The following is a 54,607-nucleotide window of genomic DNA, read 5'->3' as shown; positions in this document are numbered from 1 at the left end:
CGGGGCAAGCCCGCTCCCACAGGTACACCACCGTTTTCGATGCAGCATCCAACCTGTGGGAGCGGGCTTGCCCCGCGAAGAGGCCACCGCTGCTCAGACGCCGAAGATCACCCCGGCCGCCAGCGCCCGCTCATGGCAGAGCTTGAGCACCGCCCGGCGTTCGCTGTTGTCCATTTTCGACCAGCGGCTGATTTCAGCCACCGTACGCTGGCACCCGGTGCAGATATCCTGCTCGTCCAGGCTGCAGATACTCACACAGGGTGAAGGTACCGGCCGCTCCGCCACATGCGTGTCACTCATCGTCGACCACCAGCTCGCGAGCATAGCGCTCGGCGTTGTGCACATAGTGCGCGGCGCTGGCCTCGAGCATGCGCTTCTGCTGCTCGGTCAGCTCGCGCACGACCTTGCCCGGCGAGCCCATCACCAGCGAACCGTCGGGAATTTCCTTGCCCTCGGCAATCAGCGTATTGGCGCCGATGATGCAGTGCTTGCCGATACGCGCGCCGTTGAGGATGACCGCATTGATGCCCACCAGGCTGTAGTCGCCCACCGTGCAGCCATGCAGCATGGCGTTGTGGCCGACGGTCACGCCCTTGCCCAGGGTCAGCGGCGAGCCCATGTCGGTGTGCATCACCGTGCCATCCTGTACGTTGCTGCCTTCGCCGATGTCGATCAGCTCGTTGTCGCCGCGCAGCACCGCGCCAAACCACACGCTGGCATTGGCCTGCAGGCGGACCTTGCCGATCAGGGTGGCGGTGGGTGCGGCCCAACTGGTGGGGTGGCTTTCGACCCGCAGGTCGCCCAGGCGGTATTTCATGCTTGTTCCTCAGGCTGCGACGCAGAAGGCGGGGTAGGCCCCGCTCAGTTTTCGATGTAACGCTCAGGCGGCTGGTGCAGGCTGATGCCGGCATCGAACAGCAGGTTGACCAGCTCGACGATCATGATCGCCGACAAGCCCCAGATCTTGTACTCGCCATAGCGATAGCTGGGCACATACCAGCTGCGCCCCTGGTAATCGATACGGTGGGTGTGGTCGCGCGGGTCCTGACGGAAAAATTCCAGTGGCACGGTGAATACTGCCGCGATCTCGGCGTCATTGGCGCGGTATTCGACAAAATCCGGAATGAGCCCGACGAATGGTGTCACTTTCAAGCCATGCAGCGAAATCAGCGGGCTTAGCGGGCCGATGACTTCCACCAAGCCGGGCGGCAGGCCAATTTCCTCTTCGGCCTCGCGCAATGCAGTGAACACCAGGTCCGGGTCCTCCGGGTCGCGGCGGCCACCGGGGAAGGCCACTTCGCCGCCGTGGGTGGACAGGCCTTTGGCGCGCAAGGTAAGAACCAGTTCGGGCGCTTCGCTACGGGTAATGGGCAGGAGCACCGCCGCTTCGGGGAACCGCCGGTCGGTTTCCAGTGACGCGGGTTGGTGGTTGCTCATTCGGCGAAGTAGCTCGTCCAGCATTGCGCACGCTCGTATCCAAGGCCTGCCCTGCATGATGCACCAAAGCCGCGCAGCACCCAAGCCCCGGACGCTTGCGGTGACCTGGCTGTCGCGCCAAGATAAGCCTGAGCGAAAGGAACCCGACATGAAATTCTGCAGCACGTGCGGCCAGCTGGTGACTCAGCGGATTCCCGCAGGCGACAGCCGCCTGCGCTATGTCTGCGAGTCCTGCCAGACCATCCATTACCAGAACCCCAACATTGTCGCTGGCGTGTTGCCGACCTGGGGCAGCCAGGTGCTGCTGTGCCGCCGCGCGATCGAGCCGCGCCGGGGCTTCTGGACCCTGCCCGCCGGGTTCATGGAAAATGGCGAGACCCTCGACCAGGCCGCCCGTCGCGAAACCGTGGAAGAAGCCTGCGCCCGGGTCGGCAGCATGACCCTGTACCAGCTGTTCGACCTGCCGCACATCAATCAGGTGCATGTGTTCTTCCGCGCCGAGCTGGCCGACCTCGATTTTGCCATCGGCGTCGAAAGCCTGGAGGTGCGGCTGTTCGAGGAACACGAGATACCGTGGGGCGAGCTGGCTTTCCGCACAGTCACACGCACACTAGAATGCTACTATCGCGACCGCATCGGGCAGCACTACCCCATAGGCCATGAATACCTGCCGCCGATGACTGTCTCGACCACTACCTAGACGCTTTCAGGGATACCGTTACATGCGCTGGTTGCTTGCCCTTTTCTGCCTTTGCGTTACCTCGGTGTCACAGGCGGCGTTCACCGAGACCATCATCCGCAAACCCCAGCCGGCAGCGCAGACTCCATCGCCCTCGCAGCAGGCGATGCAGCCATTGATCGACAAGGTGCTGGTAATCAAGTCCGAGCGGCGTCTGCAATTGATCAGCCGTGGCGAACCGCTGAAAACCTACCGCATCTCCCTGGGCAAGCAGCCCAAGGGCGCCAAGGAACGCGAGGGTGACAAGAAAACCCCCGAGGGCCTTTACTGGCTGGACTGGCGCAAGCAAAGCGACCGCTTCAACCTGGCCATCCACATCAACTACCCGAACGTCAGCGATGCCGCCCGCGCGAGCCGTGAAGGGGTAAGTGCCGGCAGCATGATCATGATCCACGGCACGCCGATCAGCGACGAATACCCGGAGTGGTACTTCCATACGCTGGACTGGACCGATGGCTGCATTGCCATGCGTAACCGCGACATGCAGGAAGTGTGGGACCTGGTGCGCGATGGCACGCTGATCGAGATCCGCCCTTGATCTAGAGCCAGCGCCGAGATTCTGTAGGAAGTATCTTTCAAACAGGCAAGAACTCGCCTGACAAGCGCCTGGGCAGGGTACTGCATCCAGGCCCACACCCGAATTCTTAGCATCCACGCAAACGAGTACGTAAGCCGTACACCATTTGCGGGGTGCCTGAATGCCGTGCCGAATTCGCCATGTTGCCGTCCTGGCGCTAACTGGTTGCCTTGGCGCAACCTTGTCCAGCCCCCTGGCACTGGCCGACGACCCCGCCAGCCAACAACTGCTCGATCAGCAGCACACCCTCCGCCAGCTGGAGCGGCAACAGCGGCTGGAGCGCTGGCAGCGTATCCCCTCCCCGGCCGAACGCCCCACCGCTATCGCCCCCGTGCCAGAGGACAAACGCTGCTGGGCTATCGACGGCGTGCGAGTGGCAGGCAACCGCCAGCTCGATACCGCGGAGCTGGCGGCAACCCTGCGTGCGCTGGTCTCGCCTTGCATGGGCGTCACCGACATCAACCAACTGCTGAAGGCCATTACCGGCCTGTACCTGCAGGCCGGCTACCCGGCCAGCCGTCCCTACCTGCGGCAACCGCCAAAGGACGGCGAGACGCTGGATATCACCCTCGTCGAAGGCTTCGTCGAGTCCATCGAACTGGCCGGCGCCGATTTGCCGCTGTCGCTGGCGGGTGCCTTCCCCGGGCAGCTCGGCCAGCCGCTGTACCTGCCAGACCTGGAGCAAGGCCTCGACCAACTCAACCGCCTGCGCGCCTATGACCTCACCGCCGCCCTGCTACCGGGCGAGCTGCAGGGCGGCACGCGGGTCATCGTGCAGCCGCGCAGCGTAGCCTCGCGCTGGCATGTCGACAGCCGCTTCGACAACCGTGGCAGCACGCTGAGCGGGCGGCACCGCCTGAGCCTCGGCATCGGCCTGGACAGCCCGCTGGGCCTGAATGACGACCTGCGCCTGTCGCTGACCAACAGCGTGCTGCATGCCCCCGGTGAAAGCCAAGGCCTGTCGTTGTACTACAGCGTGCCCTACGGCGCCTGGACCTTTGCCCTCAGCGCCAGCCAGCTGCGCTACGAGGCACCACTGCCGGGCAGCGACAAGCGCGCCGATGGCAGCAGCAGCTATCAGGCCCTGAGCGCCGAGCGCGTGCTGTGGCGCAACCAGCAAGGCATGCTCAGCGCCAGTGTACGGCTGGAGCGCAAGCAACTGGTCAACCGCAGCGCCGGCGCGGTCATCGTCCAGCAGAGCCCGACACTGAGCAGCGTCGAAGCCGGTATCAACCTGCTATGGCTCGAAGCCGGCCTGTGGAATGGCTACCTCGGGATTGGCCAGGGCCTTGACGCGTTCGGCGCCGACCGCTCGCCACTCGGTGCGCAACGCTTGCGTCCGGACTTTCGCAAGTACCGCGCCAACCTGCTGCACCTGCGCCAGGGCCCGCCCACCGCCCCCTGGCGCTGGCAAAGCGAACTGGGCCTGCAGTACAGCAGCGACGCCCTGCCCGCCGTGGAGCAACTGCTGCTCAGTGACGATTCGGCCGTGCGCGGCTTTCGCCTGCGTACCTACTCCGGCGCCAGCGCCGCTGCCTGGCGCAACACCTTCAGCCAGGCACTGCCAGCGACCTGGACTGCCCCCTTGCAGGTACGCCCCTACCTCGGCCTGGACCTGGGCTGGGCCCGCACCGCCGCAGGCAAACCGTCACAGCGCCTGGCCGGCGCCGCCGCCGGCCTGGAACTGAGCCTCGGCAGCAGCCGCCTGCGGCTCGACTACCAGCGCGCCCTTTACGCCAGCGACCTGCCCCACCGTTCGCTGGAACCCGGCTTCTGGGTGCTGGACTGGACCCTGAACATCTGATTCACCCACAACAATGAGAACGAGAACATGCAGACACTCTCGCCGCTACCGTCGATCCGCCCTGATACCTTGCGTTGGGCCATCTTCCTGGCATTGCTCGGGTCCAGTGCCGCCTTGGCCCAGGGCGGCCTGGAGGCAACCCAGGGCCCAGGTGGTACCCCGATCATCAACAACGGCCACGGGGTACCGGTCATCGACATCGTGCCGCCCAACGCCAGCGGGCTGTCCCACAACCAGTTCATCGACTACAACGTCGGCACGCCTGGCGTGGTGCTGAACAACGGCACCGTGGCCGGGCAGTCGGAGCTGGCAGGAGCCCTTGCGGCCAACCCGCAATTCCAGGGCCAGGCCGCCTCGACCATTCTCAACGAAGTGGTCAGCCGCAACGCCTCGCTGATCGAAGGGCCACAGGAAATCTTCGGTCGCCCTGCCGACTACATCCTGGCCAACCCCAATGGCATAACCCTGAATGGCGGCAGTTTCATCAACACCACCCGCGCCGGCTTCGTGGTGGGGACGCCGCAATTCGAGGAGCAACAGCTCAAGTACCTCGATACGCTGAATGCCAGTAGCACCCTGCACGTGCTGGAGCGTGGTCAGAGGAATGACAACGGTGCCCTTGAGCTGATCGCGCCGCAGGTCGACAGCAAAGGGCTGCTCATGGCGGGGCAAGCGCTCGATGTCACCGTGGGGCGCAACCGTATCGAGCGGGCCAGCGGCGAAATCGTCGAGCATCTGCCAGCCACGGCGTCGAGCATCGATGCCAGCTTTCTCGGTGCGATGCGCGCCGGGCGTATCCGCATCGTGAGCACGGCCGAAGGCGCCGGTGTGCGCGTGGCTGCGCCGCAGGTGTTCGCCAGCGAGGGGGTCGACATCCAGTCGGCCGGGGCGCTGCAGGTCAGCGGCAAGGCCGACAGCCCCAGCGAGCTGCATGCCGGACGGGGCCTACTGAGGCTCAGCGCAGCCGACGACCTCACCCTGGAAGCCGTCGAAGGCCGCGCGCCAAACATAGAAGTCAAGGCCGGCCAGAAGCTCACCCTCGGCGCCAAGGCGATCGAGAGCATCGAGCGCGACAAGGACAGCTGGAAAAAAAAGTTCCTGTTCATTACCCGCGAAACCTACAGCCGCGACACCACCACCACCCGCCAACAACACCAGGGCACGCAACTGCTTGGCAGTGACAGCGTAAGTTTGCAAGCGGGCAAAGGCATGCACATGACCGCCGCCACCGTCACCGCCGGCAAGGCGCTGACAGTGGACAGCGGCGGCGACCTGACCATCGTCGCCGGTATCGACAGCCAGCGCACCGCAGAGCAGGTGCGCCATCGCAAGGACTTGTGGCGTGGTGACAGCGACACCGACATACGCCAGGAATATGCCCGCGGCACCGCCCTCGATGGTGGCCAGGTAAGCGTCCAGGCCAGCGGCAACCTCGACATTCAGGGCAGCAGCCTGCGCAGCCGCGGCGACCTGGCCATTCGCGCCAGGCAGGCCGACATCGGCACCACCACCCTCAAGCACCGCGGCAGCCAGGACGGCTATCGCGGCGACCTGGTCTCGGGTGCCTTCTTCGCCGACCGCAAAGGCAAGGACAGTGAAGGCCAGAGCGTTGCCGGCAGCACGATCGCCAGCGACGGCAAGCTCACCGTCACAGCCGACCAGCTCGCCATCAAGGGCAGCACCGTCCATGGCAAGCAGGATGCCGTGCTGTACAGCGAAAAAGGCTCGCTGGCCATCGAGCCAGGCCAGGGCAGCAGCACCTCGACCGACCGCAACCGCGACAGCAAGCTGTTCGGCCTGATTGGCAGCAGCCAGGAAAACACCGAGCGCAAACAGCAAGTACTGGTCAGTGATGTGGCTTCGTCCAGCAACCTGCGCCTGGCCAGTGCCGACGAAATGCGCATCGAGGGCGCCAAGGTCGCAGCGGGCGGACAACTGCAGGTCGAAGCCAAGGGCGACCTGCTGGTTACCCGTGCGCAGACGGTCGATGAACGTCAAACCCGCGACCAGCAGCGCAGCTTCACCGCCAGCGCCGGGCAGACCCAGGATGCCGAGGACGGCAAGCCCGGGTCCCGGCAATACGCCGCCGGCGTGGCTTATGAGGTGGTGACCAGCACCCGCCAGCAACGCACCAGCAGCCAGGTGCCCAGTGTGCTCACAGGGGCCTCGGTGGGCCTGGATAGCGGCGCCAACCTGCAGGTCAACGGCTCCACGGTAACCGCCAGCGCTGGCAACCTTTATGTTCAGGCGCAAGGCATCACGCTGGGGGCTACCCGCAACGAGCGCGACCTGGACACCCGCACCACCCGCAGTGGTGGCGGGCTGCAGGTTACCGGTGGCATCGACCGGGTAGGCAGCCTGTTCGAAGGCCATCACCAGCGCGAGCAGCTGAAGGATAGCGCCAGCGAGGTACAGCGCAGCACCCTGCAGGCCAGCGGCGACTTGAAGCTGCAAGCCGACACGCTGGTTAGCGAAGCGGCGCGCGTCGCGGCGGGCAACACCCTGCAGGTAGCGGCCAAACGCATCGACAACCGTGCCTCCGAACAGACCGAGGAGCGAGAACAGCACCGCAACGACTGGGCAGGCTCCCTGGGCGCCAGTGTCGAATACCGTGACCTCACCCGTCCGATCGAACGCCTGGTGCTGGGTGAGGAAGCCGCACGCTTCCAGCAAGCCTCGCCCGAAGACGCCATGGTGGCCCCCAGCGTTGGCGGCGACATGACCGTCGACCACCTCAAGCGCCTGGAGAACCAACGCCGCGGTTTCGCCCAGGTGAGTGAACTGTCCGGGGCCCAGGTGCAAGTCAAGGCCGATACCCTTGACGATCAGGGCACCCGCTGGCGCGCCAATGCCGGCACGCTCGGCATCGAGGCCCAGGAACACCGCATGCGCGCGGCGCAGGACACCCGGCAGACCTCCGTGCAGCGCCTGGCGTTCAGCGGTGATGCACGTGTGGATACCAGCAGCGGAAGCGACCTCAATGTACGTGCCGCCGGCAAAGGCGGCTCGCTGACCACCCAGGACACCACCAGCACGGCGGTCACCGCCAGCCTGTATGGGCAACAGGGTATCCAGGTGCAACTGGGCAGTGAAGGCCGCTACGAAGGCACGCGTATCGACGGCGGCGAGGGTGACGTGATCATGCGCAGTGCCGGCTCGCTGGCCTTGCCGCAGGCGACCGACCGGGCCGAACAGCAGGCAGGTCAGCTCGACGGCAACGCCTGGGCCAAGCTGGGCAGCCGCCCCGGTGGCACCGGTGTCGATGGCCGCGGCTATCTCGACAATGCGCAGCAGCACACCACCAGCAGCAACGCCCAGGTGGCCCAGATCGACGCCAAGGGCCAGGTGCAACTGAGCAGTGGCGGCGACCTGCTGCTCGAAGGTACCCGTATCGGCAGCCCCCAGGCCAAGGCTGGCGACATCCTGTTGCAAAGCGGCGGCCAGCTCGCGGTCAAGGCGGCCAGCAACACCCGGCAAGCCACCGGCAGCAAGCTCGGCGGTGGCCTGGAGCTGGCAGTCAAGACTGGCGACACCCGGGGCGGCGCCATCGGCGGGCACTTCAGCCACGGCAAGCAGGACGAAGATGCGCGTCAGGCTGTCGACGCCCAGTTCGCCAGCAAGGGTACGCTGAGCCTGGGCAGCAGCGCCCAAGAGGACACCGCAGTGCACCTGCAGGGTCTGCAAGCTTCGGCTCGGGAAATGACGGTGAAGGCCCCCAGCGGCGGAATACGCCTGGAGGCGTCCGCCAACCAGGAGCGACGCAACAACCTCGACATCACGGCCGGCGCCGGTTTCGACATGGTCAAGGGCGAGCTGGACAGCCGTGGCTTGCATGGCCGCCTCAAGGTCGACCTGGACAAGCGCGACAACCTGGAGTGGAACGCCGGCAACCTGCGTGCCGAGCGCATCGACCTGCAAAGCCGCGGCGACACCCGTATCGAAGGTGTCACCCTGGAGGCGGGGCGCATCGCCGGGGTGGTCGACGGCGACCTGTATATCGCCAGCCGCAAGGACAACGTCAACACGCTGAGCATCAAGGGCGATGCCCGCTTGAGCCAGGAAAAAAACCCGCAAGGCTACGTCAACGCAGCGACCGCAGTGGCTGGGCCATTGGGCGGCAAGGTCAAGGAAAAGGCCGGCTCGACCCTGACCAAGGCAGACCCGGGCTTCTCGCCAACCTTCAACCTCGACGTAACCCATGTGCAACGCGACAGCGTCGGCCAACAGACTGCGCTCAAAGGCAGCGAAGGCATCGACCTGCAGGTCGGCGGTAGCGTGCAGCTGGTTGGCGCTCGCCTGCAGTCGGCCCGAGGGGATGTGGCCCTTGACGCGCAATCGGTGACCCGCGAGACGCTTGCCGGCAATGACTATCGCCGGGACGTTTCGATCGATGCGTCCAACTCACCGGTGGACCTGGGCACGGCGTTGGCCGAGGTGGTCAAGGGCAAAGGCGCGGCGGACGGGGAGAATGCGCTGGACCTGGGGTTGTTGCGGACCAGCGGGCATAGTCGCAGCGAGCAGTGGGTTTCGAGTGTGCAGGGCAAGACCAAGTGAAGCGTGCTCCATGGGAGCGGGCTTGCCCGCTCCCATGACTGCCCAGCCTCTGCTTGCCTACCAGCGAAGGTCTCGCCGGCCGGCCAGCGCCTGCGGCCCGAGCCACTGCGCCCCACGTAGCAAAGGCGTGAGCGCCGCGTCGGGCTGCAATTCGTACACTAGCTGGGTCCGGCGCCCCTGCAGGTCTGCCTCCATTGCCAGTTGATGCTGCCCCGGTTGGGCCAGTTGCCCGCGCAGGTGCCAGCCATTACGGCAGTCCATTTCCAGCCAGCCCTGCCCCAGGCCGAGCGACCACGGCTCGCTCAGGGCCAGGTCGGTCACGACCAGGCGGCCATCGCTGCCCTGGCAGCGGCGCCCGGCGCCCTGAACCCGCAGCGTGCCCTGCCATTGCCCGGCCACGCGATAATCCGTGGCTATCGCCGCCTGCGCGCCCATGGCCGTCGCTTCCAGCTGCCAACGCCATGGCCAGCCTTCACCACGCAATCGCCAGGCCTGGCCCTGCCAGCCCAGCTCCGCGCTAGCCTGCAGGCGCCAAGGGTGCACGGCCCAGTGCAGCGGCCCGACCGGCCCCAGCTGTTGTGCCTGGCCGCGCCACAGGCTGCCACTGGCTTCGCGCACGGGCAGGCCGAACGCTCTCACCACCCAGCTGGCCGGCAGCTCCAGCAGCAGCGACACGACGAATACCAGCAACACCCAGGCCACACTTGTTCGGTTCATGGTTGCACCACCAGCTCGAAGCGCAGCCCCTTGCCGTCTTGTTCCAGCCCCCATTGCAGTGGCTGCACGCCTTCGGCACGCAGGCTCTGCAGCCAGCCTTGCAGCACAAGCGCATCAGCCACCTGGCCACGCAGTTGCCAGACCTTGCCTTGCGCATCGACCTCAGCCAGTTCGATACGCCGGGCCTGGGCCGACTGACGTAGCCGTTCCAGGTTCAACCCCGGGCCGCTGTGCAGGCTGGCGGCCTGTTCCGCCAGCCCGCGCCATTGGCTGAGCTCGCGCCATTGCGCAAGGCCGGCGCGCAGGGCCAGCACGGCCAGCAACAGGGCAATCAGTACCCAGGCGAACCTGACGCGATGACGCTGTATCCAGTCCCGGTTCATGAGGCCGCTCCCAGATCGAATACCACTTGGCCAGCTTGCACCTGAACAGTGGCGCCCGCAGCGGTGGCCATGTCGTGCCATGGCGGTGCACTACCCTCACCCGCCAGGCGCACGTGCCAGCGCTGGCCATCGAAGCGCACCGCGCGCAGGTGCCAGCCGGGGTGCTCACCCAGCCAAGCCTGCAATGCCGCTTGCAGGTCTTCGAGCTGGCGCAGGCGCACGCGTTGTTGCAACTCACCTTCGCGCAGCCGTCTGAGCGCCTGCGCGGCGTGGCGCGGGCTGGCCTGGGTGCCGGTCACGGCAACGACCTGGCTGCGCCAGAGTTGCGCCTGGCGCAATTGCTGGGTCATCCACAGACCGGCCCAGACAGCAGCCAATGCCAGGCAAGCGGCAAGCAGGCGTCGCTGCGGCCGGGATACCAGCGGCAGCGCACGCGGTTTGCGGGCAGCCTCGAACAGGCCCGGCAATTGATCGAGCGATGGCAACGCCGATGGCCAGTCACCGCCCAGCGACACCGTGTGCAGCCCCGCCCACGGTTGTGGAAGCGCATCACCCAATGCCTGCGGCCAGGCCAGCCAATGTTCCTGGCTGTCTGCGCCCAGCCCTTTGCACAAGCGCAGATCGGCGCTGCGCTGCCAGTGCCAGGCAGCGCCCGACGCGGGTGTCGGCAGTAGCTGCAACTCTGCCCAGCAACGTTCCACCGGCAAGTCCCATTCAGCACACTGACTTCGCCAGCCATCCAGTTGCTGCCGCGCCACTACCAGCAAGCGAAGGTAACCGGGCTCACGCGCCAGGCAGGCGCAAGTCACTTCATCCGGGGCCTGTAGCAAGCGGTCTTCGAGCAGCAGCGGCCATTCTTCACGTTTGAGCCCGGGCGGCGCCGGCACGCGGAAATGGCTGCAGGCCTCGGCAGGCACAATCAGCGCGGCACGCGCCTGCAGGTGCAGCGGCGGCTTGCCCTGCCCCTGGCTTTGCACAACGCCGCCATCAACCAGCGCCCAGTGCCAGGTAGCTCCCGGTCGCAGCAACAGCCAGGGCCGGGCCGCTGTACGCCGGCGCCATTCAACTTTCATGAGCGCCCCCATGGGAGCGCGAAGGTGCAGACATAAGGGGCCCCGTCACGCTGCAATTCCAGGCGCACGCCACGGCCGGGGTGCGCGGGTTGATCGGAAGGCCAGGCCAGCCAGCGGCCGCCCTGGTGATACAGAACATTCATGGCGCTGACCCGCTCAAGCCGTTCACGCTCGAGCCAGCGCGGCGCGGCAGCGGCGTACAGGTCGGCCGAGCTTTCCAGCAGCAGGCGTTGCTCACGGGCCTCGAAACGCAGGCGCTGACGTTGCAGGCGTGCACCGCCTTCGGCTTCCGGCAGGCCGGTGGAGGCGACCCACAGCAGCTGCTTGCTGGCTGGCTGCCAGTCGAGCCAGCGGCTGGCCAGGGGCAGGCGCTGTTCATAGATGCGGCGCATTGCCGGGCTGTCGAAACGCCGCTCCAGGGCCAGGCAAAAGTCCAGCACCGAGGTTTCCCGGGTAGTGACCTGCAAGCGCTCGCGCACCTTGAGCCAGCCATTGACCAAAGCGGCGAGCAGGATGCCGAGCACGGCGGTCAGGGCCAGGGCGACCATCAGCTCGATCAGGGTCAGGCCGGCCTGGCGGCGCCTCATCAGCAGGCGCCTGCGCTGGTGAGAGGGCTGAACCGACGTGGGAGCGGGCATGTCCGCTCCCACAGGGGCCGCACGAGCTTCACCGTTTCTGTCGCTCATGGGCGCTCCAGAAACACGGTGTACTGGCCTAGCGGCAGGCGCTGGTCGCGATCGGCGAACAGCAGTAGTTCCCCGCGACGTAGGTCGCGCACACCGGTGCGGCGCAGTTGCATCTGCCAGTGGCACGCCTGGCCACCCTGGCTGAGCTCACCGCTCACCTGATCGTTGGCGGGCCAGAACTGCTCGACGGCAAAGCGGGTTTGCAGCTCGCGGGCACACAGCAGGCCGAGGCGGTGTTGCTGCAGGTTTTCCTGCACGGCCAGGCGCTGGCGCAACACCTGGCTGGTGATCACCGCCAGCACGGCAGCGATCGCCAGGGCCACGGTGACCTCGAGCAAGGTGAAGCCGCGCTGATGCCGCTTCATGGCGCCACCGCTGTGTGCAAGCGGCCATCACGGCGCCAGGTCCAGCGCTGGCTACCATCGGCCCAGCGCCAGCGCACGCTGCCCGGCTGCGCCCAGCCATGCGGGGTGAACAGCAGTTGAGGTTGCGGGCTGGCTGGCCAATCCGGGTGCAGGCCTTCGGGCCAGTCACCCAGCGCAACCGCTTCGGGCGCCCAGGCCGCGCCTTCGCGCCGCACGAAACCCGGGCGCTGGCCGTTCCAGCGCAGGCCGCGCAGTTGCCCGGCATGCCGGGCCAGTGCGGCCTGGCTGCGGGTCTCGGCCGCCAGCCGCTGCAAGGCCTGGTCGACACTGGCCTGGCCGCTGCCGAGGCTGACCACCGCCAAGCCGCTCATCAGCCCGGCGATGGCCAGCACCACCAGCAATTCGATCAGGCTGAAACCCCGCTGCCGGCGCACCGTTACAGCTCCCAGTTACCCAGGTCGGCATCCTGGCCTTCGCCACCCGGCAGCCCGTCGGCACCCAGCGAGTAGACGTCGACCCGGCCATGCTCGCCGGGCATGCGGTACTGATACGGCGTCCCCCACGGGTCTTCGGGCAGGCGGCGCACGTAGCCGTCACTGCGCCAGGCCCGCGGCAGCGGTTCCTGGGCCGGCTTTTTCACCAGCGCAGCCAGGCCCTGCTCGTTGCTGGGAAAGCGCAGGTTGTCGAGACGGTACATGTCCAGCGCCTGCTCCAGGGTGGCCAGGTCGGCCATGACCTTCTGTTTCATGGCCTTGTCCTGGTTGCCGAGCACGCTGGGCGCGACCACGGCGATGAGCAGGCCGATGATGAAGATCACCACCATGATTTCCATGAGGGTGAAACCGCGCTGGCGGTGGCGTCGATGCTGCATGGCAGTACTCCTTGTGTTCACAGTTGCAGGCCCTGGTTGAGTTGCATGATCGGCAGCAGCACCGCCAGCACGATGAACAGCACCACGGCGCCCATCACCAGGATCATCAGGGGTTCGAACAGCGCCATGGCAGTGTCGACCTGGCGGGCGAAGCCGCGCTCCTGGTCGTCGGCCACACGCTCGAGCATCTCGGCCAGGGTGCCGCTGGCCTCGCCACTGCCGACCATGTTCACCAGCAGCGGCGGGAATTGCTGGCTGGCATCCAGTGCGCGGTGCAGGCTGGTACCGCCCTGCACCTGCAGGCGCACCTGCTCCATGGCCTGGTGGATACGCCGGTTGCCGACGGTTTCGGTGGCCACTTGCAGGGCTTCGAGCAGGGCCACGCCGCTGCCAGTGAGAATGGCCAGGCTGCGTGCCAGGCGCGCGCTTTCCAGCACCTGCAGCAGGTTGCCGATACGTGGCAGGCGCAACAGCAGCTGGTCGCGGCGCAGGCGCCATTGCGGCTTGCGCAGCAACCAGCCGCCGAGCCCAGCGAGCACCGCGGTCAGCCCCAGCAGCCAGGGCCCGCCACGTACCAGCCCCTGGCTCAGGCCGATCAACAACGAGGTGACCAGCGGCAGGCTCTGCCCGGCATGGGCGAACTGCTCAGTGAGCTTGGGCACGACGAAGGTCATCAGGCCGACCACCACCGCCAGCGATACGCCCATCAGCACCGCGGGGTAGATCAGCGCAGTGCGCGCCTTGTGCTGTTGCCGTTGCACCTGCTCCAGGTGGTCGGCCAGGCGGGCCAGCACCTGGGCCAGACGCCCGGAGCGTTCGCCGGCCTCGACCAGCGCGCAGTACAGGCCGCTGAACGGTGCGCCCTGACGCACCAGGCTGCGAGCCAGCCCCAGGCCTTCGGCAAGCGAGCCGCGCAAGGCTACCAGCACGCTGTGCAGGGCGGGCTGGGGCAATTGGCGTTCGAGGGTCGCCAGGGCGTCGACCAGCGGGATGCCGGCACCTGTCAGGGTGGCCAACTGGCGGGTCAGCTCGCACAGCTGGGCGCGGCTCAGGCGCTGGCGCCGAGGTTGCCGGGTGCCGGCCTCGTGGCGCTGCAGCCGGCGGGCGAACAGGCCCTGCTCGCGCAACAACTGGCGCGCATGGCGTTCGCTGTCGGCTTGCAGGCTGGCCTTGTGGGTCTTGCCGCCAAGGTCGACGGCCTGGTAGCGATAGGTCGGCATGGCTCAGCCCTGCACCACGCGCAGCACTTCGGCCAGGCTGGTCTCACCACGCGCCAGGCAGTCGCTGGCCATCGCCACCAGGCTCTGCCGGCGTTCGGCCAGGTAGTCGTGCATGGCCAGTTCGCTGGCACCGTCATACAGCAGGCCGACCAGCCCGGCGTCCAGCTCGATGAATTCGTACAGGCCCAGGCGCCCGCGGTAACCGCTGCCCTGGCACTGCTCGCAGCCTACCGCGTGGTAACTGCTGCCGAGTGCCGCCAGCTCGGGCCACAGCTCACGTTCAGCCGGCTGCAGCGGTTGCGCCACGGCGCAACTGCACAGGCGCCGCACCAGGCGCTGGGCCAGAACGCCGCGCAGACACGAGGCGATCAGGAACGGTTCGATGCCCATGTCGCGTAGGCGGGTCACCGCGCCCACCGCGCTGTTGGTGTGCAGGGTGGACAGCACCAGGTGGCCGGTGAGGCTGGCCTGTACGGCGATCTGCGCGGTTTCCTGGTCGCGGATTTCGCCGAGCATGATCACATCCGGGTCCTGGCGCAGGATTGCCCGCAAGCCGCTGGCGAAGGTCAGCCCGGCGCGCGGGTTGATGGCGGTCTGGCCAATGCCGGCGATGGCGTACTCCACCGGGTCCTCGACCGTGAGGATATTGCGGCTGCCATCATTGAGGCTGTTGAGGCTGGCGTACAGGGTAGTGGTCTTGCCCGAACCGGTCGGGCCAGTGGACAGCACGATGCCGTTGGGCCGCGCCAGGCAGCCGCGCAGGCCTTGCAGCACCGCCGACGGCATGCCCAGGTTGCCCAGCGCCAGCAGGCTGGCCTGCTTGTCGAGCACGCGCATCACCACCCGTTCGCCATGGATGCCAGGCAGGGTCGAGACCCGCACGTCCACCTCGCGCCCGGCTGCACGCAGGGTGATACGGCCATCCTGGGGCTGGCGCTTTTCGGCAATGTCCAGGCGCGCCATGACCTTGATCCGCGATACCAGCATGGCGGAAAGCGCCCGCGGTGGGCGCAACACCTCGCGCAGGTGGCCGTCGACCCGCAGGCGCACCACCAGGCTCTGCTCGAAGGTTTCAATGTGGATGTCCGAGGCGCGCAGGCGCAGGGCCTGGCCGAACAGGCCGTTGATCAGGCGGATCACCGGGGCTTCGTCGTCGCTTTCCAGCAGGTCCTCGATGCGCGGCATCTCGCTCATCAGGCTGTCCAGGTCAACCTGCTCGCCGATGCCTTCGATCAGTGCCTCGGTGGCGCTGGCCTCCGCCTGGTACAGCTGGCCCAGGCGTTCATCGAACAGCGCAGGCTCGAGGTATTCGAGCTGGCTGGGCTGGCCATGCACGCGCAACAGTTCCTGCAGCTGGGCGCTGTCGGCATCGGGCCGCAGCCACAGCTGCCAGCCCTGCTCGGTCGGGGCCATGGCCACCCCGCTCTGGCGCGCCTGGCGATAGGGCAGCATCACCAGTCACCGCCTTCCAGGCGCGCGCGGCTGGCAGGGAATACCTGCAGCAACTGCGGGCTGCCGGCTGCGAGGTCCGGCAGTTGCAGCGGCGTGCTTTGTTGCAGGCTGCGGTACTTGCCTTCGCTGAGCCCGGCCAGGCTGGGCCCGTCACGCAGGATACGCGGGCGAATGAACACCATCAGGTTCTGTTTGGTGTTCTTGCTGGCATCGGAGCGGAACAGCCGGCCCAAGTAAGGAATATCGCCCAACAGCGGCACACGCTGGTCGCTGGTGCTCAGCTCGTCGCTGATCAGGCCGCCAAGGATCACCAGGCCGTTGTCCTCGACCATGACCTTGGTCTTGATCTCGCGCTTGTTGGTGATCACGTCGCTGGCCGCGCTGGAGTCGGCGATCGACGACACCTCCTGGACGATATCCAGGCGCACGCTGTTGTCGATGTTGATTTGCGGCTTGATGCGCAGCTTCACCCCGACTTCCTTGCGCTCGATGGTCTGGTACGGGTTGGCGTTGTTCTGGGTCACCGAACCGGTGACGAAGGGCACTTCCTGACCGACCAGGATCGACGCCTCGGCGTTGTCCAGGGTCAGCAGGGTGGGCGTGGACAGCAGGTTGAAGCCACTCTTGCCCTTCAGTGCGTTGACCAGCATGGCAAAGTTGAAGCCACCGCCGAAATGGCCGATGCCCGCCGTGGCCCCGCTGGTCGACGACAGCAGCTCGCCCAATGCCTCGCTGTCGCCGCTGGCGGCCGCCCCGGCGATACTGGCGATGTTTACCCCATTGCTGCCGAAGTTGACGATGCCAGCACCAAACTTGTCGTCGGCGAACAGCCACTGTACGCCCAGTTCCTGGGCACTGCTGTCGGAGACCTCGGCAATGATTGCCTCCACCACCACCTGGGCGCGCCGGATATCCAGCTGCTCGACGATGCTGCGGTAGGCAGCCAGCTCGCTGTCGGGGCCGACCATGACCACGGCATTGGTGCCTTCCTCGTATTCCAGGCGGATATCGCTGCCACCGCCCACAGCCGCCACCGGCCTGTCCCTGGGCTCGGCTGCATTGGCGCCTTCGGCCGGCACCATGCCTTCCTGGCCAAGGCCACGCAGCACCTTGACCACTTCGCTGGCACTGGCGTGGCGCAGGTAGATTACCTGGGTGCCGGTGTTGTCCGTCACTTCGCCTGGGCGGTCGAGATGTTGCAGCAGGCTGGCGATACGATCCAGGTTGCTGCGCCAGTCGGTCACCACCAGTTGATGGGCAGCCGGATACGGCGTGATCACACCCACGCGCGGGTCGATCAGCGGCTTGAGAATGCCGAGCACCTGTTCGCTGGCCGCGTTGCGCACATTGAATACCCGGGTGGCCACGCTGTCGCTGCCCTCCCCCTGCTGCCCGGCCGGCTCCACCGGCACCGGCTCCAGCCGCGCAGCCTGATCGGGGACGATCTTCACGCTGCCGTTGGGCAAGTCGACAGCGGCATAGCCCTGGGCGCGCAGCTGCGCCAGGAAGATGTCGTAGATCGCATCGGCGTCGTGCATGTCGACGGTGCGCACGGTGACCTTGCCTTTGACCCGGGGGTCGACGATGAAGGTTGTGCCGGTGATGCGCGAGACGCTGTCGATGAACTCGCCAAGATCGGTGTCGACGAAGTTCACCTCGTACAGGGGCGTGCCATTGTCATCGAACACCGGTTCTTCGGCGCTGGCCATCGGCAAGGTCACGCTCAAGGCCAGGCTCAGCGCGGCCGCTAGGCAATATCTGACAGGCATCATTCATCCTTGCCGCTTGAAGCCGGTCACGACGGGGCGTGGCGGCCAGGGCAGGCGTTCACGCCGCCCCTGGTTGTTGAAAATCAGGCCATCGTGGTCGATGTCCTGCAGCACGATCCCCGGTGCCAGGCGCTGGCCACGGGCCAAGGTGCGCACCTGCTCGCCATAGCGCAACACCACCACGCTGGCGGCCAGTGGCTGGGCCTTGAGGCCGCCGAGGTAGTGCAACGGCAGGCGGGTAAGGGCGATGGCTCCATCGTCGACGGGCACCTGCCAATGGCCGGCCATCAACCCGGGCAGCGGCGTATCGGCCATGCCGGGCGCAATGGCCGGTTGCGGCTGGCGGCTCAGTTGCAGCACGCACTGGGCGGCCAGCCAGCCGGCCAGGGTCAGGCCAGCGCCAGTCAGCAGGCGCGAGATGAGAATCACGAGGCCAGCTGCCGTGGATGCCAACCCGGGTGCCCCTGTACGTAGCGCACCTCGGGCAACTGCAGCGGCGCCAATTGCCAGTCCGCTGGCTGGCGGGCGAGCCAGGCTTCAACGCTTTGCCACAGGGGCTCACCGGCCTGGGCCTGGAACTGCAGGCCGAAGGTGCGGCACAGGCCCTGTGTCGGTGCCAGGTCGCTGATGCGCTTGCCTTGCGGGCTGTAGCTGACCCGCCAGGGCTGGCCTTGCCAGCGCGGCAGGTCCTGGCTGTTGTCCAGCAGCAACGGGTCGCCGAACAGCTGCTCCGCAGCGTTCTCCAGCACCTGCTCGACCTGCCGCGCTGGCGCTTCGACCACCGGGGCCGGGTAGCCACCGGTGAGGCTGATCAAGTGTTCGCGGGTAATGGCCGCCCCAGCTGGCAGCGGGTAGTCATAACGCAGGCCGGGCAGCAGCACCGGCATGTCGCTGTCGCCGGCCAGGGCCTGGTGCAGCAGGCGGTCCCAGCTGCCGCCGCGGGTGTCACGGCGCCACAGCGTCTGGGGCGCGCGGGCCAGGGGCTGATCGAGCCAGGCCGCATGGCCGGCGCGCTGTTGACGCAGCTCGGCCTGCAACGGTGCGACACGCAGCTGCGCAGCGGGGGCCAGCTGCTGCTCGAAGGCCGGGAAGAACCGCCCGTCGAACTGCCACAACCCGGCCACACGCCGACAGCGCAGGCGGAAGGCGCCGCTGCCCCGGCAGCCGGCGAACAGCACCGGTACCCGGCGGCCGCTGGCCTGGCTCACCTCGACCGGTGCCGGCCACAGGTCCTGGCCACGGGCGCACAGCAGCACGTCGATCTGCGGCACCCGCTCGGCCAGCCACAGCCCGGGGCCAGTGCCGGCATCGGCCAAGGCCACCACCAGGTCGGCCTCGCGGCGTGCCTGCTCGAAGACTGGCTGCAGCGCCTGGTACCACTGCTTGAGGGAGGCTTTCTGGTCCTGGGCGTAGGGATCGGTCACGCCGACCACGGCAACCCGTGCACCGCCACGCTCGAACAGGTGCAGGCTGTCCAGGCCGAGGGTCTGGCGCTGTGCCTCCGCCAGCCCGGCCCCCAGCGTAATGGCGCTGGCCTGGCGATACAGGCCCGGGCAACGTTGTGGCCACAGCACGCGCTCGTCACTGCTGACCCGCGCTTCGGTCCCCAGCAGCTGGCTGCCTTGCACGCCGCTTTCCCCCTGGGTCAGGTAGGCCAGGCCGCTGCCATTCCAGCCCTGGCCGTTCTCCAGGGTCAGGCTGTTGCCTGCCCCGGCCTCGCCGCGCAACTGCTCGAGCAACGCCGCCAGCACTGCATAGCCGCCCAGCTGGGCAGAGGCCGCCTGGCTGGCATCGAGCAGGGGTGCCAGCTGCGGACAGGCGAGGCTGGCGTTGCTGCCCGTCATCCAAGGCGCGCGGCCCAGGTGGCTGACCGGCCCCAGACGCGTGGCCGGCACCACGGCCTGGCCAGGCTGGCGAGCATCGAGGGTATCGGCCACATACAGCAGGTCGAGGCTGGCGTTGCCGCCCCGTTGCCCAGGAAAGGCGGAGCAGGCGCCGAGCAACGGCGCCAGGGCACCGACACCCATCCAGCCGATCACTTCGCGCCTGTGCACACTGCTTGCCATCGAAGCCGCCATCCTTTTCCATGTCCATTCTGGGCCCCGGATGTTGCGGCGTCGGTATTACAGTTTGATGGCAGAAATCAGACAACCATTCCAGAGTGATCTGTAGATCCGGTTTTTAAGCGCGCCATGTTTTAAGCACCCGTTAACATTTCTGCCAATGAATCATCATATTTGCCCACTAAAGTCGCGGTTTCCTCCAACTCAGCCAACATAAGGACACCCTGATGAGTCGAGATACCGGCGACAACCTGGACCGGAACCAGAGCGGCAACCTGCCGATGGCCAGCGTCATGGACGCCTACCTGAGCCGTCGCAGCGTGATGCGCGGCAGCCTGGGCGCCGCCATCGCCATGATTGCCGGTACCGGCCTGACAGGCTGCTTCGACGGTGGGGGTTCGGATCACGATGATCCCGTCACCGAACCGCCGGTGACCGAGCCGGAAAAGCCAAAACTGGCATTGGGCTTCCAGTCCATTCCCGGCTCGCGCACCGACGCCTGCGTGGTTGCAACCGGCTACAGTGCCTACGTGCTGGCGCCCTGGGGCACGCCGCTCAACAGCAACGGCAACCCGTGGAAGGCCGACGGCAGCAATACCTCGACCGACCAGGCCAACGCCATGGGCATGCACCACGACGGCATGCACTTCTTCCCCATCAATGGCAGCTCGGAAGATGGCCTGCTGGCGATCAACTTCGAGTACATCGACACCGCCGCCCTGCACCCGGCCGGCCCAACCACCGATAGCAACGGCAAGCGCCCGGTCGAGGAAGTGCGCAAGGAAATCAACGCCCACGGTGCCGGTGTAGTGCGCTTGCAGAAGGTCAGCGGGCGCTGGCAGGTGGTCGACAACGACCCGCTGAACCGCCGTTTCACCACGGCCTCGCGCATGGAAATCACCGGCCCCCTGCGCGGTACCGATCACGTGAAGACCAAGTATTCGCCGGACGGCACCCATTGCCGCGGCACCAACAACAACTGCGGCAACGGCTATACCCCATGGGGTACCTACCTGACCTGTGAAGAGAACTGGCCAGGCATTTTCGTCAACAAAGGCACCCGCCCCGAAGACCAGCGCCGCATTGGCGTGAGCACTTCCAGCGGCCAGTACAAATGGGAAACCGCGGCGGGTGACAGCAGCGAGGTGGCCGACGAATTCGCCCGTTTCGACGTCACTGTAAAAGGGGCCAGTGCTACCGACGACTACCGCAATGAAGCCAGCACCTATGGCTACATCGTCGAGATCGACCCGTACAACAGCAGCACCCTGGCCACCAAGCGCACGGCGCTGGGCCGTTTCCGTCACGAGGGCTGCGCCCCGGGCCTGCCGGTCGCCGGCAAGCCACTGGTCTGGTACATGGGTGACGACTCGAACAACGAATACCTGTACAAGTGGGTGTCGACCGCCGTGTGGGATGCCGCCGACGCCAACCCGGCCGACCGCCTGGCCACCGGCGCCAAGTACCTCGACCAGGGCAAGCTGTACGTGGCGCGCTTCAATGCCGACGGCAGCGGGGTGTGGCTGCTGCTGGACGTTGCCACCGCGACCACTGCCGGCAGCACCCTGGGCGCCTTGTATGGCGACCTGCCGGGGATCATCCTCAACACCCGCGGCGCCGCCGATGCCGTAGGCGCAACGCCGATGGACCGCCCGGAATGGACCACGGTCAACCCGCTGAACGGCGACGTGTACCTGACCCTGACCAACAACAGCGCGCGCACCCCGGAAAAGGTCGATGCAGCCAACCCGCGCGGCCCGAACCGTCACGGCCACATTATTCGCTGGCACGACAGCGACGACCAGCTGAGCTTCACCTGGGACATCTTCGTGTTCGGCGCCAATGCGGCCGGCACCGCCGACATCAACCGCTCGGGCCTGACCGAACTGAACCAGTTCGCCAGCCCTGACGGCATGAGCTTCGATAGCCGTGGCGTGCTGTGGTTCGAGACCGACAACGGCGAGAGCACGGTGACCGACTACACCAATGACCAGCTGTTGGCAGTGATCCCGACCAACCTGGTCGATGCCAGCGGCAAGCAGGTGCCGGTGAACGCGCAGAACCAGGTGGACCTGCGCCGCTTCTTCGTCGGCCCGAATGGTTGCGAAGTGACCGGGATTACCTTCACCCCCGACAACAAGACGCTGTTCATCAACATCCAGCACCCGGACAACTGGCCGTATACCGACAAGGCCACCGATGCCACCCCGGCCGGGACCTCGGTAAGGCCGCGGGCCGCGACGGTGGTGATCCAGCGTATCGATGGCGGAGAGATCGGGACCGTCTGACAGGGTGCCGGTCAGTCAGCCTTGCGCTGGCTGTACCGGCCTTTTCACGGGTAAACCCGCTCCCACAGGGACCGCACGGTTTTTGAACCCTGTGCAGTACCTGTGGGAGCGGGTTTACCCGCGAAGAGGCCGGTGAATATTACCAAACCATCGGCTCGCGGCTACGCACCCGCACCTGCTGCGCCGGCACCCGGGCATGCCACTGCACCACCCCCAGCGCCTCCACCTGGAACTCGCTGCGTATCACCCGCCCCTCCTCCGCGAAGGACAGCTGCAACAGGTAATAGCCGCTGTTCAACAGCAACCCTTCGCTCAGCCGCTCGAACGTTTCGTCATCCACCGCCCCCAGCGCCTGGCGCAGCGCGGCGGCATCCACATAGCCGGACGCCGGCCGGCCGCTGACGATGCGGCTCAGCAGCGAGCGCGGATAACGCCCTTCGTACAGCGCCTCCAGCAAGGGCAGATGCTCCAGGCCCAAGGCATTGGCATTCAGCCGCCAGCCGCTGGTCTGCGGCAAGGCGCACAACATGGGGTAGCGCCCTTGGCGGCCGGCATCCGGCTCCAGCAACAGGTTCAGTTCGCTGGTGTCCAGCATCGCCTGGTTGGCCGCCAGCCGCGCAGGTTGCTGGCGCAGGTACTGGGCGCTCTCGGCGCCTTGCAGGCGGGTGTCGTTATCGGCATCGAGCCAGTCGGCCAGGGCATCGACCAGGCGTTCGGCGGCCATGTCATTGCCCAGCAGGTAACGCAACTGGCGCTCGGCGCGCTCACCATCGGCACCGAGCAAGGCATTGACGTTGAAGCAGGTGTGCTGGTCGCGCACCCTCAGCTGCGCCTGGCCGGCAGCAAAGTCGTAATTCAACGGCTGCCCGCGCAAGGCCTGCCAGAACAGCGGGCTGAGCCGCCAGGCAGGGTCACGCAGGGCCTGCCCGGCATAGGCCAGGCCTGCCTGTTCCATGGCCCGCGCTTGCACCCGCTGGTGCAGCAGGCGCACCTCATCCACCTGACGGCGGCCATCTTCCACCAGCCAGACCATGCCCGCGGCCAACATCGCCAACACCACCATTACCATCAGCAGGGCCGCGCCCCGCTGTTGCCTGCCACCCATTCATGCACACCCACAAGCGAATGAAAACGCCAGTCAACACGTCGGGTGTTGCAGGTAGATGGCAGCAGCCGATCGTCATGTGCCCGTCATCTGCACAAGGCACGATTGCCCTTCCTTTTCATGGCCTTACAGGAGTGGTCGCAATGGGTGGCATTGGAATCTGGCAACTGGTGATCGTACTGCTGATCGTATTCCTGCTGTTTGGTACCAAGCGCCTCAAGGGCCTGGGTAGCGATGTGGGCGAGGCGATCCAGGGCTTTCGCAAGTCCATGGGCGGCGACAACGACGCCAGCGCGGCTGGCCGCACGCAGGTGCCGCAATGCCCGCTGACCGGCCAGGCGGCGCAGCAGCACACGGACCGCCAGGCCTGATGTTCGAGGTAGGCTTCAGCGAACTGTTGCTGGTAGGCGTCGTCGCACTGTTGGTGCTGGGCCCGGAGCGCCTGCCGCTGGCGGCACGCACCCTCGGGCGTGGTCTGGGCCAGGCACGCCGGGCCATGCAGGCGTTGCGCACGCAAGTGGAACGGGAGATCGAGCTGCCTGGCTTCGATAACGCGCCCTTGCAGCGCCTGGAGCAGGAACTGCGCCAGGGCGTCCGCCTCGGCGCAGACACCGCCAATGGAGCGGCCACGACACAGCCAGGGAGAATGCCTGAATGAGCATGGCAATGGAGCCGACGGCCAGCATGCCGCTGACCGAACACCTGCGCGACCTGCGCAAGCGCCTGGTACGCTGCCTGGGGCTGGTCGCGCTGCTGTTTGCCGGCCTGTTCCCCTTCGCCCAGACGCTGTACACCCTGGTTTCCGAACCGCTGCGGCGCTTTCTGCCGGAAGGCACCAGCATGATTGCCACCAGTGTCACCTCGCCGTTTCTGACGCCGTTCAAGCTGACCGCGATGTGCGCACTGTTCGTTGCCATGCCGCTGCTGCTGCACCAGGCCTGGGGTTTCATGGCGCCCGGGCTGTATCGCCGCGAACGGCGCATTGCCCTGCCGTTGCTGGTGTCGAGTATCGTGCTGTTCTATGCCGGGATGGCCTTCGCGTTCTTCCTGGTGTTCCCGATGATGTTCGGCTTCTTTGCCAGCGTGACGCCTGAAGGCGTAGCAATGATGACCGACATCAGCCAGTACCTGGACTTCATCCTGGCGCTGTTCCTGGCGTTCGGGCTGGCGTTCGAGATCCCGGTGGCGACCTTCATCGTGGTCTGGGTGGGGTTGGCCGATGTGGCCACGTTGCGCCGTAGCAGGCCCTACGTGATCGTTGGCTGCTTTGTGGTGGGGATGATCCTGACGCCGCCGGATGTGTTTTCGCAGACGATGCTGGCGGTGCCGATGTGGCTGCTGTTCGAGGTAGGGTTGCTGGCTTGCGCCTGGTTGAAGCGGCCCGAGCAGGGCAAGGAGATTGTGGCTGGGTTGTAGGGCCCTTTCGCGGGCAAGCCCGCTCCCACAGGGATGTCACTGGTTCTGAAGACTGTGATGTCCCTGTGGGAGCGGGCTTGCCCGCGAACGGCCTTGATGCGATCTAGAACTCGGCGAGCCGCCAGACCTCGTAGGCTGGCGTCTCGTACGGGTGGCTCTGCCTGAGTGCAGCGACGACCTGGGCAATCAGCTCGTCGGCGACCACCAGCTCCACCTTCCACTCCTCCACCACCTCGACCTGGCCGGTTTGCCCAAGGTACGGCTGGCTGCCATCCAACGGGCGGAACTGGCCCTGGCCCAGGGTTTGCCAGGCGCAGTGGTCATAGTCGCCGATGCGCCCGCCACCCGCGGCGAACACAGCAGCCTTGACCACTTCGACGTGGCTGGCGGGGACGAAGAAGGCGAGCTTGTACACGCCTTAGTTCACCCACACCCGGGCGTTGCGGAACATACGCATCAGCGCGGCATCTTCCTGCCACTCGTCCGGGCGCCAGGAGTTCTGCACGGCGCGGAACACGCGTTCCGGGTGCGGCATCATGATGGTCACGCGGCCGTCGCGGCTGGTCAGGCCGGTGATACCACGCGGCGAGCCGTTCGGGTTGGCCGGGTAGGCTTCGGTGACCTTGCCATGGTTGTCGACGTAGCGCAGGGCCACGCAGCCGGACACGTCCGCAGCCAGCAGTGCCTCTTCGCTGGCGAATTCGGCATGGCCTTCACCGTGGGCGATGGCGATCGGCATACGCGAACCGGCCATGCCCTGCAGGAAGATCGAGTTGGACTTCTGCACCTCGACCATGGCCACGCGCGCCTCGAACTGCTCCGAGCGGTTGCGCACGAAGTGCGGCCAGTGCTCGGTGCCCGGGATCAGCTCGTGCAGGTTGGACATCATCTGGCAACCGTTGCACACGCCCAGGGCGAAGCTGTCGGTACGCTCGAAGAAGGCCTGGAAGGCATCGCGGGCGCGGCTGTTGAACAGCGCCGACTTGGCCCAGCCTTCACCAGCACCCAGCACGTCGCCGTAGGAGAAGCCGCCGCAGGCGACCAGGCCCTTGAACGCTTCGAAGTCGACACGGCCAGCCAGGATGTCGCTCATGTGCACGTCGATGGCAGCGAAGCCGGCGCGGTCGAAGGCGGCTGCCATCTCGACCTGGCCGTTGACGCCCTGCTCGCGCAGGATGGCCACTTGCGGGCGAATGCCTTTCTTGATGTACGGCGCGGCGATGTCTTCGTTGACGTCGAAGCCCAGTTTCACCGACAAGCCCGGGTTGTCTTCCTCGAGCAGCAGGTCGAATTCCTGGTCGGCGCAGTCGGCGTTGTCGCGCAGGCGCTGGATCTGGTAGCTGGTTTCAGCCCACTGGCGCTGCAGCATGCGGCGGTCGTCGTCGAACAGCACTTCGCCGTTCAGGCTGATGGACACTTCACCGTTGTTGACCGGCTTGCCGATCACCGCGACGCATTCTTCGCCCAGGCCAGCGGCGCTGAACTGTGCCAATACGTCCGGGGTAGCATCCTGGCGAACCTGGATGACCGCGCCCAGCTCTTCGTTGAAGAGAATGGCCGGCACGTCGGCCTTGCTGTCGGTCAGCGGGTCGAGGTGCAGGTCGAGGCCGCAGTGGCCGGCGAAGGCCATTTCCAGCACGGTGGTGACCAGGCCGCCGTCGGAACGGTCATGGTAGGCCAGCAGGTGACCGTCGGCGTTGAGGCCCTGGATCACCGCGAAGAACGCCTTCAGGTCTTCGGCATCGTCGACATCCGGAGCCTCGGCGCCGAGCTTGCCGTAGGTCTGGGCCAGGATCGAGGCGCCCATGCGGTTCTTGCCGCGGCCCAGGTCGATCAGGATCAGGTCGGTCTCGCCCTTGTCCATGCGCAGTTGCGGGGTCAGGGTGCTGCGGATGTCGACCACCGGGGCGAAGCCGCTGACGATCAGCGACATCGGCGCGGTGACGCTCTTCTCGACACCGTCCTCGCTCCACTTGGTCTTCATCGACATGGAGTCCTTGCCAACCGGAATGGTCAGGCCCAGCTCCGGGCACAGCTCCATGCCGACAGCCTTGACGGTGTCGTACAGGCGGGCGTCTTCACCGGGGTGGCCGGCAGCGGACATCCAGTTGGCCGACAGCTTGATGTCGGAGAGTTTTTCGATACGCGCGCCAGCCAGGTTGGTGAGTACCTCGCCAATGGCCATGCGGCCCGACGCCGGGGCGTCCAGCAGGGCCAGCGGGGTACGTTCGCCCATGGCCATGGCTTCACCGGTGTAGACGTCGAAGCTGGTGGCGGTGACAGCGCAGTCGGCCACCGGTACCTGCCACGGGCCGACCATCTGGTCGCGGGCCACCAGGCCGGTGATGGTGCGGTCGCCGATGGTGATCAGGAAGCTCTTGCTGGCCACGGCCGGGTGGCTGAGCACGCGCTGTACGGCGTTGTCCAGGTCCAGCTGGCTCGGGTCGAAGTCATCGCCCAGCTCGGCTTCGCGGGTAACCGAACGGTGCATGCGCGGCGGCTTGCCCAGCAGCACGTCCAGCGGCATGTCCACCGGGGTGTTGCCGAAGTGGCTGTCGGTAACGGTCAGGTGCGGCTCGGCGGTGGCTTCGCCGACTACCGCGAACGGGCAGCGCTCGCGCTCGCAGATGGCCTGGAAGCGCTCGAAGTCCTCGGCGCTGACGGCCAGCACGTAACGTTCCTGCGACTCGTTGCTCCAGATTTCGTGCGGGGCCATGCCCGGCTCGTCATTGGGCACGTTGCGCAGTTCGAAGCGGCCACCACGGCCGCCATCATTGACCAGTTCGGGGAAGGCGTTGGAGATACCGCCGGCGCCGACGTCGTGGATGAAGGCGATCGGGTTCTTGTCGCCCAGCTGCCAGCAACGGTCGATGACCTCCTGGCAACGGCGTTCCATTTCAGGGTTTTCGCGCTGTACCGAAGCGAAGTCGAGATCAGCCGAGCTGGCACCGGTGGCCACCGACGAAGCGGCGCCGCCGCCCAGGCCGATCAGCATGGCCGGGCCACCGAGCACGATCAGCTTGGCGCCGACGGTGATCTCGCCCTTCTGTACGTGGTCCTCACGGATGTTGCCCATGCCGCCGGCGAGCATGATCGGCTTGTGGTAGCCGCGTACTTCTTCACCGCGCGGGGTGTTGATGGCCTGCTCGAAGGTACGGAAGTAGCCGGTCAGGGCCGGGCGGCCGAATTCGTTGTTGAACGCGGCGCCACCCAGCGGGCCTTCGACCATGATGTCGAGGGCGTCGACAATGCGGCCGGGCTTGCCGTAGTTCTGCTCCCATGGCTGTTCGAAGCCCGGGATACGCAGGTTGGACACGGTGAAACCGGTCAGGCCAGCCTTGGGCTTGGCGCCGCGGCCGGTGGCGCCTTCGTCGCGGATTTCGCCGCCAGAGCCGGTGGAGGCACCGGAGAATGGCGCGATGGCGGTCGGGTGGTTGTGGGTTTCCACCTTCATCAGGATGTGCACCGGCTCCTGCACCGCGCCGTACTGGCGGGTTTCAGGGTTCGGGAAGAAGCGGCCGGCCACGTTGCCGACGATCACCGAGGCGTTGTCCTTGTACGCAGACAGCACGCCTTCGCTGTGCATCTGGTAGGTGTTCTTGATCATGCCGAACAGGCTTTTTTCCTGGGCCTGGCCGTCGATGTCCCAACTGGCGTTGAAGATCTTGTGGCGGCAGTGCTCGGAGTTGGCCTGGGCGAACATCATCAGTTCGATGTCGTTCGGGTTGCGCTTGAGGCCCTGGAAGGCATTGACCAGGTAGTCGATCTCGTCTTCGGCCAGGGCCAGGCCCAGGTCGATGTTGGCCTTGGCCAGGGCGTCACGGCCACCGGCCAGGATGTCCACCGAGGTCATCGGCTTGGGCTGGGCGTGGCTGAACATGTCAGCGGCCTGCTCCAGCTGGCCGAGCACACGCTGGGTCATGCGGTCGTGCAGTTCGGCAGCGATCAGCTCGGCATCGGTGGCGCTCAGGTCGCCAGCGACGTAGTAGGCGATACCGCGCTCGAGGCGCTGGATGGCCTGCAGGCCGCAGTTGTGGGCGATGTCGCTGGCCTTGCTGGCCCACGGCGAAATGGTGCCCAGGCGCGGCACGACCAGGAACAGGCGGCCGCTCGGCTCCTGTACCGGCACGCTCGGGCCGTACTTGAGCAGACGGCCCAGCACCTGCTGCTGGTCGGCGGTCAGCTCGCCGTCGACATCGGCGAAGTGGGCGAATTCGGCATACAAACCAGTAACAGCGGGGACTTTCTGGCTCAGTTGCTCGAGTAATTTACCGTGGCGAAAGGCAGAAAGGGCAGGAGCGCCGCGCAGGATCAACATCGTCGGGACAGCCTCAGGAAGGGGTGTGCTTAGAGGCCGTGCATTCTAGCCTAATTCGACGGGTTTCGGCACCCGCTCTAAGCCACGACTGCCGGGCGGTGGAACCGGACTTCGGGGTCAGATTTCCAAGGGCTCGGCATGACAGATTCAGCGCCTGTGAGATCGAGCGCCGCCCGCGCGGCGCTTCGCGGGGCAAGCCCGCTCCCACATGTATCTCCTGCCACCATTGGCGCTCGGTCCCTTGTTTGTACGACGCGATATCGAAGGGGACAAACAAAGGACCGCGCGCCGGTACCTCAGGAATAACTGGCCCGAAACAGATGTGGGAGCGGGCTTGCCCCGCGAAGCGCCGCGCGGGCGGCGCTCGATCTCACAGGCACTGAATATCTTGAGGCAAGCCCCCCGAGGCCTCCACGCAATCCCCCACCCCACCACACAACCCGCTACCAGACAAGCTAACCGTTGTCGAGATATGGTTGGGCCAGTCCTTTGCGTATACTGCAACCTATGTTCGCCCACACTGCTTTGCGCCAGCGTTGCGCCAGATGGCTTTTCGCAACCGGACTCTTTCTGCTGCTCGGTGCCTGCGTTGAAAAACCCAGCACCCTCGAGCGCGTGAAGGAGGATGGCGTGCTGCGCGTGATCACCCGCAACAGCCCGGCCACCTACTTCCAGGACCGCAACGGCGAAACCGGCTTCGAGTACGAGCTGGTCCAGCATTTCGCCGATGATCTCGGCGTGAAGCTGCAGATCGAGACCGCCGACAACCTCGACGAGTTGTACGACGCCCTCGGCAAGCCCTCCGGCCCGGTGCTGGCGGCGGCCGGCCTGGTCAGCAGCGAACGGCGCCAAACCCAGGTGAAATATTCCCACCCCTACCTGGAAGTGACGCCCCAAGTCATCTACCGCAACGGCCGCTCCCGCCCCACCGACGCCAAGGGCCTGGTCGGCAAGAAGATCATGGTACTCAAGGGCAGCAGCCATGCCGACCAACTGGCCGACCTGAAAAAACAGTACCCGGGCCTGGAATACGAAGAATCCGACGCCGTCGAGGTGGTCGACCTGCTGCGCATGGTCGACGAAGGGCAGATCGACCTGACCCTGGTCGACTCCAACGAGCTGGCAATGAACCAGGTGTACTTCCCCAACGTACGGGTGGCCTTCGACCTGGGCGACACCCGCGCCCAGCGCTGGGCGGTAGCCGCAGGCGAGGACAACAGCCTGCTCAACGAGGTCAACGAGTTCCTCGACAAGGCGCAGAAGAACGGCACCCTGCAACGCCTGAAGGACCGCTACTACGGGCATGTCGACGTACTCGGCTATGTCGGCGCCTACACCTTCGCCCAGCACCTGCAGCAGCGCCTGCCCAAGTACGAGAAGCACTTCAAGAGCTACGCCAAGGTCGAGCAGGTCGACTGGCGCCTGTTGGCGGCCATCGGTTACCAGGAGTCGATGTGGCAGCCGGAAGTCACCTCCAAGACCGGTGTGCGCGGCCTGATGATGCTGACCCAACGCACCGCCCAGGCCATGGGCGTGTCCAACCGTCTGGACCCGAAACAGAGCATCCAGGGCGGCGCCAAGTACTTCATGAAGATCAAGGAAGAGCTCGACGACAGCATCCAGGAACCGGACCGCACTTGGTTCGCCCTGGCCGCCTACAACGTCGGCACCGGCCATCTGGAAGACGCCCGCACCCTGGCCAAGCGCGAGAAGCTCAACCCGAACAAGTGGCTGGACGTGAAGAAGATGCTGCCGCGCCTGTCGCAGAAGCAGTGGTATCGGCAAACCAAGTACGGCTACGCCCGGGGCGGCGAACCGGTGCATTTCGTGGCCAACATCCGCCGTTACTACGACATCCTCACCTGGGTGACCCAGCCGCAGCTGGAAGGCCAGGTGGCCGAGGGCAACCTGCATGTGCCCGGGGTGAACAAGGACAAGCCGGCGGAACAGTCGCCGCCGATGTAAGCCTGCACCGGCCCCTTCGCGGCTAAACCCGCAAAGGGGCCGGAACAGGTCAAGACTTGGCCCGGCGAGCCTTGAAGAAGTCGCTGAGGATCTGCCCGCACTCTTCCGCCAGCACCCCGCCCTCCACCATCACCCGGTGGTTGAGAAAGCCCTGCCCAAAGAACTGCCCCTGGCTCTGCACGATCCCCGCCTTGGGTTCCAGCGCCCCATACACCACCCGCATGACCCGCGAATGCACGATCAGCCCCGCACACATGCTGCACGGTTCCAGGGTCACGTACAGGGTGCTGCCAGGCAGGCGGTAATTACTGGCTGACCTGGCCGCCGCCCGGATCGCCACCATCTCGGCATGCGCGCTGGGGTCACTGTCGATGATCGGCCGGTTGAAACCCTGGCCGATGACCTGGCCATGCTGCACCAGCACCGCGCCCACCGGCACTTCGCCCAGGGCCGCGCCCTCGGCGGCCAGGGCCAGGGCCAGGCGCATGAATTCCTGATCGCGGCTGCGGTCGATGATCTGCGGGCGCATCAGACCACCGCGATCGCGGCCATCAGGCCGGTTTCCATGTGGTCGATGACGTGGCAGTGGAACATCCAGGTGCCCGGGTTATCCGCCACCAGCGCCACCTGGGCGCGCTCGTTACGGCCCAGCAGGTAAGTGTCGGTGAACCACGGCTCCTTGATGTCGTGGCGGTTCGAGGCAATCACCTTGAAACTCATGCCATGCAGGTGGATCGGGTGCTGGTACTGGGTCATGTTCTTCAGCTCGAAGATGTAGCTCTTGCCCTTCTTCAACGTGGCGATCGGCCGGTCGGCGCAGGTCTTGTCGGTGATGTCCCAGGCCTGGCCGTTGATCTGCCACATGCTCGAGGGTTTGTCCTGGTCTGTGGTCACAGAAACCTTGGCCGCCCATTCGAAATTGAAGTTGAGCTTTTCGGCGTTCTCCAGGTCCGGTTCGGCAATCGGGTTGGGTGGCAGCGCCGGCGGCCAGTCGCTTGGTGCATCGCTGCTGGGCAGCGAACGCAGCGTGCCCAGGCGGACAAAGCCGTCCCGCAGGGAAATTTCCTCGCCCGCCTGGGGAATGCGGATAGCCAGGCAGATGCGCATGCCTGGGCCAAGCCAGTAATCGTCGTCCAGCGGCCGAGGCGTCACCGGGTTGCCGTCCAGGGCATAGATCATCGCCTCGCAATTGCCCTTGAGGTTGATGCGGTAGGTCCAGGTGTTGTCCAGGTTCAACAGCCGTACCCGCACCACTTGCCCGGCCGGCAGCTCGGTCACCGAATCGGCCTGGCCATTGATGGTGATCAGCCGCCCGGCGGTGCCGTTGCGCGCGGCCTCGCGGGGGATGCTGAACGGCAGCCAGGCGCCCTGCTCGTCCACGTGCCAGTTCTTCAGGCTCAGGGTACGTTCATGGCGGAAGCCGGTGGGTTCGCGCTCCTCGACGATCAGCGGGCCGACCAGGCCACGGCCCAGCTCCTCCGAGCTGCTGACATGCGGGTGGTACCAGTAGCTGCCGGCATCCGGCACGCGGAACTTGTAGTCGAAGTACTCGCCCGGCTTGACTGGCAGCTGCGACACATAAGGCACACCGTCCATTTCCAGCGGCAGGCGGATGCCGTGCCAATGGATGGTGGTCTCCACCGGCAGGTGGTTGATGAAGCGCACCCGCAGCCAGGTACCCTGGCGCACGCGCAGTTCGGTGCCCGGTGCCGAGGGGCCGAAGGCCCAGGCCTCGGTCTTGAACCCCGGTACCAGCTCGACATCCAGCGGCGCGGCGATCAGTTCATAATCATGCCCGGCATTGTCGTCCTCGACCCGGCCCAGCCAGTAACGCGCCGCGCCACCGGCGCCCAGGCCAACCACAACCAGGCCGGTCAGGCCCTTGAGCATTTGTCGACGGGTGAAGGACATCGGTGCGGGTACCTCGTGTTCTGCGCAATCAATCTGCCAGCACAGCTGGCTATGAAGGGCGAATACGATACACCTGCAAATGGGAAAGATTAAGTGAAGTCTCTGGCAACACCGCCCGCAGCCTTGCCATCGGCACTGCCGTCAGGGGCCAGGCAAAGCTCGTTGAACCACCGCTGGTCATCGCTGGACGGCGTGCGCAAGGCCGCCTGCAGCAATTGCGGGTCGAGCAGGATGTCCAGGTTCTGCAAGCGCGTGGCGGTGTCGGGGTGGGTATCGAACGGATGGGTAATGGCCAGCGCCAGCGCCTCTTCACCCAGCTGCAACGGGGTGCGTTGCAAGTGCAACGCCAACGCCTGCGGCAGGCCTTCGCCACCGCGAGCATGCAATAACCCATCGATCACCCGGCCCAGGGCAATCGCCCGCAACAGCGCCTGGATGAACAGCTTCGGCCCACCGACCTCGGCACCCGCCCGGTCGGCCAGCAACTCCTGCGCCCGCCCCCAGTGGTGCACCGCCACCTGGAAGTGATACAGGAACTGCCCGGCCATCCACAGGATCGGGCGCACCGCCCAAGGCGGGGCGCTGTCGGCGCCGAGCATGGCCTGATAGCGCGCGCACATCAGGCTGAAACGCGCGCAGATCTCGCTGCCTCGCTCGGTGTCACGGCGGCGGAAATGGCCCAGCTCATGGCCGATCAGCGCGGCCGCCTCCGCCTGGCTCATGGCCGCCATGCAAGGCAGCGGCAGATACAGGGTCCGCCCGCTGAGCTGGCTCCCGCTGGGCTGCAGCACGACAGGCACGCTGGTAACGAAAAAGCCTTGGTCAAGCCCGACCACGATATGGTCGGGCACAGGCGCATGCAGTTGCGCAGCCAGGCCCTCGACCCAGCGCCACAGCGCCGGCGCCGCCTGCCTGTGGAGTGGCCGGCCAAGAAAGCTCGCACTCGGCGCGCCCATGCCCGGCCACTGTTGGCGCAAGCGCCAGAGGGTGCGCATGCAGACGAAGAGCACAGACGTCAGCGGCAGCACCACGATCAGAACGGTCAGGCCGCCGTGCGCGGCATGGCTCAGCCCGAGGCTGGTCTCGTAGAGCAATGACAGGCTCAGCGAGCCCGCGAGCAGGACCAGGTAGGCACTCAGCCAACGGCCCAGCACCAGCCAGTTGGCGCTCATGCGGTCGTGCAGGTACTGCGCCGAGCGCAACGCTCGCCAGGCGTCGATCCTCAGCCTGAGCCAGGCGCCGACACCGGTAAGCAAAGCCCCCAGCGCCAACCAGCCGCCGAGTCTGGCCATGCCCTTGCGCAGGCCCAGCCAGTAACGGTCGGCGTCGAGCACGGCCAATTGCGCCTGCAGCGCCTCTCGCCTGTCGACCCGCCCGTTGAGCTGCTTGCGCGCGGCCCAAGGCAGGCTTTGCAGCAAGGCATCGCTGGGTGCAGCCAACCATTGGCGTATGACCCGCGCCTGCTCCTGCGCCGAATCGGCGCGCCAGTACTGCACATGACTCCAGCCGAACAACGCCAGTGGCAGCAACAGTAGGGCCAAGCCCCAACCCAGGCGCCTCATCGCCAGCAGACGCCGCTAGTCCTAACCCGGCTCATCTGGCCGTTTCGCCCAGGCGCGCCACACCCGGAAACAGCTGCGCCAAGCTACGCCTGGCCTGGGCCGCCTGCACATAGGCATAAAGCAGATCCACCAGTTGCTGCAGGCTCAGGCGGCGCCCGCCCACCACAGGCGTGCACAACCACAGCCTGACCCGCAAGCCGCCCGCGAAGGTCACCGCGTCAGGCGAGGCCAGTGTCATGAAACAGGCCGGCGCCAGGGCTGGCGCATGGCTGAATGCCGACACGGTAAAGATCAGCCGGGTGGTGAAATGACCCTGCTCGACCTCGAAGCCGTCAAAGTCATGCAGGGGTGTCGGAGCCTGCGCGTTGGCAAAGCACAGCGTATCGGGCGTCACGCTCAGCACCCGCTTGCCGTGCCGGCGGTAGAGCACGGCGGCGCAGGCCAGCGCCGCCACCCCGGCACCGACCAAGGCGAGGCCGATACCAGCCAGCAGCCAGATGACACCGCTGCTGGCATTGGCACTGAACTGCACCGCCAGGGCGATCAACCACGCCCCCAGTCCGCCGAGCAACAGACCAATCACGGCACAGGCCAGCGCCTTGCCGAGCGAGTGCTCCAGCAGTTCGAAGCTGTCGCTGGGGCCGTCGGCCTGCGCCTGCAGGTACGTCAGGTGAGCTTCGCGTTCGTCGTTATCCATCAGCCTGCAGCAGCTCCAGTTGCCGTTGTGCATGTGCCGCATCGCGATAGGCCGCCAGCACCGCAAGCACTTCCTCGTTGTCCAGCTTGCGCCCGTTGCTGGCCAGGCCTGCGGACATGATGCGGATCTGCGGTCGCGGTTTTTTCAGCACCATGGCCTGGTTGCCGAAGAACTGCAGTTTCACCACATGATGCTTCGGCAGGGCGGCTTCGCTGCTCATCTCCAAGGTCTGCACCGTGACCAGCCCTTCATCCTTGACCGAAACATCTTCCACTTCCGCCAGGTCTACCGGCGCATCCAGCGTATCGACGAACAACTGGCGGCGGGTCAGGCGCATGAATACCTGGGTGCCGGCATTGCGGTGTTGCCAGGTTACCGCCGCAGCAATCAAGGTGATGAAGACACCGGCTGCGACCGCCCCCAAGCGTTCCGGGTTGAAAGTGGCGGCCGTGATAATCAAAGAGCCCAGCAACAGTATCGGCCCCCACACCCGGTAACGCCGGGAGTTGGTGAACTCGCTCTGCTCGGGCACGCGCTCGATCACCTGCTTGAGCTCGGCGATTACCCGGTCGCGCTGGGCGGCACGGGTATGTTCGTAGTCCTGGCCGAGCGAACCGGACAGGTCAGACATCGGGTCGGTGAATTCGCCCATGGTCATTGCCCCTCCTGGTTCTGTGCCGCCAGGTAATCGGTAAGGAATGCCTGCGCATTACCCTGCTGCGACAGCTCTTGCGAATAGCCGACTTGCAGCGCTTGCGCCTCGCCCGGCAGGTAGAGTTCGCCACCCCAGCTGCCCTGGACGATCAGCACCACGAATTTCTTGCCATCCACGGTGGTGGAATAACGGGTATCCCGGCTGGTCTTCTCCACCTGCATTTTCTGAATGCGCATGTTCCAGTCGTGGTCGACGCCTTCAATCTGCACCAGCGCCTCGTTGGCGGCGCGTTCACCAATGCGCAGCGTCCATACCTTGGCCCCTTGCGTGCCCGAGTAAGCCACCACCTGGTCGGCCACTTGCGGCCGTTGTTCAGCGTGAGCCTGGCCCAGCCAAAGGGTGAGCGAAGCCACCAGCAGGGCTGCAAATTTGCGATAAGCGAGCATGTTTTTTCATCCTGAATTGGAACAAACGCACATTGAAATAAGCCTTGTCCGCGCTGCCAACCCCGCTGACCGGTTCGCACAACAGACAGCGCCTTGCGCACAATGGCTGTTGCTGAATATGTGCACGCGTTACCATTTGCGGCCATGCCGCCCTCAGCCAAGGATGCGAAGCGCACATGCGATCGATCAGCCCTTACCTCGACACCGCCTTTTCCTTCGACAGCCCCGGCTCACTTGCCGAGGCCGGGGTGCTGGATGCGCGCAGCGCGCGGGTGATGGGCAGCGCGACCGGCCATTACCAGGCGCAGACGGTGCACGGCGGGTTGCAGTACTTCGACTGCAACCTGCAGTTCCCCGAACCGCTGAGGATCGACAAGGTGCTGCCACAAAGCCTGTGTTTCGTGCAGGTATTCGACGGCGCCTGGCAGCACAAGATCGACGGCCAGCTCAACCGCTATGCCCCTGGCCGGTTGCACATGCTGGGCCTGGGTGAAAGCCTGGAAGCGCAGGACCAGTTACCCGCCAACAGCCACGCCCGCATGGCCGGGGTCCGTCTTGCCGGTGATTACCTGCTCGAACTGGTCCGCGACGATGTGCAGTTGAAGCCGCTGCTGGCGCTGTCCGCAGATGGCATGCGCTTCGACCAGTTGCCGCAGTGGCCAACGGTCAGCCGCCTGTTCCAGCAGCTGTATCTGTCGCCCTACACAGGCGGGCTCCGGCGCCTGCATTGCGAAAGCCTGAGCCTGGCCATCGTGCTGGAGCTGGCCAACCAGCTCATCGGCCACCGGTTCAGCGGAAAACCCCGGGACCGAGGGTGGCGCGACCTGGCCATCGAAGCGCGTCGTCAGCTCGATGCCAACCTGAGCGCCACGCCTACAGCTGCAACCCTGGCCCGCCAGCTGGGCGTGAGCGAGTCCACCTTGCGCCGCGCATTCAGCCAGGAATTTGGCTGCTCAATCCTGCAGTACGTGCGGCAACAGCGCCTGGAACTGGCCCGTGCCCTGCTGCTGGAACGTCGCTGGCAGGTGTCGCAAGTTGCCTATCACGTCGGCTATGCCAACCCGGCCAACTTCTGCCATGCCTACAAGGCGTATTTCGGGCATACGCCCGGGGCCGAGTAGGGTTTGCCCGGATAAAACAAAACGGGCCTGCAATGCAGGCCCGTTTCGTTCAACCGCGAGGCGGGATCATTCCCACTCGATGGTCGCTGGCGGCTTGCTCGACACGTCGTAGGTAACGCGCGAGATACCGTCGATTTCGTTGATGATACGGCCGCTGACGGTTTCCAGCAGCTCGTACGGCAGGTGCGCCCAGCGCGCGGTCATGAAGTCCACGGTTTCGACGGCACGCAGGGCCACGACCCAGGCGTAGCGACGGCCATCGCCGACGACACCTACCGACTTGACCGGCTGGAACACCACGAAGGCCTGGCTGGTCTTGTGGTACCAGTCCGCCTTGCGCAGCTCTTCGATGAAGATGTGGTCAGCGCGGCGCAGCAGGTCGGCGTATTCCTTCTTCACTTCACCAAGGATACGCACGCCCAGGCCCGGGCCCGGGAACGGGTGGCGGTAAACCATGTCGTACGGCAGGCCCAGCTCCAGGCCGATCTTGCGCACTTCGTCCTTGAACAGTTCACGCAGTGGCTCGACCAGCTTGAGGTTCATTTCCTCCGGCAGGCCACCCACGTTGTGGTGCGACTTGATCACGTGGGCCTTGCCGCTCTTGGCGCCAGCCGACTCGATCACGTCCGGGTAGATGGTGCCCTGGGCCAGGAACTGGATGTTTTCCAGCTTGCTGGCTTCGGCGTCGAACACGTCGATGAAGGTGCGACCGATGATCTTGCGCTTCTTCTCCGGGTCGGCTTCGCCGGCCAGGTTGTCGAGGAACTGCTTTTCAGCGTCGGCGCGGATCACCTTGACGCCCATGTTCTCCTTGAACATGGCCATTACCTGGTCACCTTCGTGCAGGCGCAGCAGACCGTTGTCGACGAATACGCAGGTCAGCTGGTCGCCGATGGCACGGTGCAGCAGTGCGGCAACCACCGAGCTGTCGACGCCGCCGGACAGGCCCAGCAGGACATTGGCCGAACCGACTTGCTCACGCACCTGGGCGATGGCGTCTTCGACGATGTTGGAAGGCGTCCACAGGGCTTCGCAGCCGCAGATGTCCTGCACGAAGCGGGACAGGATGCGACCGCCCTGCTTGGTGTGGGTCACTTCCGGGTGGAACTGCACGCCGTAGTAACCACGCGAATCGTCGAACATGCCGGCGATCGGGCAGCTCGGGGTGCTGGCCAGCACATGGAAGTTGCCCGGCATCTGGGTGACCTTGTCGCCGTGGCTCATCCACACGTCCAGGCCCAGCAGGCCGTCGGCGTCGATGTGGTCTTCGATGCCATCGAGCAGGCGGCTCTTGCCGACCACGTCCACACGGGCATAACCGAATTCACGCAGGTCGGAACCTTCGACCTTGCCGCCCATCTGTTCGGCCATGGTCTGCATGCCGTAGCAGATGCCCAGCACCGGGACGTTGAGGTCGAACACGGCCTGCGGGGCGCGTGGGCTGTTGGCTTCGTGGACCGACTCGGGGCCGCCGGCGAGGATGATGCCGCGCGGGTTGAATGCACGGATCGCTTCATCGTCCATGTCGAACGGGTGCAGTTCGCAGTACACGCCGATCTCGCGCACGCGGCGGGCGATCAGCTGGGTGTACTGGGAACCGAAATCGAGGATCAGGATGCGGTGAGCGTGAATGTCGAGGGCCATGACTCAATCTCGTCAGTGGAAATCGGAAACGACGCGGGGCTGTCGTGACAGCCCCGCTAACAGGTATTGCCGGAAGCCTCAGCCTACGCGGTAGTTAGGGGCTTCTTTGGTGATCTGCACGTCGTGCACGTGGGACTCGGCCATGCCGGCACCGGTGATACGCACGAACTCCGGCTTGGTGCGCATCTCTTCGATGGTCGCGCTGCCGGTGTAGCCCATGGACGAACGCAGGCCGCCCATCAGCTGGTGGATGATCGCGGCCAGGGCGCCCTTGTAGGGAACGCGGCCTTCGATGCCTTCCGGTACCAGCTTCTCGGCACCGGCCGAGGAGTCCTGGAAGTAGCGGTCGGACGAGCCTTGCGCCTGTGCCATGGCACCCAGCGAGCCCATGCCGCGATAGGCCTTGTAGGAACGGCCCTGGAACAGTTCGACTTCACCCGGGGCCTCTTCGGTACCGGCGAACATCGAACCCATCATCACGCAGGAAGCACCGGCGACGATGGCCTTGGACAGGTCACCGGAGAAACGGATGCCACCGTCGGCGATCAGCGGCACGCCAGTGCCTTCCAGTGCTGCGGCAACGTTGGCAATGGCGCTGATCTGCGGCACGCCGACACCGGCAACGATACGGGTGGTGCAGATCGAGCCTGGGCCGATACCGACCTTGACCGCGTCGGCGCCGGCTTCGGCCAGGGCCTTGGCTGCAGCGCCGGTGGCGATGTTGCCGCCGATCACCTGCACTTGCGGGTAGTTTTCCTTCACCCAGCGAACGCGGTCGATAACGCCTTTGGAGTGACCGTGGGCGGTGTCGACGACCACCACGTCAACGCCAGCGGCAACCAGGGCGGCAACGCGCTCGCCGGTATCCTTGCCGGTACCGACGGCGGCGCCGACGCGCAGGCGACCCTGGTCATCCTTGCTGGCCAGCGGGTAGGCCTTGGCCTTTTCGATGTCCTTGACGGTCATCATGCCCTTGAGGTTGAACTTGTCGTCGACGATCAGGACTTTTTCCAGGCGGTGCTTGTGCAGCAGCTCGCGGACTTCGTTCTTGTCGGCGCCTTCGCGGACAGTGACCAGACGCTCTTTCGGGGTCATCACGTCGCGGACCTTGGCGTCCAGGCGGCTTTCGAAGCGCACGTCACGGGAGGTGACGATACCGACCAGGTCGCCATTGGCCAGCACCGGAACACCAGAGATGTTGTTCAGGCGGGTCAGGTCGAACAGGTCGCGCACGGTGGCGTCGGCGTCGATGGTGATCGGGTCCTTGACCACGCCAGCCTCGAACTTCTTGACCTTGCGGACTTCGCTGGCCTGCTGTTCGATGGTCATGTTCTTGTGGATGATGCCGATACCGCCTTCCTGGGCCATGGCAATGGCCAGGCGCGCTTCGGTCACGGTATCCATGGCGGCGGAAACCAGCGGAATGTTCAGCTCGATGCCACGGGTCAAACGGGTCTTGAGACTGACTTCATTGGGCAGTACCTCGGAATAGCCAGGTACAAGGAGGATATCGTCGAAGGTCAGGGCTTCTTGGCTGATACGCAGCATCGCGGGGGCTCCCGGGCGGGAAAAATGGAAGCGCGCCATTATACTCATGCACGGCGCGCCGCTCAATGCAAAATAAGGGCCTTCGGTCAGCCTTGTGGCAGTTTTACCTGTACCACCGCCACCGGTTGGTCGAGCCAGTCGGCGAAGCTGTCGAGAAAGGCCGGGGTGAACCCGGCCTCGCCCCAGTTGTTGAAGATGAACCCCAGGTTGGAAAAGGCACACGGCTGCAGAAAAATGAAGCCGTTGATATCGTCTTCGAAGCCGCACAGCGGGCAGGTGAAGTTGTCGCTCACCGCCGGCATCCATTCCTCCAGGCTTTCGAACAGCGGCTCGCCCACCTCGCGCCGGCACTCCGGGCAACCGGCTTCTTCGAGGAAACCTTCGGTGGGCGTATAGATGCAGCGCTTGAGCATCACTTCGAGGCCGTTGACCGGCTCGCCGAAGGGCAGTCTTTCCGGGTGCAGGGCCATTTTGCGTGCACCTTCGGCCAAGGCATGGCCCATGCGGTTGCCGGTGCGACCACAGGTGGTCAGTTGCTCCTCGACGACCTTTTCGCGCACCAGCCAGCGCAGGATGGCGCGGGCCCGGGCTTCGTGCACCGGGACCGTGGACAGTTTGGGAACGATGATGCTCTGGGTGTTCATGAACGGGGCAAGCCTGAAAACTGCGGTTGTGCTGCAATTCTACCGCCTGCTCAGGTACTCAGGTAGCGACCGATCAGCGCCAGGCCGCTGGCCAGCACCAGCCAGGTGACCAGGCGCACGAAGGCTTCACGGGACAGGCGGTGGGTCAGCCTGCGCCCGGCCCAGAGCCCGGCGCCCATCACCGGCAGCAGGCAGGCCGCAAGCAGCAACAGACTCTGGTCGGCATACACGCCGGCGACCAGGAACAGCGTCAGGCGCACCACCGTACTGCAGCTGATCAGCGCGCTCTGGGTGGCACGGACCTGTTCCTTCGCTTCCAGCCGCGCACTCAGGTACAGCGCGTACAGGAAGCCGCCGCTGCCGAACAAGGCGCCGAACATTCCGCCCGCCGTGCCCATCGGCGCCGCCCACAATCCGGACAGGCTGGCCGGCCGCACCTTCACCGCCAGCCCGTACAGCGCATAGGCGGTCACGAACAGCCCCATCAGCAGCAGTAGCAGGTCGGACTTCAACTGCAACAGGAACACCACGCCCAGCGAGCAACCGATGGCCATGAATGGCAGCAACCGCAGCAGCTCGCCGCGCACCACATCGCGGCGCGAGGGCAGCAGGTTGCCAAAGGCGGCAACGAAGTCGAGCAGTACCAGCAACGGGATGATCCGCGACAACGGCATGAAGTGGATCAGAATCGGCCCGGCCACCAGCGCGGTGCCGAACCCGGCGATGCCGAATACGATGTAGGCGGCGCCCACGCCAAGCAGGATGGGTAGCCAGTCGAGGCCAGAAAACGACAGTTGCGCGAGCATGGCAGCAGTTCCACAGAAGACAGGCAAAGGTTAGCCAGCCATGAGCCATGCCGACTAATATGCCTTTATCGCCAAAGCCATCTCGAAAAGGCATGACATGACGTCGATTCGCCAGTTGCGTTACTTCGTGGAAATCGCCGAAAGCGGCAGCTTCAGTGCGGCGGCCGAACGGCTGTACATCGCCCAGTCGGCACTGAGCCGGCAAATCAAGGAACTGGAACAGCAATTGGGCACTCCGCTGTTCGAGCGCACGGCACGCCTGCCACGCCTGACATTGGCTGGCCAGGCGTTCCTGGAACGGGCGCGCCGGCTGCTGGCGGAATTGGCGCAAGCCGAGCGGGTCACCCGCGACATTGGCGAGGGGCGCCAAGGCAGCCTGCGCCTGAACCACTCCAGCACGGTGCCGCTGACCGGCCCGCTGCTAGTTCGCCTGGGCAGCTACCTGAGCGGCAATCCGGGCATTGCGCTGGAAATCGCCCAGCAATCGTCGGAGGCGCAGCTCGAGGATATCGCCGCCGGTCGGCTGGATATTGGCCTGCTGCGCTTGCCGGTACTGCGCCAGCATGAAGGGGTAGTGCTGCAGGAACTGTTCAGTGAGCCGCTGCTGCTGGCGGTCGCCGCCGGGCATCCCCTGGCCGGCGCAGCACAGGTGAAGCTGGAGCAGTTGCGCGAGGAACGTTTCATTTCCATCCCGCACCGGGACCGTGGCGGGCTGAGCTACCTGTCGGCCTCGTTGTGCATGGCGGCAGGTTTCTTTCCGCAGGCGGCGCAGGTGCTGTCGCGCAAGACCACACAATTACAGCTGATACAGGCGGGCTTCGGGGTAGCGCTGTTGCCGGAATGTATGCGTGAGATTGCGCCGGCGTCGGTCAGTTTTGTTGCCTTGGAGGGCGGCTGTGAGAGTACTGTGGCGCTGGCTTGCCGCCGAGATGCGGGGCAGATGGTCAGTCAGTTCGTGGCAGCGATGCGGGGTTGATGGCAAAGCCTACGTTGCTATTCGCGGTTGACTCGCTCCCGCAGGGATTGCGCAAATCCGACCACGGGGCCGGGACAGACAACCGGGGCCGATGTCCTTTATGATGCCCGGCATGATCAGAGACCCCTTCGAACGACTCGGCCTGGACCGCGAGGTCCTCACCGTCAGCCAACTCAACGGCCGCGCCCGCGTGCTGCTGGAAGACGTGTTCCGCAGCGTGTGGGTGGAAGGCGAGATTTCCAACCTCGCCCGCCCGGCGTCCGGCCACATGTACTTCACCCTCAAGGACAGCGGCGCCCAGGTGCGCTGCGCGCTGTTCCGGCAGAACGCCACACGGGTGCGCCAGGCCCTGCGCGACGGCCTGGCGGTGCGGGTACGTGGCAAGGTTTCGCTGTTCGAGGGGCGCGGCGACTACCAGCTGATCCTCGACACCGTCGAGCCGGCCGGTGACGGTGCCTTGCGCCTGGCCTTCGAGGCGCTGAAGGAAAAGCTCGGCGGCGAAGGGCTGTTCAGCGCCGAACGCAAGCAGCCGCTGCCCGCCCACCCGCAGCGCATCGGCATTATCACCTCGCCCACCGGCGCGGTGATCCGCGACATCATCAGCGTGTTCGGCCGCCGTGCCCCGCAAGTGGAACTGAACCTGATCCCCACCGCCGTGCAGGGTCGCGAAGCGATCGCCCAGATCGTGCGCGCCATCCGCCTGGCCGACAGCCTCGGTTTCGATGCGCTGATCCTGGCCCGGGGTGGCGGCTCGCTGGAAGACCTGTGGTGCTTCAACGAAGAGGCGGTGGCGCGAGCCGTAGCGGCGTGCGTTACGCCGATCGTCAGCGCCGTGGGCCATGAAACCGATGTCTCGATCAGCGACTTCGTCGCCGACGTGCGCGCGCCCACGCCGTCGGCCGCCGCCGAGTTGCTGGCGCCCGACAGCAGCGGCCTGCAGCAACGCCTGGATGGCCTGCAAAGGCGCCTGTTGCTGCGCATGCAGAACCGCCTGAGCCACGATCGCCTGCGCCTCGAATCGCTGACCCGGCGCTTGCGTCACCCGGGCGAGCGCCTGCGCCAGCAGGCGCAGCGCCTGGACGACCTGGACATGCGTTTGCGCCGGGCGTTCATGCTCAGCCTCAACAAGCGCCACGAACGCCTGGCACGGCTGGATACCCGCCTGGCTGCGCAGCACCCCGGGCGTACCCTGAAACTGCTGGGCCAGCGCCTGGACAGCCTGGCCGAACGCCTGCCTCGGGCCATGCGCGAGGTACTCAAGGACCGTCGTCAGCGCTTCCAGGCCCAACTGCAGACGCTGCAGGTGGTCAGCCCCTTGGCCACGCTTGCCCGCGGCTACAGCATTCTATTGGACGAACAGGGCCAGGCTATCCGCAGCGCCGCCCAAACCCGCAATGGCCAGCGCCTGACCGCGCGCCTGAACGAAGGCGAACTGTTGGTGCGGGTCGAAGACAACCATCTGACCCCGGTCACCCTCTCACTCCTGGACTGACACATGCCTCGCCTGCTCGCGCCCCTGCTTGCCCTCTCCCTCCTGCTGCTGGCCGGCGGCGCCCAGGCCAGCTATATCACCCGCACGCTGAACAAGCCGGTACCCGGCGGCGTTGCGGTGGTCGACCTGGGCCCTGCAGCCAGCGCGCCGAGCGCGCGTTTCGACGGCAAGCCGGTGCTGGTGGTGAAGGAGCAGGACAACTGGCTGGCCATCGTCGGCATTCCGCTGACCCAGAAGCCGGGTACTGCGCTGCTGAGCCAGGGCGGCCGCACCCTGCCGTTCACCGTCGCCAGCAAGAAGTACCCCGAACAGCACATCACCCTGAAGAACACCCGCCAGGTCAACCCGAACCCGGCCGACCTCAAACGCATCGACCGCGAACTGGCCGAGCAGATCGCGGCCTACCGCAGCTTCAGCCCGGCCCTGCCGAGCAACCTGATTCTCGACAAGCCGGTCAATGGCCCGCTATCGAGCAAGTTCGGCGTACGGCGCTTCTTCAATGGCGAAGAACGCAACCCGCATGCCGGGCTGGATTTCGCGGTGCCGGCCGGCACGCCGATCAAGACCCCGGCCAACGGCAAGGTGATCCTGGTGGGAGACTATTTCTTCAATGGCCGCACTGTGTTCGTCGACCATGGGCAGGGCTTCATCAGCATGTTCTGCCACATGTCCAAGATCGACGTGCAGGTGGGCCAGCCCCTGCGCCGGGGTGACGTGGTCGGCCGGGTGGGCTCGACCGGGCGGGCTACCGGGCCGCACATGCACTGGAATGTCAGCCTGAATGATGCGCGGGTGGATCCGGCGATTTTCATTGGGGCGTTCCAGCCCTGAGATCGGCGGCGCCTGCTTCGCGGGCATGCCCGCTCCCACAGGTATTGCGCTGCGTCTTGAGGCTGCATCGTACCTGTGGGAGCGGGCGCGCCCGCGAAGAGGCCAACACAGTCGACTTCAGTTCAACCGTGTTGCGCCATCGAAAAATACCACGCAAAAATAAATAAGCACCCAGCTCAATCAAGCTATAAAATCTCGCCTAACAGCTTTTTTTAAGCATTCCTCTCAATTTTTTCTGAACGCTTGCCATCCCCCACCCCACTGGTTAGGGTTGAAGGCATGAAAACCTTCAGCACCCTCATCCTGCTCCGACAACATTGCAGCCTCTGCCTGGTCAGCGCCCGACTACCAGGCTGAATCGCGTCGCCTCGCCCATTCATCTCGTTATCGCTCGGCAGGCCCGATCTCGGCCGCACACAAAAGGATTGCTTCCATGACCATGCTCAAAGACCCTTCGAAGAAATACCGTGCTTTCCCGACCATCGACCTGCCTGACCGCACCTGGCCGTCGAAGACCATCACCGCCGCGCCGATCTGGTGCAGCTCCGACCTGCGTGATGGCAACCAGTCGCTGATCGAGCCGATGGATTCGGAGAAGAAACTGCGCTTCTGGAAGACCCTGGTGCAGGTAGGCGTGAAGGAAATCGAAGCTTCGTTCCCGTCCGCCTCGCAAACCGATTTCGACTTCGTGCGCATGCTGATCGAAGACGGCCACATCCCGGACGACACCACCATCCAGGTGCTCACCCAGGCCCGTGAAGACCTGATCGCCCGCACCTTCGAGTCGCTGCGCGGCGCGAAGAAGGCCATCGTCCACCTGTACAACGCCACCAGCCCGTCGTTCCGCCGCATTGTCTTCAACCAGGACAAGCAAGGCGTCAAGGACATCGCGGTGAACGCAGCCAAGCTGTTCGTCAAATACGCCGCGCAACAGCCGGAAACCCAGTGGACCTTCCAGTACTCGCCAGAAACCTTCAGCGCCACCGAAATGGAGTTCGCCAAGGAAGTCTGCGACGCGGTCATCGAAGTGTGGAACCCCACGCCTGAGCACAAGATCATCCTCAACCTGCCGGCCACCGTGGAAGTCTCCACGCCGAACGTGTACGCCGACCAGATCGAGTGGTTCTGCCGCAATATCAGCCGTCGCGACAGCGTGATCATCAGCCTGCACTGCCACAACGACCGTGGTACCGGCATCGCCGCCACCGAACTGGGCCTGATGGCCGGTGCCGACCGCGCCGAAGGCTGCCTGTTCGGCAACGGCGAACGTACCGGCAACGTCGACCTGGTGACCCTGGCGTTGAACCTCTACACCCAGGGCATCGACCCGCTGCTGGACTTCTCCGACATCGACGGCGTGCGCAAGGTAGTCGAAGAGTGCAACCAGTTGCCGGTGCACCCGCGTCATCCGTATGTGGGCGACCTGGTCCACACCGCCTTCTCCGGCTCGCACCAGGATGCCATCCGCAAGGGCTTCGCCAAGCAACAGGAAGGCGAGCTGTGGGAAGTGCCGTACTTGCCGATCGACCCGGCCGATATCGGTCGCAGCTATGAAGCGGTGATTCGCGTCAACAGCCAGTCGGGCAAAGGCGGCATCACCTACCTGCTCGAGCAGGAATACGGTATCAGCCTGCCGCGTCGCATGCAGATCGAGTTCAGCCAGGTGGTACAGGGTGAAACCGACCGCCTGGGCCTGGAAATGACTGCCCAGCAGATCTACAGCCTGCTGCACAAGGAATACCTCCAGGCCAACGCCCCGTATGCGCTGGTCAGCCACCGCCTGCAGGAAGAAAACGGCAACAGTTCCGTGGAAGTGGAAGTGGCCGGCGAAGGCGAGACCACCCTGCACTGGCGCGGCAAGGGTAATGGCGCGCTGGAAGCCCTGGTGGCCGGCCTGCCGATTGCCGTCGAGATCATGGACTACAACGAACACGCGATTGGCGCGGGTACCAACGCCAAGGCGGCTGCCTACATCGAGCTGCGCGTGGCCGGTGGTCGGCCGGTGCACGGCGTGGGTATCGATGAAAACATCACCACCGCCAGCTTCAAGGCGCTGTTCAGCGCACTGAACCGCTCGCTGAGCCAGCAGGAAGCCAAGGCCGCCTGAGCCGTACCCCGATGAACAAGAAAGCCCGCATCGTTTGATGCGGGCTTTTTTTGTTGGCCTGTGCCGGCCCTTTCGCGGGCTCGCCCGCTCCCACAGGTACTGCACGGCACCTGAGAGCAGCGCGATACTTGTGGGAGCGGGCAAGCCCGCGAAAGGGCCGGTACAGACAGCAGAGGAATTCCAGGCAAAAAAAGGGGCGCTGACCAAGCGCCCCATAAGCCGTAAAGCACACAACAAATTCAGTTGGCGTCCAGCAGCGCAATCGCCTCCGCACTGCATGCCTCGATCCGCGCCCAATCGCCATTCTTGATCCAGCTGCTGTCGAGCATCCAGGTCCCGCCCACGCACATCACATTCGGCAGCGCCATGTAGTTGCGCACGTTAGCCGGGTTGACCCCGCCGGTCGGGCAGAAGCGAATGTCGCCGAACGGGCCGCCAAAGGCCTTGATCGCCGCAACGCCGCCGCAAATTTCCGCCGGAAACAGCTTGAAACGGCGATAACCGAGGGCATAGCCCATCATGATTTCGGATGGCGTGCTGATGCCCGGCAGCAACGGGATCTCGCTGTCTACACCCGCTTCGAGGATGTCCTGGGTAATGCCGGGGGTGACAACGAACTGCGCTCCGGCAGCTTCGACTGCCGCGAACATGCGGCGATCGAGCACGGTGCCGGCGCCGACACAAAGCTCCGGGCGCTGCTCGCGCAGTACCTGGATGGCTTTAAGGCCATGCTGGGAGCGCAAGGTCACTTCCAGGGTACGGATACCGCCGGCGGCCAGGGCATCAGCCAAGGGCAGGATGTCGTCCTCGCGGGCGATGGTGATCACCGGCAGGATGCGCGCCTTTTCGCAAATGGCATCGATCCGTGCGGCTTTATCGGCCATCGAGAGCTTGGGCTGTGGGCGTTCGAGGGTGGTCATGACTGTGGATCCTTGGCTCATGGGCACCAGTAGATGTCCAGGGGGGCGTGAAGAAAAGCGCGAATCGGCATTTCCGTAAGATCGGTGCCGGCCAGCGCGGCGCGCAGGGTAGCGAGTTTGCCCTGCCCTTGCACGGACAGCGCAGTGAAAGCGGCACTGGCCAGCAATGCGCGGGTCATCGACAGGCGCTGGCGCGGTACGCTCGGTGCCAGCAAAGGCAGGCAGCGGCGCGGGTTGGCCAGGTCGAGGCCGGCCTCCAGGTTGGGGCTGGCGGGGAACAGCGAGGCGGTATGGCCATCGTCACCCATGCCCAGCACCAGCACATCGATCGGCGGTAGCTCGGCCAGGGCCTGGTCGGCCTTGATGGCGGCGGCGTCGAGGTTTTCCGCCTGCTGGTACAAGCCAATGAAACGGGCCTTGACCGCTGTGCCCTTGAACAGATGACGGGCCAGCAGGCCGGCATTGCTGTCGGCGTGCTCCACCGGCACCCAACGCTCATCGGCCAGGCTAACGGTGACCCTGGCCCAGTCGAGGTCTTCGCTGGCCAGCTGTTCGAGGAACGGTACCGGGCTGCGACCACCTGACAGCACCACGCAAGCCTGGCCCTTGCTGGCGATCGCCTCACGCAGGCGTGCAGCCACGTCATGCGCCTGGCGCACGGCCAGGGCCTTGGCATTCGCCAGCTCGTGTACGTTCACCGAACCTGGCAGTTTCAGTTCAGATATCCCCATACCACGCCCTCCCGTCGCGTGTGATCAGAGCAATCGAGCTCATCGGCCCCCAGGAACCGGCCGCATAAGGTTTGGGCGCATCGCCCGCATTACGCCAGCCGGCGATCAACTGGTCGCACCACTTCCAGGCATATTCGATTTCGTCCTTGCGCACGAACAGGTTCTGGTTGCCGCGCATCACCTCGAGCAATAGCCGCTCGTAGGCATCCGGAATCCTCGCGCTGCGCCAGGTGTCGGAAAAATTCAGCTGCAACGGGCCACTGCGCAGTTGCATGCCTTTGTCCAGGCCCTGCTCCTTGGTCATTACCCGCAAGGAAATGCCTTCGTCCGGTTGCAGGCGGATGATCAGCTTGTTACCGATCTGCAAACGCTGTTCCGGGGCGAAGATGTAGTGCGGCGTTTCCTTGAAATGGATGACGATCTGCGACAGCTTCTGTGGCATGCGCTTGCCGGTACGCAGGTAGAACGGCACACCCGACCAGCGCCAGTTGCGGATATCGGCACGCAGGGCGACAAAGGTTTCGGTGTCACTCTGGGCGTTGGCGTTGTCTTCCTCGAGGTAGCCCGGCACCGGCTTGCCATCGCTGTAGCCGGCAATGTACTGGCCACGCACCACACGGGTGCTCAGGCCCTCACCGGTGATCGGTGCCAGGGCCTTGAGCACCTTGACCTTCTCGTCACGGATGGCATCGGCAGACAGTTCGCTGGGCGGGTCCATGGCGATCAGGCACAGCAGCTGCAGCAGGTGGTTCTGGATCATGTCGCGCAGTTGCCCGGCCTTGTCGAAATAGCCCCAGCGGCCTTCGATACCGACCTTCTCGGCGACGGTAATCTCCACATGGGAAATGGAGTTCTGGTTCCACTGGGTTTCGAACAGGCTGTTGGCGAAGCGCAGGGCGATCAGGTTCTGCACCGTCTCCTTGCCCAGATAGTGGTCGATGCGGTAGACCCGGTTCTCGGGGAAGAACCGCGCCACGGCGTCATTGACCCGGCGCGACGACTCCAGGTCGTGGCCGATGGGCTTCTCCAGCACCACTCGGGTGCGCTCGGCCAGACCGGCCTTGTCGAGGTTCTCGCAGATCGCGCCGTACACCGCCGCCGCCGTGGCGAAATAGGCAATCAGCGGCTGCTCGCCCTGCACCTGTTCAGCCAGCGCCTGATAGCCCTCGGGCTGGAGGAAGTCCAGGTGCTGGTAGCTCAGCCGGGCAAGGAAGCGCCCCAGCGCCGCAGGCTCTATGTCAGCCTCGGGTACATGCCGGCGCAGGTGCGCTTCGATAGTGTCCAGGTGTTGCTGTGCCGTACCGGCCTCGCGGGCCAGGGCCAGCAGGCGGGTATCCGGGTGCAACAGGTTGGCCCGGTCGAGTTGGTAGAGCGCTGGAAACAGCTTGCGCAATGCCAGGTCGCCGAGGGCGCCAAACAGGGCAAAGGTGCAAGGTTCGACACTGATCGCAGCCATGATGTTGGTTCTTTCCTAAAGTTGGACTAGGAATACCGCTTTCACATACGGTTTTCAAGGGATAATGTAGTAAAAACCACAACATTCGACACAAGTGTTACAGACAAGTGGTACGCCAACCGCGCCGACAGTACGATAGACGACCGTGCAAAAAGCCTGCTGCTCCCACAGCCGGCTGTCTTCCCGACCCAAGGACACACCCATGGACCGCGTGCGAAACCTCCTGGAACAGATCCAGGGACGCCTCGACGAGCTGAACAAGGCCGAACGCAAAGTCGCCGAAGTCATCCTGCTCAACCCGCAACAAGCCACCCGTTTCAGCATCGCTGCGCTGGCCCAGGCGGCCAAGGTCAGCGAGCCGACCGTCAACCGCTTCTGCCGCTCGTTCGGCGTCAGCGGCTACCCCGAACTCAAGCTGCAACTGGCGCAGAGCCTGGCCAGCGGCGCCGCGTATGTCAGCCGCGCGGTAGAGGCCGACGATGATCCGGCAGCCTATACCCAGAAGATCTTCGCCAGCGCCATCGCCTCGCTCGACAGTGCCTGTCAGCAACTCGACCCGCAGCAGGTCAGCCGTGCCGTGGACATGATGATCCAGGCGCGGCAGATCCACTTCTTCGGCCTGGGCGCCTCTGCCCCGGTGGCGCTGGATGCCCAGCACAAGTTCTTCCGCTTCAACCTGGCGGTGTCGGCCCACGCCGACGTACTGATGCAGCGCATGCTGGCCTCGGTCGCCCACACCGGCGACCTGTTCGTGATCATTTCCTATACCGGACGTACCCGCGAACTGGTCGAAGTGGCGCGCCTGGCCCGGGAAAACGGCGCATCGGTGCTGGGCCTGACGGCCGCCGGTTCGCCATTGGCCAATGCCTGCAGCCTGAGCCTGCATATTCCGCTGCCGGAAGACACCGATATCTACATGCCAATGACCTCGCGGATCATCCAGCTGACCGTGCTCGATGTGCTGGCCACCGGCATGACCCTGCGCCGTGGCGTGGATTTCCAGCCGCACCTGCGCAAGATCAAGGAAAGCCTCAACGCCAGCCGCTACCCGATCGAGGACGACGAACTCAACTGAGCCGGTGCGCCTGCAAACGCAGGTGGGCACGCTGACCCGGCGCCAGGCTCAGGCCTTCGCCACTGCCGCTGGCGGCCTCGACGCAGACGAAGCGCTGGCATTCACGGCCGCTCACCCCCATCAGCGGGCGATTGCCCGGGTGCCAGACCACGGTGTCGTCACTGTCGCCGGTATCGATGCACAACTCACGCTGCCAGGCCGGGTCCTGCAGTTGCACCCGTGGCGTGCCAGGGTAGACCTTCTGGCAGCCGCCCTTAAGCTTCAGCGCGCCATCCTCGCGGCAGGCCTGGCGGTTGAGGCGGTCATAGCCTTCGATGTCCTCGAGCCCGGATAGCGCTATCTCGGACACGTCACTGATACACCAGTAGGCCAGCAGGGCATGGCTCAGCTGGCAGGGTTCGCTGTCCTGGTGCTCGGTGCTCAGGCTCAGCTCCATGCGGCTGCCCAGCCGGGCATGCAGGTCGACCTGCCAGTCGCACAGGTCCAGCCGCCATTTCAGGGTAACGCCCTCCTCGTCCTCGCGGCTGTCGACCAGCTTCCAGTCCAGCAGGCGCGCCCAGCCATGGGCTGGCCACAGGTCTTCGCTGGGGTGACGGCCATACCAGGGCCAGCACACCGGCACGCCACCGCGGATCGCCCCGACCTGTGGCCACTGCTCGGCACACCACAGCCAGGGCCGTTCGCCGGCTGGCTGAAAATGCAGCAGTTGCGCGCCCTGGCGGCTGAACACCGCCTGGCAGCGTGGGTGGTCGATGATCAGCACATCGCGCTGCTGGTAACGCTCCCACTCGAATGTCGGCCGGGGCCGCTGCGAGGCAAAGAAGCGATGAAGCGGATGTTCGGGCATGGTTCAGGGCTCTTGTTGTTTGAGATAGCGCTGTCTCGGCCTATCCCCGACAACCACTGCAGACCAGTGGGTGCCGGGAGCCAAAATTGGATTGGCGTAAATTTACAACAATTGCTCTTAGAATGACGACTGAATCTTCAAGCCTGCGACCAGCGCATTGTCCACCTCGTCGACCCCGCCGGGGCTCTTGATGTACTGCAGGTTGGGCCGCACGGTCAGCCAGTTGGTGACGTGGAAGCCGTAGTAGAGCTCGGCGTTGTACTCGGTGCGTTGCAGCGGCACGAAGCCGGGGTTGTCGTAGTCGTCGATACCGCTCTGGGCGTTGAGCAGCTCGGCGCGCTTCTTCACGTCGTCATTCACATGAATGCGTGCCACACCGAAGCCGATATCATCCTTGGGCCGCGCGTCGAAGGCGCCCTTGTAGACCAGGCCTACCTGCTGGTAGTTGTCGACCACGTTGGTGGCCTTGTCGTGCACGGTGAAGTTGGCGAACAGGCTCAGGCCACGGTTGATATCGCCAGCATGCGCGGTGACTTGCTGTTGCGCCACGACCCACCAGCCGTGCTTGCTGGAGTGCGACTTGAAGGCTTCGCCTGTCAGCGCCTGCGGGTTGCCGTTGACATCGTCGAATACATCATCGGCCTTGGCCGTGCTGTAGTAGTAGCCCAGGCGGTACTCGCCCGGCAGGCCATTGACCTTGGGTGACCACACCGCTTCCACCGGCAGTATCGCGCCCTTGGTGCCGCTGCCGCTGAGCTTGAAGCCGTTGCCGGTTTCCAGGTTGGAAGGGTTCTGCTCGAAGGCACCGACCTGGACGAAGAATTCCGGGGTGATGTTGTACTTGACCCGCAGTGCCCACTGGCTCACCGGCCAGTTGTACCAGATGCCACCGACCCAGTTGCCCACTTGCGAGCCGCAGAAGGCCAGGTTCTGGAAGTCGCAAGGGAAACTGTTGAAGTCCTCGCCTTCGCCGAAGCGGCCGAATTTCACGTCCAGCGCGCCGTCGAAGTACTTCTGCTTGACCCACATCTGGGTCAGGCGCCAGGTCTGGCCGCGGCCCCACACTTCCTGCACCGAGCTGAACTGCCCGGCGCGCGGGTCGCTGATGCGGTCGTTGGACAGGTTACGGCCACTGCGCTCGGTGATCGCCAGCTTGAACTCGGCATCGTGCCAGCCGAGGATCTTCTGCAGGTCGAGGTGTGCGCCAAGCGCGAACTGGTCGCTGTAGCGCGCGGTCTTGTCGTCGTTGTAGCCGCCGTGCAGGTTGCCGGCTACCTCGCCGACATAATCCAGGGTGAAGTCGTAACCTTTTTCCAGCAGTTCGGTGCGGGTGCCGCCCCAGTCGCCGGTCATCCACTTCGATTCGCTGGAAAAGGCCTCGGCAGCCTGCGCGCCGCTGCTACCAACGACGGCAAGCAAGGCCAAAGAGCCCAATGTCCTGATGCGTTTGCGCTGTTCCATCCCTTTGCGTCCTCTTTTTTCTTATTGGTGGTGTAGACGAATCAACGGCCCTTGAAGTGAGCCACGTTGTCCTTTACTGCTGCGGCGGAGCTGGCCAGGTGCAGGCGCTCGCCGCTGTCGGCGTCAAACAGCAGCACCCGGGCCGGGTCGAATTGCAGGTTCAGGTTGTCACCTACCTGGCACGTCACATCCGGCGCCAGGCGGCAGCAAACCTTGGTCTGGTTGAGGGTGACAAATACCAGCAGGTCCGGCCCGGTAGGCTCGGTCACCTGCACCTCGGCGCGGATGCCCGGCAAGCCATTGCCCTCGCCGGTGCCCAGCGCGATCTGCTCGGGACGGATGCCCAGAATGATCTCGCGCCCCTCAAGTTCGTCGGCAGCCAGCCCCAAAGGCAGCTCGCAGCGCGCCTGGCCGCTGTCCAGCAGCGCCAGCAGGCGGCCATCCTGTTTGGTCAGGCGTACCGGGATGAAGTTCATCGGCGGCGAACCGATGAAGCTGGCGACAAACTGGTTGGCCGGGTCGTTGTAGATCTGTTGCGGGGTGCCGAATTGCTGGATGATGCCGTCCTTCATCACCGCCACCTTGTCGCCCAGGGTCATGGCCTCGATCTGGTCATGGGTGACGTACACGGTGGTGGTCTTCAGGCGCTGGTGCATCAGTTTCATTTCAGTGCGCATCTCGACGCGCAGCTTGGCATCGAGGTTGGACAGCGGCTCATCGAACAGGTAGATCTTCGGCCGCCGCGCCAGTGCCCGGCCCATGGCCACGCGCTGTTGCTGGCCGCCGGACAGCTGCGCCGGTTTGCGCGCCAGCAGGTGCTCGATCTGCAGCAGCTTGGCCACCCGCGCCACCTCCTCGTCGATGGCAGCCTGGGG

General features: G+C 65.4%; 49 protein-coding genes (1 of these 49 cut by a window edge). 15 read left to right on the top strand and 34 right to left on the bottom strand.

Annotated features, from left to right (window positions below; all coding sequences use genetic code 11):
• Positions 1-93: 93 nt before the first annotated feature.
• The 3 genes from QSV36_RS21245 to QSV36_RS21235 are packed head-to-tail and all read right to left on the bottom strand — an operon-like array spanning position 94 to position 1,461.
• Complete coding sequence (locus QSV36_RS21245; protein WP_289134139.1) at positions 94-300, bottom strand: DUF1289 domain-containing protein; 207 nt, start codon at positions 298-300, stop codon at positions 94-96.
• On the bottom strand, positions 293-817 hold the full coding sequence (locus QSV36_RS21240; RefSeq protein WP_289134137.1) for a gamma carbonic anhydrase family protein: 525 nt from the start codon (positions 815-817) through the stop codon (positions 293-295). The genes QSV36_RS21245 and QSV36_RS21240 overlap by 8 nt, the downstream gene beginning before the upstream one ends.
• Before the next feature lie 44 nt (positions 818-861).
• Positions 862-1,461: a CoA pyrophosphatase gene (locus tag QSV36_RS21235; protein ID WP_003252125.1), complete on the bottom strand. Its 600-nt coding sequence runs from the start codon at positions 1,459-1,461 to the stop codon at positions 862-864.
• 124 nt (positions 1,462-1,585) lie between these two features.
• On the opposite strand from QSV36_RS21235, the gene QSV36_RS21230 reads away from it, so the two are divergent.
• The 4 genes from QSV36_RS21230 to QSV36_RS21215 all read left to right on the top strand — a co-directional run bounded on the left by QSV36_RS21230 (position 1,586) and on the right by QSV36_RS21215 (position 9,111).
• On the top strand, positions 1,586-2,137 hold the full coding sequence (locus QSV36_RS21230; RefSeq protein ID WP_289134135.1) for an NUDIX hydrolase: 552 nt from the start codon (positions 1,586-1,588) through the stop codon (positions 2,135-2,137).
• Positions 2,138-2,159: 22 nt separating this feature from the next.
• A complete protein-coding gene (locus QSV36_RS21225) occupies positions 2,160-2,714 on the top strand; it encodes a L,D-transpeptidase family protein (protein ID WP_289134133.1) in 555 nt (184 codons plus the stop codon).
• A 160-nt stretch (positions 2,715-2,874) separates the two neighbouring features.
• The gene (locus tag QSV36_RS21220; protein ID WP_289134132.1) at positions 2,875-4,557 is read left to right on the top strand and encodes a ShlB/FhaC/HecB family hemolysin secretion/activation protein; all 1,683 of its coding nucleotides are present in this window, start codon (positions 2,875-2,877) and stop codon (positions 4,555-4,557) included.
• A gap of 27 nt (positions 4,558-4,584) precedes the next feature.
• Complete coding sequence (locus QSV36_RS21215) at positions 4,585-9,111, top strand: hemagglutinin repeat-containing protein (RefSeq protein WP_289134130.1); 4,527 nt, start codon at positions 4,585-4,587, stop codon at positions 9,109-9,111.
• A 57-nt stretch (positions 9,112-9,168) separates the two neighbouring features.
• Here QSV36_RS21215 and QSV36_RS21210 read toward each other — a convergent pair whose 3' ends face one another.
• From QSV36_RS21210 to QSV36_RS21155, 12 genes are all read right to left on the bottom strand, one after another.
• Positions 9,169-9,828, bottom strand: coding sequence for a general secretion pathway protein GspN (locus tag QSV36_RS21210; protein ID WP_289134128.1), 660 nt, complete (start codon positions 9,826-9,828; stop codon positions 9,169-9,171).
• On the bottom strand, positions 9,825-10,211 hold the full coding sequence (gspM, locus tag QSV36_RS21205; RefSeq protein WP_289134126.1) for a type II secretion system protein GspM: 387 nt from the start codon (positions 10,209-10,211) through the stop codon (positions 9,825-9,827). Before gspM ends, QSV36_RS21210 begins: the two co-directional genes overlap by 4 nt.
• On the bottom strand, positions 10,208-11,284 hold the full coding sequence (locus tag QSV36_RS21200; protein ID WP_289134124.1) for a GspL/Epsl periplasmic domain-containing protein: 1,077 nt from the start codon (positions 11,282-11,284) through the stop codon (positions 10,208-10,210). The genes gspM and QSV36_RS21200 overlap by 4 nt, the downstream gene beginning before the upstream one ends.
• Positions 11,281-11,871: a type II secretion system protein gene (locus QSV36_RS21195; RefSeq protein WP_289134123.1), complete on the bottom strand. Its 591-nt coding sequence runs from the start codon at positions 11,869-11,871 to the stop codon at positions 11,281-11,283. Before QSV36_RS21195 ends, QSV36_RS21200 begins: the two co-directional genes overlap by 4 nt.
• Before the next feature lie 95 nt (positions 11,872-11,966).
• Positions 11,967-12,335 (bottom strand): type II secretion system protein GspI, encoded by a 369-nt coding sequence (locus QSV36_RS21190; protein WP_289134121.1) that lies wholly within the window; start codon positions 12,333-12,335, stop codon positions 11,967-11,969.
• Entirely contained in the window at positions 12,332-12,769 is a 438-nt protein-coding gene (gspH, locus tag QSV36_RS21185) for a type II secretion system minor pseudopilin GspH (protein ID WP_289134120.1), read from the bottom strand. Before gspH ends, QSV36_RS21190 begins: the two co-directional genes overlap by 4 nt.
• A 2-nt stretch (positions 12,770-12,771) precedes the next feature.
• Positions 12,772-13,206 carry a type II secretion system major pseudopilin GspG gene (gene gspG / locus QSV36_RS21180; RefSeq protein ID WP_170028490.1) on the bottom strand — a complete coding sequence of 145 codons (435 nt, stop codon included), beginning with the start codon at positions 13,204-13,206 and terminating at the stop codon, positions 12,772-12,774.
• A 17-nt stretch (positions 13,207-13,223) separates the two neighbouring features.
• A complete protein-coding gene (gene gspF, locus QSV36_RS21175) occupies positions 13,224-14,426 on the bottom strand; it encodes a type II secretion system inner membrane protein GspF (RefSeq protein WP_289134118.1) in 1,203 nt (400 codons plus the stop codon).
• Positions 14,427-14,429: 3 nt separating this feature from the next.
• On the bottom strand, positions 14,430-15,878 hold the full coding sequence (locus tag QSV36_RS21170) for a GspE/PulE family protein (protein ID WP_289134251.1): 1,449 nt from the start codon (positions 15,876-15,878) through the stop codon (positions 14,430-14,432).
• Entirely contained in the window at positions 15,878-17,647 is a 1,770-nt protein-coding gene (gspD, locus tag QSV36_RS21165; protein WP_289134117.1) for a type II secretion system secretin GspD, read from the bottom strand. The genes QSV36_RS21170 and gspD overlap by 1 nt, the downstream gene beginning before the upstream one ends.
• A gap of 3 nt (positions 17,648-17,650) precedes the next feature.
• Positions 17,651-18,076 carry a pilus assembly protein PilZ gene (locus QSV36_RS21160; RefSeq protein ID WP_289134115.1) on the bottom strand — a complete coding sequence of 142 codons (426 nt, stop codon included), beginning with the start codon at positions 18,074-18,076 and terminating at the stop codon, positions 17,651-17,653.
• On the bottom strand, positions 18,073-19,713 hold the full coding sequence (locus QSV36_RS21155; protein ID WP_289134114.1) for a bifunctional UDP-sugar hydrolase/5'-nucleotidase: 1,641 nt from the start codon (positions 19,711-19,713) through the stop codon (positions 18,073-18,075). Before QSV36_RS21155 ends, QSV36_RS21160 begins: the two co-directional genes overlap by 4 nt.
• 224 nt (positions 19,714-19,937) lie before the next feature.
• Between QSV36_RS21155 and QSV36_RS21150 the strand changes: the two genes are divergently transcribed.
• The gene (locus tag QSV36_RS21150; RefSeq protein WP_289134112.1) at positions 19,938-21,998 is read left to right on the top strand and encodes a PhoX family protein; all 2,061 of its coding nucleotides are present in this window, start codon (positions 19,938-19,940) and stop codon (positions 21,996-21,998) included.
• A gap of 139 nt (positions 21,999-22,137) precedes the next feature.
• Here QSV36_RS21150 and gspK read toward each other — a convergent pair whose 3' ends face one another.
• Entirely contained in the window at positions 22,138-23,103 is a 966-nt protein-coding gene (gene gspK, locus QSV36_RS21145; protein ID WP_289134110.1) for a type II secretion system minor pseudopilin GspK, read from the bottom strand.
• A gap of 143 nt (positions 23,104-23,246) precedes the next feature.
• Between gspK and tatA the strand changes: the two genes are divergently transcribed.
• The 3 genes from tatA to tatC are packed head-to-tail and all read left to right on the top strand — an operon-like array spanning position 23,247 to position 24,519.
• Positions 23,247-23,474 (top strand): twin-arginine translocase TatA/TatE family subunit, encoded by a 228-nt coding sequence (gene tatA / locus QSV36_RS21140; RefSeq protein WP_289134109.1) that lies wholly within the window; start codon positions 23,247-23,249, stop codon positions 23,472-23,474.
• The gene (gene tatB, locus QSV36_RS21135; protein WP_289134107.1) at positions 23,474-23,761 is read left to right on the top strand and encodes a Sec-independent protein translocase protein TatB; all 288 of its coding nucleotides are present in this window, start codon (positions 23,474-23,476) and stop codon (positions 23,759-23,761) included. Before tatA ends, tatB begins: the two co-directional genes overlap by 1 nt.
• Entirely contained in the window at positions 23,758-24,519 is a 762-nt protein-coding gene (gene tatC / locus QSV36_RS21130) for a twin-arginine translocase subunit TatC (RefSeq protein WP_289134105.1), read from the top strand. The genes tatB and tatC overlap by 4 nt, the downstream gene beginning before the upstream one ends.
• A 103-nt stretch (positions 24,520-24,622) precedes the next feature.
• On the opposite strand, the gene QSV36_RS21125 is transcribed toward tatC, so the two are convergent.
• Together QSV36_RS21125 and purL are read right to left on the bottom strand one after the other, a co-directional pair.
• A complete protein-coding gene (locus QSV36_RS21125) occupies positions 24,623-24,934 on the bottom strand; it encodes a YqfO family protein (RefSeq protein ID WP_170028480.1) in 312 nt (103 codons plus the stop codon).
• A gap of 3 nt (positions 24,935-24,937) precedes the next feature.
• Positions 24,938-28,837 carry a phosphoribosylformylglycinamidine synthase gene (purL, locus tag QSV36_RS21120; protein ID WP_289134102.1) on the bottom strand — a complete coding sequence of 1,300 codons (3,900 nt, stop codon included), beginning with the start codon at positions 28,835-28,837 and terminating at the stop codon, positions 24,938-24,940.
• A 507-nt stretch (positions 28,838-29,344) separates the two neighbouring features.
• Here purL and mltF point away from each other — a divergent pair.
• Complete coding sequence (gene mltF, locus QSV36_RS21115; protein ID WP_289134100.1) at positions 29,345-30,802, top strand: membrane-bound lytic murein transglycosylase MltF; 1,458 nt, start codon at positions 29,345-29,347, stop codon at positions 30,800-30,802.
• Between the two features lie 49 nt (positions 30,803-30,851).
• Here the strand turns inward: mltF and tadA are convergent, their stop codons facing one another.
• The 6 genes from tadA to QSV36_RS21085 form a co-directional block, all read right to left on the bottom strand.
• Complete coding sequence (gene tadA / locus QSV36_RS21110) at positions 30,852-31,331, bottom strand: tRNA adenosine(34) deaminase TadA (protein WP_289134099.1); 480 nt, start codon at positions 31,329-31,331, stop codon at positions 30,852-30,854.
• Positions 31,331-32,713 (bottom strand): multicopper oxidase family protein, encoded by a 1,383-nt coding sequence (locus tag QSV36_RS21105; protein WP_289134097.1) that lies wholly within the window; start codon positions 32,711-32,713, stop codon positions 31,331-31,333. The genes tadA and QSV36_RS21105 overlap by 1 nt, the downstream gene beginning before the upstream one ends.
• 89 nt (positions 32,714-32,802) lie before the next feature.
• Positions 32,803-34,254, bottom strand: coding sequence for a M48 family metallopeptidase (locus QSV36_RS21100; protein ID WP_289134095.1), 1,452 nt, complete (start codon positions 34,252-34,254; stop codon positions 32,803-32,805).
• Between the two features lie 52 nt (positions 34,255-34,306).
• A complete protein-coding gene (locus QSV36_RS21095) occupies positions 34,307-34,972 on the bottom strand; it encodes a hypothetical protein (RefSeq protein WP_289134093.1) in 666 nt (221 codons plus the stop codon).
• Complete coding sequence (locus tag QSV36_RS21090) at positions 34,965-35,630, bottom strand: hypothetical protein (protein ID WP_353853256.1); 666 nt, start codon at positions 35,628-35,630, stop codon at positions 34,965-34,967. Before QSV36_RS21090 ends, QSV36_RS21095 begins: the two co-directional genes overlap by 8 nt.
• The gene (locus tag QSV36_RS21085) at positions 35,627-36,073 is read right to left on the bottom strand and encodes a hypothetical protein (RefSeq protein WP_289134091.1); all 447 of its coding nucleotides are present in this window, start codon (positions 36,071-36,073) and stop codon (positions 35,627-35,629) included. The genes QSV36_RS21090 and QSV36_RS21085 overlap by 4 nt, the downstream gene beginning before the upstream one ends.
• Positions 36,074-36,249: 176 nt before the next feature.
• Between QSV36_RS21085 and QSV36_RS21080 the strand changes: the two genes are divergently transcribed.
• Positions 36,250-37,194 (top strand): helix-turn-helix transcriptional regulator, encoded by a 945-nt coding sequence (locus QSV36_RS21080; protein WP_289134089.1) that lies wholly within the window; start codon positions 36,250-36,252, stop codon positions 37,192-37,194.
• 66 nt (positions 37,195-37,260) lie between these two features.
• On the opposite strand, the gene guaA is transcribed toward QSV36_RS21080, so the two are convergent.
• From guaA to QSV36_RS21060, 4 genes are all read right to left on the bottom strand, one after another.
• Positions 37,261-38,838 (bottom strand): glutamine-hydrolyzing GMP synthase, encoded by a 1,578-nt coding sequence (gene guaA / locus QSV36_RS21075; RefSeq protein ID WP_289134088.1) that lies wholly within the window; start codon positions 38,836-38,838, stop codon positions 37,261-37,263.
• Positions 38,839-38,916: 78 nt separating this feature from the next.
• Positions 38,917-40,386, bottom strand: a complete 1,470-nt coding sequence (gene guaB / locus QSV36_RS21070; protein WP_085624113.1) for an IMP dehydrogenase — start codon at positions 40,384-40,386, stop codon at positions 38,917-38,919.
• Between the two features lie 86 nt (positions 40,387-40,472).
• The gene (locus QSV36_RS21065; RefSeq protein ID WP_289134084.1) at positions 40,473-41,030 is read right to left on the bottom strand and encodes a sugar ABC transporter ATPase; all 558 of its coding nucleotides are present in this window, start codon (positions 41,028-41,030) and stop codon (positions 40,473-40,475) included.
• Between the two features lie 50 nt (positions 41,031-41,080).
• A complete protein-coding gene (locus QSV36_RS21060) occupies positions 41,081-41,836 on the bottom strand; it encodes a sulfite exporter TauE/SafE family protein (RefSeq protein WP_289134082.1) in 756 nt (251 codons plus the stop codon).
• A 97-nt stretch (positions 41,837-41,933) separates the two neighbouring features.
• Here QSV36_RS21060 and QSV36_RS21055 point away from each other — a divergent pair, with 97 nt between their 5' ends.
• The 4 genes from QSV36_RS21055 to leuA all read left to right on the top strand — a co-directional run bounded on the left by QSV36_RS21055 (position 41,934) and on the right by leuA (position 47,242).
• Positions 41,934-42,812, top strand: coding sequence for a LysR substrate-binding domain-containing protein (locus tag QSV36_RS21055; RefSeq protein WP_289134080.1), 879 nt, complete (start codon positions 41,934-41,936; stop codon positions 42,810-42,812).
• A 112-nt stretch (positions 42,813-42,924) separates the two neighbouring features.
• Positions 42,925-44,304: an exodeoxyribonuclease VII large subunit gene (xseA, locus tag QSV36_RS21050; protein ID WP_289134078.1), complete on the top strand. Its 1,380-nt coding sequence runs from the start codon at positions 42,925-42,927 to the stop codon at positions 44,302-44,304.
• A 3-nt stretch (positions 44,305-44,307) separates the two neighbouring features.
• Positions 44,308-45,135 (top strand): M23 family metallopeptidase, encoded by an 828-nt coding sequence (locus QSV36_RS21045; RefSeq protein WP_289134076.1) that lies wholly within the window; start codon positions 44,308-44,310, stop codon positions 45,133-45,135.
• 433 nt (positions 45,136-45,568) lie between these two features.
• Entirely contained in the window at positions 45,569-47,242 is a 1,674-nt protein-coding gene (gene leuA / locus QSV36_RS21040) for a 2-isopropylmalate synthase (RefSeq protein WP_289134075.1), read from the top strand.
• Positions 47,243-47,481: 239 nt separating this feature from the next.
• On the opposite strand, the gene QSV36_RS21035 is transcribed toward leuA, so the two are convergent.
• Genes QSV36_RS21035 through zwf form a run of 3 tightly spaced genes read right to left on the bottom strand, consistent with a single transcriptional unit; the run spans position 47,482 to position 50,349 of the window.
• The gene (locus QSV36_RS21035) at positions 47,482-48,162 is read right to left on the bottom strand and encodes a bifunctional 4-hydroxy-2-oxoglutarate aldolase/2-dehydro-3-deoxy-phosphogluconate aldolase (RefSeq protein WP_289134073.1); all 681 of its coding nucleotides are present in this window, start codon (positions 48,160-48,162) and stop codon (positions 47,482-47,484) included.
• A 17-nt stretch (positions 48,163-48,179) separates the two neighbouring features.
• Positions 48,180-48,893, bottom strand: a complete 714-nt coding sequence (gene pgl, locus QSV36_RS21030) for a 6-phosphogluconolactonase (protein WP_289134071.1) — start codon at positions 48,891-48,893, stop codon at positions 48,180-48,182.
• Positions 48,880-50,349, bottom strand: coding sequence for a glucose-6-phosphate dehydrogenase (gene zwf / locus QSV36_RS21025; protein ID WP_289134069.1), 1,470 nt, complete (start codon positions 50,347-50,349; stop codon positions 48,880-48,882). Before zwf ends, pgl begins: the two co-directional genes overlap by 14 nt.
• A 211-nt stretch (positions 50,350-50,560) precedes the next feature.
• Here zwf and hexR point away from each other — a divergent pair, with 211 nt between their 5' ends.
• On the top strand, positions 50,561-51,424 hold the full coding sequence (gene hexR / locus QSV36_RS21020) for a DNA-binding transcriptional regulator HexR (protein ID WP_169774905.1): 864 nt from the start codon (positions 50,561-50,563) through the stop codon (positions 51,422-51,424).
• Here hexR and QSV36_RS21015 read toward each other — a convergent pair.
• From QSV36_RS21015 to QSV36_RS21005, 3 genes are all read right to left on the bottom strand, one after another.
• Positions 51,417-52,271 (bottom strand): D-hexose-6-phosphate mutarotase, encoded by an 855-nt coding sequence (locus QSV36_RS21015; protein ID WP_289134067.1) that lies wholly within the window; start codon positions 52,269-52,271, stop codon positions 51,417-51,419. The two genes, hexR and QSV36_RS21015, sit on opposite strands and share 8 nt — an antisense overlap.
• Positions 52,272-52,388: 117 nt before the next feature.
• Positions 52,389-53,732: a carbohydrate porin gene (locus tag QSV36_RS21010; RefSeq protein WP_289134065.1), complete on the bottom strand. Its 1,344-nt coding sequence runs from the start codon at positions 53,730-53,732 to the stop codon at positions 52,389-52,391.
• A 41-nt stretch (positions 53,733-53,773) separates the two neighbouring features.
• Positions 53,774-54,607, bottom strand: partial view of an ABC transporter ATP-binding protein gene (locus QSV36_RS21005; protein WP_289134063.1) — the 3' portion only. 321 nt of this gene lie beyond the right edge of the window; only the last 834 of its 1,155 coding nucleotides appear in the window; its start codon lies off the right edge, out of view; it ends in the stop codon at positions 53,774-53,776.

It is taken from the genome of Pseudomonas sp. BCRC 81390, from assembly GCF_030341915.1.
In the GTDB taxonomy this organism is placed as follows: Bacteria; Pseudomonadota; Gammaproteobacteria; order Pseudomonadales; family Pseudomonadaceae; genus Aquipseudomonas.
Note: the sequence above shows the minus strand (reverse complement) of the source record. Positions and strands in the feature narration are given on the sequence as shown.

What these genes read in the sequence shown, in the direction of transcription:
- tatB (WP_289134107.1), top strand. Translation starts at nt 23,474, where the DNA reads ATGTTCGAGGTAGGCTTCAGCGAACTGTTGCTGGTAGGCGTCGTCGCA.
- QSV36_RS21170 (WP_289134251.1), bottom strand. Translation starts at nt 15,878, where the DNA reads ATGCTGCCCTATCGCCAGGCGCGCCAGAGCGGGGTGGCCATGGCCCCG.
- QSV36_RS21095 (WP_289134093.1), bottom strand. Translation starts at nt 34,972, where the DNA reads ATGGATAACGACGAACGCGAAGCTCACCTGACGTACCTGCAGGCGCAG.
- QSV36_RS21195 (WP_289134123.1), bottom strand. Translation starts at nt 11,871, where the DNA reads ATGAGGCGCCGCCAGGCCGGCCTGACCCTGATCGAGCTGATGGTCGCC.
- gspF (WP_289134118.1), bottom strand. Translation starts at nt 14,426, where the DNA reads ATGCCGACCTATCGCTACCAGGCCGTCGACCTTGGCGGCAAGACCCAC.
- QSV36_RS21155 (WP_289134114.1), bottom strand. Translation starts at nt 19,713, where the DNA reads ATGGCAAGCAGTGTGCACAGGCGCGAAGTGATCGGCTGGATGGGTGTC.
- QSV36_RS21220 (WP_289134132.1), top strand. Translation starts at nt 2,875, where the DNA reads ATGCCGTGCCGAATTCGCCATGTTGCCGTCCTGGCGCTAACTGGTTGC.
- zwf (WP_289134069.1), bottom strand. Translation starts at nt 50,349, where the DNA reads ATGGCTGCGATCAGTGTCGAACCTTGCACCTTTGCCCTGTTTGGCGCC.
- gspM (WP_289134126.1), bottom strand. Translation starts at nt 10,211, where the DNA reads ATGAACCGGGACTGGATACAGCGTCATCGCGTCAGGTTCGCCTGGGTA.
- leuA (WP_289134075.1), top strand. Translation starts at nt 45,569, where the DNA reads ATGACCATGCTCAAAGACCCTTCGAAGAAATACCGTGCTTTCCCGACC.
- xseA (WP_289134078.1), top strand. Translation starts at nt 42,925, where the DNA reads ATGATCAGAGACCCCTTCGAACGACTCGGCCTGGACCGCGAGGTCCTC.
- QSV36_RS21215 (WP_289134130.1), top strand. Translation starts at nt 4,585, where the DNA reads ATGCAGACACTCTCGCCGCTACCGTCGATCCGCCCTGATACCTTGCGT.
- tatA (WP_289134109.1), top strand. Translation starts at nt 23,247, where the DNA reads ATGGGTGGCATTGGAATCTGGCAACTGGTGATCGTACTGCTGATCGTA.
- QSV36_RS21045 (WP_289134076.1), top strand. Translation starts at nt 44,308, where the DNA reads ATGCCTCGCCTGCTCGCGCCCCTGCTTGCCCTCTCCCTCCTGCTGCTG.
- QSV36_RS21200 (WP_289134124.1), bottom strand. Translation starts at nt 11,284, where the DNA reads ATGAAAGTTGAATGGCGCCGGCGTACAGCGGCCCGGCCCTGGCTGTTG.
- QSV36_RS21090 (WP_353853256.1), bottom strand. Translation starts at nt 35,630, where the DNA reads ATGACCATGGGCGAATTCACCGACCCGATGTCTGACCTGTCCGGTTCG.
- QSV36_RS21010 (WP_289134065.1), bottom strand. Translation starts at nt 53,732, where the DNA reads ATGGAACAGCGCAAACGCATCAGGACATTGGGCTCTTTGGCCTTGCTT.
- QSV36_RS21190 (WP_289134121.1), bottom strand. Translation starts at nt 12,335, where the DNA reads ATGAAGCGGCATCAGCGCGGCTTCACCTTGCTCGAGGTCACCGTGGCC.
- QSV36_RS21055 (WP_289134080.1), top strand. Translation starts at nt 41,934, where the DNA reads ATGACGTCGATTCGCCAGTTGCGTTACTTCGTGGAAATCGCCGAAAGC.
- QSV36_RS21240 (WP_289134137.1), bottom strand. Translation starts at nt 817, where the DNA reads ATGAAATACCGCCTGGGCGACCTGCGGGTCGAAAGCCACCCCACCAGT.
- QSV36_RS21235 (WP_003252125.1), bottom strand. Translation starts at nt 1,461, where the DNA reads ATGCTGGACGAGCTACTTCGCCGAATGAGCAACCACCAACCCGCGTCA.
- QSV36_RS21080 (WP_289134089.1), top strand. Translation starts at nt 36,250, where the DNA reads ATGCGATCGATCAGCCCTTACCTCGACACCGCCTTTTCCTTCGACAGC.
- QSV36_RS21150 (WP_289134112.1), top strand. Translation starts at nt 19,938, where the DNA reads ATGAGTCGAGATACCGGCGACAACCTGGACCGGAACCAGAGCGGCAAC.
- pgl (WP_289134071.1), bottom strand. Translation starts at nt 48,893, where the DNA reads ATGGGGATATCTGAACTGAAACTGCCAGGTTCGGTGAACGTACACGAG.
- tadA (WP_289134099.1), bottom strand. Translation starts at nt 31,331, where the DNA reads ATGCGCCCGCAGATCATCGACCGCAGCCGCGATCAGGAATTCATGCGC.
- mltF (WP_289134100.1), top strand. Translation starts at nt 29,345, where the DNA reads ATGTTCGCCCACACTGCTTTGCGCCAGCGTTGCGCCAGATGGCTTTTC.
- QSV36_RS21105 (WP_289134097.1), bottom strand. Translation starts at nt 32,713, where the DNA reads ATGTCCTTCACCCGTCGACAAATGCTCAAGGGCCTGACCGGCCTGGTT.
- purL (WP_289134102.1), bottom strand. Translation starts at nt 28,837, where the DNA reads ATGTTGATCCTGCGCGGCGCTCCTGCCCTTTCTGCCTTTCGCCACGGT.
- QSV36_RS21245 (WP_289134139.1), bottom strand. Translation starts at nt 300, where the DNA reads ATGAGTGACACGCATGTGGCGGAGCGGCCGGTACCTTCACCCTGTGTG.
- QSV36_RS21065 (WP_289134084.1), bottom strand. Translation starts at nt 41,030, where the DNA reads ATGAACACCCAGAGCATCATCGTTCCCAAACTGTCCACGGTCCCGGTG.
- QSV36_RS21060 (WP_289134082.1), bottom strand. Translation starts at nt 41,836, where the DNA reads ATGCTCGCGCAACTGTCGTTTTCTGGCCTCGACTGGCTACCCATCCTG.
- guaA (WP_289134088.1), bottom strand. Translation starts at nt 38,838, where the DNA reads ATGGCCCTCGACATTCACGCTCACCGCATCCTGATCCTCGATTTCGGT.
- QSV36_RS21015 (WP_289134067.1), bottom strand. Translation starts at nt 52,271, where the DNA reads ATGCCCGAACATCCGCTTCATCGCTTCTTTGCCTCGCAGCGGCCCCGG.
- gspD (WP_289134117.1), bottom strand. Translation starts at nt 17,647, where the DNA reads ATGCCTGTCAGATATTGCCTAGCGGCCGCGCTGAGCCTGGCCTTGAGC.
- gspK (WP_289134110.1), bottom strand. Translation starts at nt 23,103, where the DNA reads ATGGGTGGCAGGCAACAGCGGGGCGCGGCCCTGCTGATGGTAATGGTG.
- QSV36_RS21085 (WP_289134091.1), bottom strand. Translation starts at nt 36,073, where the DNA reads ATGCTCGCTTATCGCAAATTTGCAGCCCTGCTGGTGGCTTCGCTCACC.
- gspG (WP_170028490.1), bottom strand. Translation starts at nt 13,206, where the DNA reads ATGCAGCATCGACGCCACCGCCAGCGCGGTTTCACCCTCATGGAAATC.
- QSV36_RS21035 (WP_289134073.1), bottom strand. Translation starts at nt 48,162, where the DNA reads ATGACCACCCTCGAACGCCCACAGCCCAAGCTCTCGATGGCCGATAAA.
- QSV36_RS21230 (WP_289134135.1), top strand. Translation starts at nt 1,586, where the DNA reads ATGAAATTCTGCAGCACGTGCGGCCAGCTGGTGACTCAGCGGATTCCC.
- tatC (WP_289134105.1), top strand. Translation starts at nt 23,758, where the DNA reads ATGAGCATGGCAATGGAGCCGACGGCCAGCATGCCGCTGACCGAACAC.
- QSV36_RS21225 (WP_289134133.1), top strand. Translation starts at nt 2,160, where the DNA reads ATGCGCTGGTTGCTTGCCCTTTTCTGCCTTTGCGTTACCTCGGTGTCA.
- QSV36_RS21210 (WP_289134128.1), bottom strand. Translation starts at nt 9,828, where the DNA reads ATGAACCGAACAAGTGTGGCCTGGGTGTTGCTGGTATTCGTCGTGTCG.
- guaB (WP_085624113.1), bottom strand. Translation starts at nt 40,386, where the DNA reads ATGCTGCGTATCAGCCAAGAAGCCCTGACCTTCGACGATATCCTCCTT.